The 55,562-nt window shown below is 71.7% G+C and carries 51 protein-coding genes, 1 tRNA gene and 3 pseudogenes (1 of these 55 running past the window's edge); 27 read left to right on the plus strand and 28 right to left on the minus strand.

The window, feature by feature from the left end:
• Positions 1–146 precede the first annotated feature (146 nt).
• Entirely contained in the window at positions 147–614 is a 468-nt protein-coding gene (locus AB0D59_RS35770; RefSeq protein ID WP_351713699.1) for a GatB/YqeY domain-containing protein, read from the minus strand.
• Between the two features lie 102 nt (positions 615–716).
• Here AB0D59_RS35770 and AB0D59_RS35775 point away from each other — a divergent pair, with 102 nt between their 5' ends.
• The 4 genes from AB0D59_RS35775 to AB0D59_RS35790 all read left to right on the plus strand — a co-directional run bounded on the left by AB0D59_RS35775 (position 717) and on the right by AB0D59_RS35790 (position 3,518).
• Positions 717–1,643 (plus strand): metallophosphoesterase, encoded by a 927-nt coding sequence (locus tag AB0D59_RS35775; protein WP_362574624.1) that lies wholly within the window; start codon positions 717–719, stop codon positions 1,641–1,643.
• A gap of 241 nt (positions 1,644–1,884) precedes the next feature.
• The gene (locus AB0D59_RS35780) at positions 1,885–2,643 is read left to right on the plus strand and encodes a Pr6Pr family membrane protein (protein ID WP_362574626.1); all 759 of its coding nucleotides are present in this window, start codon (positions 1,885–1,887) and stop codon (positions 2,641–2,643) included.
• 74 nt (positions 2,644–2,717) lie between these two features.
• Positions 2,718–2,791 (plus strand) — tRNA-Pro (locus AB0D59_RS35785).
• Positions 2,792–3,311: 520 nt separating this feature from the next.
• Positions 3,312–3,518, plus strand: a complete 207-nt coding sequence (locus AB0D59_RS35790) for a hypothetical protein (RefSeq protein ID WP_362574628.1) — start codon at positions 3,312–3,314, stop codon at positions 3,516–3,518.
• Positions 3,519–3,832: 314 nt separating this feature from the next.
• On the opposite strand, the gene AB0D59_RS35795 is transcribed toward AB0D59_RS35790, so the two are convergent.
• From AB0D59_RS35795 to AB0D59_RS35805, 3 genes are all read right to left on the minus strand, one after another.
• Positions 3,833–5,305 carry a sialidase family protein gene (locus AB0D59_RS35795; RefSeq protein ID WP_362574629.1) on the minus strand — a complete coding sequence of 491 codons (1,473 nt, stop codon included), beginning with the start codon at positions 5,303–5,305 and terminating at the stop codon, positions 3,833–3,835.
• An 824-nt stretch (positions 5,306–6,129) separates the two neighbouring features.
• On the minus strand, positions 6,130–6,336 hold the full coding sequence (locus AB0D59_RS35800) for a hypothetical protein (RefSeq protein WP_362574631.1): 207 nt from the start codon (positions 6,334–6,336) through the stop codon (positions 6,130–6,132).
• A 351-nt stretch (positions 6,337–6,687) separates the two neighbouring features.
• Positions 6,688–6,963: a hypothetical protein gene (locus AB0D59_RS35805; RefSeq protein WP_362574633.1), complete on the minus strand. Its 276-nt coding sequence runs from the start codon at positions 6,961–6,963 to the stop codon at positions 6,688–6,690.
• Between the two features lie 486 nt (positions 6,964–7,449).
• On the opposite strand from AB0D59_RS35805, the gene AB0D59_RS35810 reads away from it, so the two are divergent.
• The 3 genes from AB0D59_RS35810 to AB0D59_RS35820 all read left to right on the plus strand — a co-directional run bounded on the left by AB0D59_RS35810 (position 7,450) and on the right by AB0D59_RS35820 (position 9,881).
• Positions 7,450–7,911 (plus strand): hypothetical protein, encoded by a 462-nt coding sequence (locus tag AB0D59_RS35810; protein ID WP_362574635.1) that lies wholly within the window; start codon positions 7,450–7,452, stop codon positions 7,909–7,911.
• A 106-nt stretch (positions 7,912–8,017) separates the two neighbouring features.
• Complete coding sequence (locus AB0D59_RS35815) at positions 8,018–9,667, plus strand: multicopper oxidase family protein (protein WP_362574875.1); 1,650 nt, start codon at positions 8,018–8,020, stop codon at positions 9,665–9,667.
• A gap of 55 nt (positions 9,668–9,722) precedes the next feature.
• Positions 9,723–9,881: a hypothetical protein gene (locus AB0D59_RS35820; RefSeq protein WP_362574637.1), complete on the plus strand. Its 159-nt coding sequence runs from the start codon at positions 9,723–9,725 to the stop codon at positions 9,879–9,881.
• Positions 9,882–9,924: 43 nt separating this feature from the next.
• Here AB0D59_RS35820 and AB0D59_RS35825 read toward each other — a convergent pair whose 3' ends face one another.
• Complete coding sequence (locus AB0D59_RS35825) at positions 9,925–10,323, minus strand: (2Fe-2S) ferredoxin domain-containing protein (protein ID WP_362574639.1); 399 nt, start codon at positions 10,321–10,323, stop codon at positions 9,925–9,927.
• The gene (locus AB0D59_RS35830; RefSeq protein WP_362574641.1) at positions 10,320–12,299 is read right to left on the minus strand and encodes a heavy metal translocating P-type ATPase; all 1,980 of its coding nucleotides are present in this window, start codon (positions 12,297–12,299) and stop codon (positions 10,320–10,322) included. Before AB0D59_RS35830 ends, AB0D59_RS35825 begins: the two co-directional genes overlap by 4 nt.
• Before the next feature lie 134 nt (positions 12,300–12,433).
• Between AB0D59_RS35830 and AB0D59_RS35835 the strand changes: the two genes are divergently transcribed.
• Entirely contained in the window at positions 12,434–12,823 is a 390-nt protein-coding gene (locus AB0D59_RS35835) for a metalloregulator ArsR/SmtB family transcription factor (protein WP_362574643.1), read from the plus strand.
• Between the two features lie 247 nt (positions 12,824–13,070).
• Here AB0D59_RS35835 and AB0D59_RS35840 read toward each other — a convergent pair whose 3' ends face one another.
• Positions 13,071–14,318: an acyltransferase gene (locus tag AB0D59_RS35840; RefSeq protein WP_362574645.1), complete on the minus strand. Its 1,248-nt coding sequence runs from the start codon at positions 14,316–14,318 to the stop codon at positions 13,071–13,073.
• 319 nt (positions 14,319–14,637) lie between these two features.
• Here AB0D59_RS35840 and AB0D59_RS35845 point away from each other — a divergent pair.
• Positions 14,638–14,832 (plus strand): annotated as a pseudogene (locus tag AB0D59_RS35845) (ATP-binding protein); the annotation flags it as partial.
• A gap of 63 nt (positions 14,833–14,895) precedes the next feature.
• Here the strand turns inward: AB0D59_RS35845 and AB0D59_RS35850 are convergent.
• The 5 genes and pseudogenes from AB0D59_RS35850 to AB0D59_RS35870 all read right to left on the minus strand — a co-directional run bounded on the left by AB0D59_RS35850 (position 14,896) and on the right by AB0D59_RS35870 (position 18,164).
• Positions 14,896–16,080, minus strand: a complete 1,185-nt coding sequence (locus AB0D59_RS35850; protein ID WP_362574647.1) for an MFS transporter — start codon at positions 16,078–16,080, stop codon at positions 14,896–14,898.
• Positions 16,077–16,649: a Chromate resistance protein ChrB gene (locus tag AB0D59_RS35855; RefSeq protein WP_362574649.1), complete on the minus strand. Its 573-nt coding sequence runs from the start codon at positions 16,647–16,649 to the stop codon at positions 16,077–16,079. Before AB0D59_RS35855 ends, AB0D59_RS35850 begins: the two co-directional genes overlap by 4 nt.
• Positions 16,650–16,760: 111 nt before the next feature.
• Positions 16,761–16,847: pseudogene (locus AB0D59_RS35860) on the minus strand (undecaprenyl-diphosphatase); the annotation flags it as partial.
• A gap of 101 nt (positions 16,848–16,948) precedes the next feature.
• Positions 16,949–17,416, minus strand: coding sequence for a hypothetical protein (locus tag AB0D59_RS35865; protein WP_362574651.1), 468 nt, complete (start codon positions 17,414–17,416; stop codon positions 16,949–16,951).
• Between the two features lie 493 nt (positions 17,417–17,909).
• Positions 17,910–18,164: a hypothetical protein gene (locus AB0D59_RS35870; protein ID WP_362574653.1), complete on the minus strand. Its 255-nt coding sequence runs from the start codon at positions 18,162–18,164 to the stop codon at positions 17,910–17,912.
• Between the two features lie 386 nt (positions 18,165–18,550).
• Here AB0D59_RS35870 and AB0D59_RS35875 point away from each other — a divergent pair, with 386 nt between their 5' ends.
• Together AB0D59_RS35875 and AB0D59_RS35880 are read left to right on the plus strand one after the other, a co-directional pair.
• Entirely contained in the window at positions 18,551–19,381 is an 831-nt protein-coding gene (locus AB0D59_RS35875) for a class I SAM-dependent methyltransferase (RefSeq protein ID WP_362574655.1), read from the plus strand.
• A 302-nt stretch (positions 19,382–19,683) separates the two neighbouring features.
• Positions 19,684–22,839 (plus strand): BTAD domain-containing putative transcriptional regulator, encoded by a 3,156-nt coding sequence (locus tag AB0D59_RS35880; protein ID WP_362574657.1) that lies wholly within the window; start codon positions 19,684–19,686, stop codon positions 22,837–22,839.
• Here the strand turns inward: AB0D59_RS35880 and AB0D59_RS35885 are convergent.
• Entirely contained in the window at positions 22,817–23,626 is an 810-nt protein-coding gene (locus AB0D59_RS35885; protein WP_362574659.1) for an ABC transporter permease, read from the minus strand. The genes AB0D59_RS35880 and AB0D59_RS35885 overlap by 23 nt on opposite strands.
• Positions 23,623–24,705, minus strand: a complete 1,083-nt coding sequence (locus AB0D59_RS35890; RefSeq protein WP_362574660.1) for an ATP-binding cassette domain-containing protein — start codon at positions 24,703–24,705, stop codon at positions 23,623–23,625. The genes AB0D59_RS35885 and AB0D59_RS35890 overlap by 4 nt, the downstream gene beginning before the upstream one ends.
• Positions 24,706–24,896: 191 nt before the next feature.
• Between AB0D59_RS35890 and AB0D59_RS35895 the strand changes: the two genes are divergently transcribed.
• From AB0D59_RS35895 to AB0D59_RS35910, 4 genes are all read left to right on the plus strand, one after another.
• A complete protein-coding gene (locus tag AB0D59_RS35895) occupies positions 24,897–25,826 on the plus strand; it encodes a sulfite exporter TauE/SafE family protein (RefSeq protein WP_362574661.1) in 930 nt (309 codons plus the stop codon).
• A 169-nt stretch (positions 25,827–25,995) separates the two neighbouring features.
• Positions 25,996–26,364, plus strand: a complete 369-nt coding sequence (locus tag AB0D59_RS35900) for a peptidoglycan-binding domain-containing protein (protein WP_362574663.1) — start codon at positions 25,996–25,998, stop codon at positions 26,362–26,364.
• 281 nt (positions 26,365–26,645) lie between these two features.
• Entirely contained in the window at positions 26,646–27,131 is a 486-nt protein-coding gene (locus AB0D59_RS35905; protein WP_362574665.1) for a TrkA C-terminal domain-containing protein, read from the plus strand.
• A gap of 7 nt (positions 27,132–27,138) precedes the next feature.
• On the plus strand, positions 27,139–28,380 hold the full coding sequence (locus AB0D59_RS35910) for a cation:proton antiporter (protein ID WP_362574667.1): 1,242 nt from the start codon (positions 27,139–27,141) through the stop codon (positions 28,378–28,380).
• Between the two features lie 135 nt (positions 28,381–28,515).
• Here the strand turns inward: AB0D59_RS35910 and AB0D59_RS35915 are convergent, their stop codons facing one another.
• A complete protein-coding gene (locus AB0D59_RS35915) occupies positions 28,516–29,463 on the minus strand; it encodes a helix-turn-helix transcriptional regulator (protein WP_362574669.1) in 948 nt (315 codons plus the stop codon).
• 103 nt (positions 29,464–29,566) lie between these two features.
• On the opposite strand from AB0D59_RS35915, the gene AB0D59_RS35920 reads away from it, so the two are divergent.
• Positions 29,567–30,466 (plus strand): alpha/beta hydrolase, encoded by a 900-nt coding sequence (locus AB0D59_RS35920; RefSeq protein ID WP_362574671.1) that lies wholly within the window; start codon positions 29,567–29,569, stop codon positions 30,464–30,466.
• A gap of 3 nt (positions 30,467–30,469) precedes the next feature.
• Here the strand turns inward: AB0D59_RS35920 and AB0D59_RS35925 are convergent, their stop codons facing one another.
• Entirely contained in the window at positions 30,470–31,213 is a 744-nt protein-coding gene (locus tag AB0D59_RS35925) for a TIGR03943 family protein (protein ID WP_362574673.1), read from the minus strand.
• Positions 31,210–32,250: a permease gene (locus tag AB0D59_RS35930; RefSeq protein WP_362574675.1), complete on the minus strand. Its 1,041-nt coding sequence runs from the start codon at positions 32,248–32,250 to the stop codon at positions 31,210–31,212. The genes AB0D59_RS35925 and AB0D59_RS35930 overlap by 4 nt, the downstream gene beginning before the upstream one ends.
• 171 nt (positions 32,251–32,421) lie before the next feature.
• Between AB0D59_RS35930 and AB0D59_RS35935 the strand changes: the two genes are divergently transcribed.
• Positions 32,422–34,302 (plus strand): NAD-binding protein, encoded by a 1,881-nt coding sequence (locus tag AB0D59_RS35935; protein ID WP_362574677.1) that lies wholly within the window; start codon positions 32,422–32,424, stop codon positions 34,300–34,302.
• Positions 34,303–34,356: 54 nt separating this feature from the next.
• Here the strand turns inward: AB0D59_RS35935 and AB0D59_RS35940 are convergent, their stop codons facing one another.
• The gene (locus AB0D59_RS35940) at positions 34,357–36,177 is read right to left on the minus strand and encodes a prolyl oligopeptidase family serine peptidase (protein ID WP_362574679.1); all 1,821 of its coding nucleotides are present in this window, start codon (positions 36,175–36,177) and stop codon (positions 34,357–34,359) included.
• 135 nt (positions 36,178–36,312) lie between these two features.
• Between AB0D59_RS35940 and AB0D59_RS35945 the strand changes: the two genes are divergently transcribed.
• Complete coding sequence (locus tag AB0D59_RS35945; protein ID WP_362574681.1) at positions 36,313–37,107, plus strand: SURF1 family protein; 795 nt, start codon at positions 36,313–36,315, stop codon at positions 37,105–37,107.
• A 33-nt stretch (positions 37,108–37,140) separates the two neighbouring features.
• Here AB0D59_RS35945 and AB0D59_RS35950 read toward each other — a convergent pair whose 3' ends face one another.
• The 5 genes from AB0D59_RS35950 to AB0D59_RS35970 all read right to left on the minus strand — a co-directional run bounded on the left by AB0D59_RS35950 (position 37,141) and on the right by AB0D59_RS35970 (position 42,060).
• Complete coding sequence (locus tag AB0D59_RS35950) at positions 37,141–38,235, minus strand: hypothetical protein (protein ID WP_362574683.1); 1,095 nt, start codon at positions 38,233–38,235, stop codon at positions 37,141–37,143.
• The gene (locus tag AB0D59_RS35955; RefSeq protein WP_362574685.1) at positions 38,232–38,384 is read right to left on the minus strand and encodes a hypothetical protein; all 153 of its coding nucleotides are present in this window, start codon (positions 38,382–38,384) and stop codon (positions 38,232–38,234) included. Before AB0D59_RS35955 ends, AB0D59_RS35950 begins: the two co-directional genes overlap by 4 nt.
• 180 nt (positions 38,385–38,564) lie before the next feature.
• A complete protein-coding gene (locus AB0D59_RS35960) occupies positions 38,565–39,239 on the minus strand; it encodes a SigE family RNA polymerase sigma factor (RefSeq protein ID WP_362574687.1) in 675 nt (224 codons plus the stop codon).
• Positions 39,240–39,712: 473 nt separating this feature from the next.
• Positions 39,713–40,792, minus strand: a complete 1,080-nt coding sequence (locus AB0D59_RS35965; RefSeq protein WP_362574689.1) for an aspartate-semialdehyde dehydrogenase — start codon at positions 40,790–40,792, stop codon at positions 39,713–39,715.
• Positions 40,789–42,060: an aspartate kinase gene (locus tag AB0D59_RS35970; RefSeq protein ID WP_362574877.1), complete on the minus strand. Its 1,272-nt coding sequence runs from the start codon at positions 42,058–42,060 to the stop codon at positions 40,789–40,791. The genes AB0D59_RS35965 and AB0D59_RS35970 overlap by 4 nt, the downstream gene beginning before the upstream one ends.
• Before the next feature lie 258 nt (positions 42,061–42,318).
• Between AB0D59_RS35970 and AB0D59_RS35975 the strand changes: the two are divergent.
• A pseudogene (locus AB0D59_RS35975) lies at positions 42,319–42,693 on the plus strand (TSUP family transporter); the annotation flags it as partial.
• On the opposite strand, the gene AB0D59_RS35980 reads toward AB0D59_RS35975, so the two are convergent.
• A complete protein-coding gene (locus tag AB0D59_RS35980) occupies positions 42,659–43,249 on the minus strand; it encodes a VOC family protein (RefSeq protein WP_362574879.1) in 591 nt (196 codons plus the stop codon). The pseudogene AB0D59_RS35975 and the gene AB0D59_RS35980 overlap by 35 nt on opposite strands.
• Positions 43,250–43,505: 256 nt before the next feature.
• Between AB0D59_RS35980 and AB0D59_RS35985 the strand changes: the two genes are divergently transcribed.
• From AB0D59_RS35985 to AB0D59_RS35995, 3 genes are read left to right on the plus strand one after another with little or no spacing between them, the layout of a single operon-like run.
• Positions 43,506–44,105 (plus strand): hypothetical protein, encoded by a 600-nt coding sequence (locus AB0D59_RS35985; RefSeq protein WP_362574691.1) that lies wholly within the window; start codon positions 43,506–43,508, stop codon positions 44,103–44,105.
• 1 nt (position 44,106) lies between these two features.
• Positions 44,107–45,183 carry a hypothetical protein gene (locus AB0D59_RS35990; protein WP_362574693.1) on the plus strand — a complete coding sequence of 359 codons (1,077 nt, stop codon included), beginning with the start codon at positions 44,107–44,109 and terminating at the stop codon, positions 45,181–45,183.
• Positions 45,183–45,836, plus strand: a complete 654-nt coding sequence (locus AB0D59_RS35995; protein ID WP_362574694.1) for a response regulator — start codon at positions 45,183–45,185, stop codon at positions 45,834–45,836. Before AB0D59_RS35990 ends, AB0D59_RS35995 begins: the two co-directional genes overlap by 1 nt.
• Here the strand turns inward: AB0D59_RS35995 and AB0D59_RS36000 are convergent.
• The 3 genes from AB0D59_RS36000 to AB0D59_RS36010 all read right to left on the minus strand — a co-directional run bounded on the left by AB0D59_RS36000 (position 45,829) and on the right by AB0D59_RS36010 (position 47,573).
• Positions 45,829–46,491: a DUF5063 domain-containing protein gene (locus AB0D59_RS36000; protein ID WP_362574696.1), complete on the minus strand. Its 663-nt coding sequence runs from the start codon at positions 46,489–46,491 to the stop codon at positions 45,829–45,831. The genes AB0D59_RS35995 and AB0D59_RS36000 overlap by 8 nt on opposite strands.
• Positions 46,484–47,083, minus strand: coding sequence for a recombination mediator RecR (gene recR / locus AB0D59_RS36005; RefSeq protein WP_362574698.1), 600 nt, complete (start codon positions 47,081–47,083; stop codon positions 46,484–46,486). The genes AB0D59_RS36000 and recR overlap by 8 nt, the downstream gene beginning before the upstream one ends.
• Before the next feature lie 145 nt (positions 47,084–47,228).
• Positions 47,229–47,573: a YbaB/EbfC family nucleoid-associated protein gene (locus AB0D59_RS36010; protein WP_351708258.1), complete on the minus strand. Its 345-nt coding sequence runs from the start codon at positions 47,571–47,573 to the stop codon at positions 47,229–47,231.
• A 304-nt stretch (positions 47,574–47,877) separates the two neighbouring features.
• Between AB0D59_RS36010 and AB0D59_RS36015 the strand changes: the two genes are divergently transcribed.
• Together AB0D59_RS36015 and AB0D59_RS36020 are read left to right on the plus strand one after the other, a co-directional pair.
• A complete protein-coding gene (locus tag AB0D59_RS36015) occupies positions 47,878–48,630 on the plus strand; it encodes an SLATT domain-containing protein (protein WP_351708254.1) in 753 nt (250 codons plus the stop codon).
• A 99-nt stretch (positions 48,631–48,729) separates the two neighbouring features.
• Positions 48,730–49,884 carry a Gfo/Idh/MocA family oxidoreductase gene (locus AB0D59_RS36020; RefSeq protein ID WP_362574701.1) on the plus strand — a complete coding sequence of 385 codons (1,155 nt, stop codon included), beginning with the start codon at positions 48,730–48,732 and terminating at the stop codon, positions 49,882–49,884.
• A 73-nt stretch (positions 49,885–49,957) separates the two neighbouring features.
• On the opposite strand, the gene AB0D59_RS36025 is transcribed toward AB0D59_RS36020, so the two are convergent.
• On the minus strand, positions 49,958–51,799 hold the full coding sequence (locus AB0D59_RS36025; RefSeq protein WP_362574703.1) for a serine/threonine-protein kinase: 1,842 nt from the start codon (positions 51,797–51,799) through the stop codon (positions 49,958–49,960).
• A 210-nt stretch (positions 51,800–52,009) separates the two neighbouring features.
• Here AB0D59_RS36025 and AB0D59_RS36030 point away from each other — a divergent pair, with 210 nt between their 5' ends.
• The 3 genes from AB0D59_RS36030 to AB0D59_RS36040 form a co-directional block, all read left to right on the plus strand.
• Complete coding sequence (locus AB0D59_RS36030; protein WP_362574705.1) at positions 52,010–53,365, plus strand: aspartate aminotransferase family protein; 1,356 nt, start codon at positions 52,010–52,012, stop codon at positions 53,363–53,365.
• A gap of 220 nt (positions 53,366–53,585) precedes the next feature.
• Entirely contained in the window at positions 53,586–54,284 is a 699-nt protein-coding gene (locus AB0D59_RS36035) for a GntR family transcriptional regulator (protein ID WP_362574707.1), read from the plus strand.
• Positions 54,281–55,562, plus strand: partial view of a dolichyl-phosphate beta-glucosyltransferase gene (locus AB0D59_RS36040; RefSeq protein WP_362574709.1) — the 5' portion only. 1,142 nt of this gene lie beyond the right edge of the window; the window shows 1,282 of its 2,424 coding nt (coding positions 1–1,282); its start codon is at positions 54,281–54,283; its stop codon lies off the right edge, out of view. Before AB0D59_RS36035 ends, AB0D59_RS36040 begins: the two co-directional genes overlap by 4 nt.

Genomic DNA, 55,562 nt, shown 5'->3' on the forward strand with positions numbered 1-55,562 from the left:
GCGGGGCCGCACCTCTGCGAGAGAGGTGCGGCCCCGCCGTCGTACCGCCCGAAGCCTCCGGGCCTCTGGGCCTCCAGGCCTCCAGGCCTCCAGGCCTCCAGGCCTCCAGGCCTCCGGAGCATCCGAAGCCTCTGGTGCTTCCGGCGTCAGCCCTGGAGCCGCTTCTTCACCGCGGCGGCGACGCGGCCGCCCTCGGCCAGTCCGGCAACCTTCGGGTTCACGATCTTCATCACGGCGCCCATGGCCCGCGGCCCCTCGGCGCCCGCCGCCTTCGCCTCCTCGACGGCCGCGGCGACGATCCCGCCCAGCTCCTCGTCGCTGAGCTGCTTGGGCAGGTACTCGTCGAGAAGCTCGCCCTCCGCCTTCTCCCGCTCGGCGCTCTCGGTGCGGCCGCCCTGCGCGAAGGCCTCGGCCGCCTCCCGGCGCTTCTTCGCCTCCTTGGCGATCACCTTGAGCACCTCGTCGTCGGAGAGCTCGCGCTTCTCCTTGCCCGCGACCTCCTCCTTGGTGATCGCGGCGAGCGTCAGCCGGAGCGTCGAGGAGCGGAGCTCGTCACGTGCCTTGATCGCGGAGTTGAGGTCGTCGTGCAGCTTCGACTTGAGCGTGGTGGTCATGGTTCCGATTGTCGCAGGTGCCGCACGCGGGCCGCCCGCCGTTTTACCCGCCCTGTCGGCGGTCGGTCATGAGTCCCGCCACGCGTCTGACACGATGGTCGTATGCGCGCTCGATACGGAGTACCCCTGGGAATCGCGGCGTTCGGTGCCGCCGGTGTGTTGTACGCGGCCGGCTTCGAGGTCCGTTCGTTCCGCCTGCGCCGGGTGACGGTCCCGGTCCTCCCGCCGGGAATGCGCCCGCTGCGCGTACTCCAGGTCTCCGACATCCACATGGTGAGCGGGCAACGCAAGAAGCAGCGCTGGCTGCGGTCGCTGGCGGGCCTGCGCCCGGACTTCGTGATCAACACGGGCGACAACCTGTCCGACCCGGAGGGCATCCCCGAGGTCCTGGACGCGCTTGGACCCCTGATGGAGTTCCCCGGCGCGTACGTCTTCGGCTCCAACGACTACTACGGCCCCAAACCCCGCAACCCCGCCCGCTACTTGCTGGAGAAGACGAGCGGAAAGCACGGCCTGAACGGCAATCCGCCGGTGGTCGGCGCGATCCACCTCCCGTGGGAGGACCTGCGGGACGCGTTCGACGGGGCGGGCTGGCTGAACCTGACGAACACACGCGGTGTCCTGAAGGTCGAGGGCGTCTCGGTCGAGCTGACGGGACTCGACGACCCGCACATCAAGCGGGACCGGTACGTGCAGGTGGCAGGCGGCCCGTCCGATACGGCGGACTTCTCGATGGGCGTGGTCCACGCCCCGTACCTGCGCGTCCTGGACGCCTTCACGGCCGACGGCTACCCCCTGGTCCTGGCCGGCCACACGCACGGCGGCCAGCTCTGCGTCCCCTTCTACGGCGCCCTGGTCACCAACTGCGACCTGGACGCGGACCGCGTGAAGGGCCTCTCGCGGCACACGTCGGAGGGCCGTACGTCGTACCTCCACGTCTCGGCGGGCTGCGGCACGAACCGCTACACCCCGGTCCGCTTCGCGTGCCCGCCGGAGGCGACGCTGCTGACGTTGGTGGGGCGGGAGTAGCAGGGACGAGGAGGGACGGGGAGGGACGGGGAGGGACGAGGCGACGGCGGGGGGCCGGCCGTGGAATCAACGGATCACCCACCCGGGAGCCCGCTCACCCGGTAACCGACCCACCCAGTAACCGAGCCACCCAGTAACCGAGCCACCCGGTAACCCACCCACCGGGTAACCCACCCGCCTCGTAACCCACCCGGCGTAGGCCAACATGCCGGTCATGCCCCTTTCTTCCTACCTTGAGGGCATGACGGCTCCGATACCCCGGGACATCCCGGACCTCCCCGCGGTCCCGGGTACGCCCGTGCTGCTGCCCGGACACGTTCCGGCGACGGCGGTGGTGGCCCCCACCCGTCGCCCCCTGACCGCGGTGTTCCGCCTCCTGACGGCCGCACTGGCGTCGGCGGGTGCGGCCCTGGAGCTGCTACTGGGCAGCCCGGGGCAGATCATGAGCTACTTCGGGATACAGGCGGCGATCTTCCTGGCGCTGGTCAGCCTGGCCTCGGCGCGCCGCGCCTGGCAGGCGTCCCGCCCGCTGACCTCGTCCCTGACGGGCGCTGCGCTGCTCTACATCGTGGTCTCGGCCTTGGTCTACCACCTGCTCCTGGGCCACACCACTCCCCCCTTCTCCATGACGGGGGCGGCACACCCGCCACTGGCCTGGCACGGCCAGTGGCTGGCCCTGCAGCTCCTCTATACGGCGGCACCCCTGGCCGCGCTCGTGGACTGGCTCATCCTCACGCCCCCCAGCCGCCTCCACCTCCGCCAGACAGCGGGCTGGATGCTCTACCCCTTGGCCTACCTGGCGTTCTTCCTCACCCGAGCGGAGCTTCTCCTTCCCGGCACGCCGGGCCGCTACCTCTACCCCTTCCTGGACGCAGAGCAACACGGCTACCGCGGCGCCCTCGCCAACGCCCTCCTCCTGGGCCTCGCCCTCTACGCCCTGGCGGTCCTCCTGGTGGCCCTGGACCACACCCGCCCGAACCCGGTCGGCCGCCGCCCATAAACCGGATTTCGTCTCCAGCCAGCTGTGGGCTAAAGTAAACGACGTCGCCGCGACAAGCAGCACAGCAGCGACGCCGGGGTGTAGCGCAGCTTGGCAGCGCGCTTCGTTCGGGACGAAGAGGTCGTGGGTTCAAATCCCGCCACCCCGACAGTGAAGTAGGTCAGAGCCCGGTGGGTACATTTACCCACCGGGCTCTGAGCGGTTGCGTGTCTCACTGCGTGACTATCGGTCCTGAGTGACTACGACCGCTGCTGATCGCTGCCGACGATTCCGTCCATGACCGCCGCACCAGTCTGGATCACGGGGCGGTATCTGCTTCCGGTAGACCTGACCTTCACTTTTCCTGCGGACGCCAAACAGAATGTGTAGCGTCCGCCAGCGCGTGAGCAGCGTCCTGCCACCCTCCGCTGCCAACGGCCCGTTTCCGCAGGTCAACACTGCTCTCAGCATGGGCCGGTTGCGGACGCCGCCCCCTCCGGAACATCGAAGAGACCACCCGTCCGGCCGGGCTGGTCTCTTCGTTCCGGGGCCTGTCCGACGGGTCGCGTCACCGGCCCCGCACCCGACAGCACTGTCACCCGAATGGCCCAACATGACGTGCCACCCACATGGGTGAAGATCAAGCTGACTAGTGCCCCAACCGAGGCAATCCGTGAAAGGCGAACCACATGCGCATTCGACGAATCCTCGCCACCGTCATCGCCACGGCAGCCCTCGCCGGACTCGGCCTCACAGGCGCCGCCACCGCCACCGCCGCCGCCCAGGGTGCCCGATCGTACGTCACCCCTTCTGAGTGCAAGCAGGGCGGCGGAACGCCCGATCTGGCGGACAACCTCTGCAAGGGCGGTACGCACAACGGGGAGCAGGTCGACTGAACCCCACAAGGCGCCCCGCAGCCACCGCGCCGCGGGGCGCTCCCGCGTGGGCGTAGCCGGGAGAGTCGCAGGGACTGTGCCGACCCGTCGGGCACGCTGGGCCCGAGTCGGCCCGGAAGCACGCTGCGGGCGGGAGCTCCCGAACGCCGTCGCGCGCGAGCGCGGCGAGCTGCCAAGGTTTGCGTCCCAGATCAGCAGGCCCGCCCCGCCGGGCGGGACGCGGCCAAACCTCCCCGCCCAACGTGGTCACGGAGTGGGTCCGAGGCCTGTCTGCAGCCGTCGGCGGTCGGGACGGCCGACGGCGTCCGCGTCGGTCAGGGGGTGAGGAGACTGCTGGTGTACACGTCCGTACGGTTCTGTGGTGCGCCGGAGTGGGTCTCGGTGAGCACCGCCCGTACTCCCGTGCCGTCTGCCACCAGGCCTTGGTAGTCGCCGAGGAAGTAGCCCCCGGAAAACGGCGCCTGCAGCCAGTCGAAGACCCGCGAGATCCGTCGTTCAGTCCGGAGCATCGCGTTTCCGTGCTGCAGCGTGGCCAGTTGGTAGGCGGTGGGCAGGGTGGTGGTGTCGCCGGACTTGAGGAAACGCAGGTCGTAGTAGGTGAGCGCGACCGTGCCCCGCTCGGCGACCGCGATCGACGGTGAGAAGGCCGGAACGCCCTTGGGGCTGATCAGCTCCGGGGTCCCCCAGGTACGTCCGCCGTCGGTGGACCGCACAAGCTGGACGGAGTCGAACTTTCCACCGGAGAAGTCCGAGCCCTCGTAGGCCATGTACAGCGTGCCTGTCCTGGGGTCGACGGCCGGGCTCGGCAGGGTGGCCGCGGCACGCAGCGGTTTGGTGGGGTCGTTCGGGTCGACCTCCGGTACGGACGTGTCCCGGGCCACGGTGACCGGGGCGCTCCAGGTCTTTCCGGCGTCGGTCGAGGTGACCGCCTCGTAGCGGGCTTCGAGGACGGTGCTCAGGTCGTCGGAGTAGGTGATCCGGTCGAAGAAGTCGTACAGGGTGCCGGTGCACCGGTCGGCGACGATCAGATGGCCGATGGTCTGGGTGTTGGGCACGGTGCTGGTGTCGACGAACGGCCGGGCCCTGCTCCAGGTGCGGCCGCCGTCGCGGGTGAGGGAGATGTAGCCGGGACCGTCGAGGGAGCTGGGGCCGGGTGGGTCGTTGTCGAGGCGGTTCCAGACCTGGTAGGCGGTGCCCTTACGGATCGGGTCGGCGGTGAGTGAGGGCTTGTCGTTGAAGAACGGCTGCTCGTCGACGTGCGTGGTGGTGAGGTTCTGCCAAGTGCGGCCGCCGTCGCGGGACGTGACTGCCAGGAGGGCGCTGCGCGTGCTCTTCGTGAAGTCGACGCCCTCCCCGCCGGCGTAGACCGTGCCGTCCGGTCCGGTGCTCACCCAGGGGTCGGAGGCCCGTTCGTAGTCCGCGCCGCCGGGGGCGCACAGGCTGAACGGCAGCGTGCTCCGGTGGAAGGTGTGGCCGTCCGTGGTCCAGCCGGCCGCCAGGCCACGGGCGCCGCCGTCGTTCCAGCGGTCCTGCTGGAACACGGTGACCACGCGCTTGGGGTCGCGCGGATCGACGGACAGGTACGGCTCGACCTCGGTGGCCGGGTAGACGATGCTGTCGGGGGACCTCGCTCCGAGGGTGCACTTCGCGTACGGGTCGCCGTGGGACACCTTGACCAGTTGTGTGCCGTCGAGGTTCCGGTCCGCTGCGGCGGGAGTCGCGCCGGTGACCGTGATGAGCAGGAGCGCGGCGGTGGTGACGGCGGTCAGGGGCAGGAAGACGCGCATGCGGGATCTCCTCCGGGCCTGTCGGCCGGGGGTACTGGACCGCCGTCATCGGGACGGCCTGGGGCACGGAGGCGTACCGGAACGCAAGGGTGGGGCGACTCCGCTTGGGTCCTATTCGGCGTTGCAGCCGGTGCCCTTGATGGGCCGAACGACGGAGTCGTCCCCGGGGCCCGGGGTCGTCGAGGGGCACGACGGAGCCGACCGGCGGGTGCACCGTGCCGGTCGGCTCCTTGGTCGTGCTGTTACGGCGCCGTCTCGTAGGTCCCCGGAGAGCGCCGTGGGCCACGTGCCGGTCGGCGATGCCGGCGGGGTCGGCCTTGACTCGGACGGGTTGGAGCGGGATGACCTACGGGCCCTCTTCCACGGTGGGTTCCACGGTGGGGAGGAGTCAGGGCATCGGCAAAGGGCCGTCTCGATTCGGACGGCGGCGCGATCATCGCCCGCGCCAGAGGGAAGACTCCATCACCGTCCGCACATCCAGGCTGGAGGTCGGCGGAACTGCTCGTTCTTCTGCGCCTGTTCAAGACCTGCCGAGTGTCACCAACGCTCGTGATCAATACAGCTGTTGACATCCGAATCAATACAGCTGGGAAATGCGAACGACCTCGTCGGTCACTGTATGACGACAGGGCCGGGGCCGTTCAGGACGGCGGCGAGTGCGGTGCTCAGGACGGCGCGGACCGTCGCGAAGCGGTGACGGCCTTGGCTTCGATACGGTCGGCGTCCACCATCGCGAGTGCCGTTGGTGCCACGGTGTCGCGGTGCCGAACTGGTTGCGCAGCCGTGCGCCGAGCGGACTGGTTGCCCAGCCGTGCGCCGACCGGTCAAGTGATCGCCTGCGAGGTCCCGTCAGGCAGCGCGCAGGCCTCGCCGGCGTAGGGGCGTGAAACGATCTGGCCGCCGGCGGCCGTGCAGTCGTCTCTGGAGATGTTCGGAGACGACGCGGCCCCGGCGCTGACAGCGCCGACGGCGCTCACGCCGGCAAGGGTTGCCGCGGCCAGGGCGAGGCCCAGGATTCTTCGCATGCGCATGACTTCCTCCTCCGCTCAGGCGCCTTCGTTCGGCCTTCGGGAAGGACAACTCTCAAGACGACGGCGCCCTCTTACTCAGCATGGGCGCTCCGCATGAGGCCCGCGAGGCGAGGCCGGGCGCCGCGCCCGGGCGGTGACTGCCCGGCCCCGGAGAGGCATGACGTACCGGACTCGACCGGCCGCATCGGCACGCCGCGTGCGCATCGGTGGGAGCTGGGCGACGTCGATGTCCTTGACGTCGAGACCGCCCACCGAGGCCGCGTTGTGTCCGGGCAGGCCGGGGGGGTGAGGAGGAGACGGGCCGTACCTGCCTCCGACCGGTGCCGGCGGGCGACTGCCGCGCGCGGTCCTCTAACGCGGTTCGTGGGCCGCCGCCCGGCAGGCACCGGTCGCGGCACCGCCCGCCACTCCGGCCCCGGTCAGTCCGGTCACACAACTCTGCAGGTCTCCGACCACGCCACGGCTGCAGGCCGCTGTGACGGAGTCGGAAGCGGTGGCACCGGCCAGTTCGGCCATCTTTGTGCAGGCGGGGATGTCCGCCCGGACCGCGGGAGCGGCTAGGACCGCAGCACCGAGGGTGAGGGCCAGGCTGGTGAGGGCACCGGCGATACGGGTCGACGTGCGCATGGGACGCACCTGCCTTCCGGGTTGGTCGCGCGGTCCTGGTCCCGGCGGGCCGGATCCACGCGGTAAGGCCGCCTGGCGACGCTCGGTGAGTGGGTGCCCCGGCCGGCGGGCTCACAGACCGACCGCACGATTCTGCGTCGCATCCCTTGAGCCGCACCGGGACATGGCCGCCAGGCCGAAGGAGAGGGCCCCGGACTGGATGAGACGCACTCGGACCTCCACTCACGGGCCCCTCACTCCAGCGTCGCATCCTCTCCCCCTCCCGTCCTGGGCATCCGGGGGGAGTGGCCGCGCTGCGTAACTGCGATTGCGCGAAGCTCGGTAGCCGAGCCGGGCCGCCACGCCGGCCGTCGGCCGTCGGCCGTCGGCCATCGGCCATCGGCCGCAGCATCCGGCACGACCGTCACAAACACCACCGACGAGTAGGCGATTACCCCCTAGGGGTATAGTGGCGGCGTCCGGCATCACCGACCACGGACGGAAACCATGACGACAGCCGAGGACCTGCGAAGCGCCATCGCGCGCGTCGCCCTCCGCTGCACGCGCGCTGCCGTCATCACGCTGGTCGCGACGTTCGCCGTTCTCGTGCACCACGAGACGGCCGCACCCATGACGCACATCCCGCCGTCCCACGCAGCCGAGGCTGCCGACATGGCGGGCATGAGCCACGGACCGGCCCCGTCCACACAGGTCCGCTCCGACACGCACACCGCGCCGCCCGGTACGGCAACTCCCGTTGTCCTCGGCGACGACGGCTTCTGCTCGGGCATGGCAATGCAGCACTGCTCTACCGCCGGCGTCGACACGGTGAAGCTGGTGCCCCCTGCCGAGCCCGCCGTCGGCCACACCCCGGCCGCCCTCTCCCGAGCCGGCGCGGGGCGGCATGGTCCAGGGACGACGGGACGAGCACCGCCCGATCTCACACTCCTCTCGCGATTGCTGCTGTAGGCCGCGCCCGCGGCTGCGCCTGTCCTCGTACGTGCGCAGCCGTGTCCGCACGCGACCTCAGCAGAACAATCGTGAGAAGAGGACCCCCATGAACGCCATGAACCCCATGACCGCCATGAACCGTCGATCCGCGCTTCTGGCCGGGCTCGGCATCGCCGCCGCGGGCACGCTCGCCTCCTGCAGCAGCACCTCCGGCAGCAGCACCTCCGGCAGCACCGCCGCCCTGGTCAGTCCGTCCGGCTCCGCGGTCGCCGCGGCCGAGAGGAAACGCACCACGACCGGCCGGACCCACGAGGTGACCCTGGTCGCCGCCCCGGCCAGGCTGGAACTGGGCGCGGGCATCGTGGCCAGGACGTGGGCCTTCAGCGGCCGGACTCCCGGCAAGGAGCTGCGCGTCTCGGCCGGCGACCAGATCGCCGCCACGCTGTCCAACCGGCTTCCGGACCAGACCACCACGTCCGTCCACTGGCATGGCATCGCCCTGCGCAACGACATGGACGGCGCGCCGTCGGCCACCCAGTCCGCCGTCCGGGCCGGGAGCAACTTCACCTACCGGTTCCTCACCGACGCCCCGGGCACCTACTTCTTCCATCCGCACATCGGAGTCCAGCTCGACCGGGGCCTGTACGCCCCGCTGATCGTGGAGGACCCGAAGGAATCGCTGTCGTACGACGAGGAGTGGGTCGTCGTGCTCGACGACTGGCTGGACGGTGTCACCGGCACTCCGGACGAGGTCCATGCCGAGTTGAAGCAGGGCATGGGCGGCATGAACAGCGGTCGTATGCCGAGCGGTTCGTCCAGTCCTTCGGACGGCAGCGGCCACGACATGGGAAACATGAGCGGGATGAGCACGGGCGGCGGGATGGGCGGGACGAGTGGTTCCCCGTCCGCCTCGTCCTCCGGCGGCGGCATGTCGACGAGGTTCATGCTGATGGGTGCCGAGAGCGTGTTGCTCGGCGGGGACGCCGGTGACGTGAAGTACCCGTACCACCTGGTCAACGGCCGCGTTCCGGCCGATCCGCAGGTCTTTAGGAGCAAGCCCGGCAAGCGGGTCCGTATCCGTCTGATCAACGCGGGAAGCGACACCGCCTACCGCGTCGCTCTCGGCGGGCACCGGCTGACCATCACCCACACCGACGGCTACCCCGTCCAGCATCAGGAGGTCGATGCCCTGCTGATCGGCATGGGCGAACGCTACGACGTCCTGGTCACCCTCGATGACGGCGTCTTTCCCCTGGTCGCGCTGGCCGAGGGGAAGAACGCCACCGGCCTGGCTGTGGTCCGCACCGGCTCCGGCACCGCTCCCAGGGCGAACGTTCGTCCGACAGAACTGGACGGCATGATCATGTCCGCGACGCAGCTGAAGGCGGCGGACGACGTCCGGCCGGCGTCGAAGAAGGTGGACCGGGTCCACCGCATCGAGCTGACCGGCGGCATGATGGCGTACGACTGGGCCATCAACGGCAGGCGGTTCGACATGAACGACCCGACCGCCCATCCGATCACGGTGGAGCAGGGGCAGCGCGTCCGACTGGACTTCGTCAACCGCACCACCATGTGGCACCCGATGCACCTGCACGGCCACACCTACCAACTCGGCAGCGGCGGGCCCCGCAAGGACACGACCATCGTGCTGCCGAAGAAGACGGTGTCGGTGCTCTTCGACGCGGACAACCCGGGCCAGTGGATGCTGCACTGCCACAACGCGTACCACGGCGAGGCCGGGATGATGGCGCTGGTGGCCTACCAAGGGTGACCCCCCCACATGGTCACGCGGGTACGGCGGAGCCAGCTCCTTCGCCGTGACGGGGATGCCGGACCCGTCCAGCATCCCCGTCCACGAACTCGGCGGCCTGCGCACCCAGTTCGCCGTGGGCAATGGTCGGGACCGTGAGGGCGTGCTTGAGTGCGGCGCGGCGGCCGGGCGGCACAGCCACGACCGCCTCGCCGACAGCCTGCCCACCCACTGACCAGGGAGACAGACCACCCGACCCACGTCACACGCGAGGGCCGTCAGTCCTCCACGCCCCGTCGCACACGCCGCGACGGGGCGACCTCGTACAGGTCAAGGATGGCGGGAGGGTCGGTGAGTCCGGGCCCCCCGGACGCGACCCAGGCGGCGATGTCAGCCGTCGCGTCAGGGTCGTTGACCAGTCCGAACCAGACCGGCCGTCCTCCCGCGGCCCGGCCGGCGGCGGACGGTTGGACGACGATGACGTTCGCCTGCTCACAGGCGTCCAGGCAGTTCACGGCCCGGACCCGGGCGAGTGCGCCCAGCTCGGACTTGAGCGTGACGAGCTGGGCGGTGTGATCGACACCGGGGATCTTGTCGGTGCCGCAGCAGCAGCCCCGGCACACGGTGACCGTGCACCGGGGCTCGCCTTGTGCGGCGGGTGCCTTGCGGCGGCTCATTCGGCGGCCTGCCGCCAGGCCGCCTCGCGCAGCAGGCGCAGTCCGTTGAGGCCGACGATGACGGTGGAGCCCTCATGGCCGGCCACGCCGAGTGGCAGCGGCAGGGTGCCGATCAGGTCCCAGACGACCAGGCCGGCGATGAACAGGCCCGCGATCACGAGGTTCTGCACGACAAGCGTGCGGGCGCGCCGGGACAGCGCGATCACGGAGGGGACCGTGCGGAGTTCGTCACGCACGATCACGGCGTCGGCGGTCTCCAGCGCGAGGTCGGAGCCGGCCCGGCCCATGGCAACCCCGGTGTGGGCGGCGGCGAGCGCCGGGGCGTCGTTGACGCCGTCGCCGACGACCAGCATCTTGCGGCCGGCCTCTTCCAGTTCCCGCACGGCGGCCACCTTGTGCTCGGGGAGCAGTCCGGCCCGCACGTCTTCGATACCGACCTCGGCGGCGAGGCGGGCAGCGGCGCGCTGGTTGTCTCCGGTCAGCAGCACGGGCGCGGCCCTGGTGAGAGACGTCAGCGAGGCGACGGCGGCGGTGGCGTCGGGGCGCAGCCGGTCCGCGATGCCGAGCACACCGACCGGCGTACCGTCCACACCGACCAGCACCGTGGTCCGCCCGCCGACCTCCAACCCAGCGGTGAGCACCGCCGCTCGGGCAGAGCCCGGGTCCGTGGCTTCGACAAGAAACCGGGCCGGTGCGCCGACCGTGACCACGCGCCCGTCGACGGTGGCGGTCACTCCGACGCCGGGCGTGGAGGCGAAGTCCTCGGCCACCGGCAGGGCGAGTCCGCGCTCGCGTGCCGCATCCACCACGGCACGGGCCAGCGGATGCTCGCTCAGGTGCTCCGCTGCGGCCGCGAGGACCAGCAACTCACCTTCGTCCAGCCCTGACCCGGTCAACGGCCGGATGTCGGTAACCCGCGGGGTGCCCTCGGTCAGCGTGCCGGTCTTGTCGAGCGCCACCGCGTCGACCTGTCCGATGCGCTCCATGACCACGGCTGACTTGACCAGCACACCGTGACGTCCGGCATTCGCGACGGCCGACAGCAGGGGCGGCATGGTCGCCAGTACGACCGCGCACGGCGAGGCCACGATCATGAAGGTCATGGCCCGCAGCAACGAGTCGGTGAGGTTCGCGCCGAAGGCGAGCGGGGCGAGAAACACCGCGAGGGTCGCCGCCACCATGCCGAGCGAATAGCGCTGTTCGACCTTCTCGATGAGCAGTTGGGTCGGCGCCTTGGTCTCCGACGCCTCCTCCACCATGCGCACGATCCGGGCGATCACCGTGTCGGAGGCGTCCCGCTCGACACGGACACGCAGCGCGCCGGTGCCGTTGAGGGTGCCCGCGAAGACCTCGTCGTCCCTCTCCTTGACGACGGGCAGCGGCTCGCCGGTGATGGTCGCCTGGTCGACGTCGCTCGCCCCGTCCAGCACCCGGCCGTCCGCGCCGACGCGCTCACCGGGCCGTACGAGGACGATGTCGCCGACGCCCAACGCCTCGACGGCTACGGTCTCCTCGCCGCCGTCGGCGTCGACGCGGGTGGCCGTTGCCGGTGCCAGATCCAGCAGCCCGCGCACGGAGTCGGCCGTCCGCGCCGTGGCCAGCGCCTCCAGCGCACCGGACGTGGCGAAGATGACGATCAGCAGCGCGCCGTCCATGACCTGCCCGATCGCCGCCGCACCGAGCGCGGCGACGACCATCAGCAGGTCTACGTCGAGGGTCTTCTCCCGCAGCGCCTTCAGCCCTTGCCGGCCGGGGTCCCACCCGCCGGTCGCGTACGACAGTGCGTACAGCGGACCCCACGCCCACACCGGAGCGCCGGCCAGTCGCGAAAGCAGCGCGAGCAGGAAGAAGACGGTGGCCGCGATCGCCCAGCGCACCTCGGGCAGGGCGAGGACACCGGTGCGGCGCCGGAGGCTACCGCCATCGCGCGGCGGCGCGGCCCGGTCGGCGTACGGCTGGGTGAGGGTGGAGGTCATCGGAGCGGAAGTCCTTCACGGAGGCATGGCGAAACAGCGGTATGCCGGGCATCCGGCGTCGCGCTCTCCACCGTACAGGATCACATGAAGACGCATTCATGTGTTCATGGATCCGTCTCCGTAGGATGAGTGCCATGGGCCACGGAGCTGACGCCAAGACCACCGCCACTGCGCGCGAGCGCCTGGAGGCCGTGGGTGCTTCCGACGTGGCCGCCACGCTTCAGGCTCTGGCCACCCCCTCCCGACTGCGGATCCTGGCTCGTCTACAGGAAGGCCCGTGCGCGGCGACCGAACTCGCTGACGCCGTCGGCATGGAGCAGTCCGCCTGCTCCCACCAACTGCGGCTGCTGCGCAACCTAGGCCTGGTCACCGGAGAGCGCCGAGGCCGTTCGGTCATCTACGCGCTCTACGACAACCACGTCGCCGAGCTGCTGGAGCAGGCCCTCTACCACGTCGAGCACCTGCGCCTCGGCCTGCGCGACGCCCCGGAGGAGGTCCCGACCACGGCGGCCGGAGCGCACTGAGCCGCCCTCCGGCCCGACGCGACCGCGGGACGAGCGAGGTCGGGCCGATGGGCCCGAGGGCGTCCTCCCCCAGTGACGTCCTCGGGACGAGTGCGGGCGCTGACCCGCTGATCCCAACCGACTGCGGGCCCGTGCCCACCATGTGGTCCGAGCCCTTCCGAACTTCTCTCGGCAGCTCACACCAGTGGCTCCGGGTTCCCTGTACGTCTCCGCCAGTCGAGGTGTCTCCGCCTTGAAGGCACGCTGGTCACAGGGCTGGTGGAACCACGGCGGCCACCGGTTCCAGTCGGCGCACGCGCAACTGGTGACGTCGTAGCAGGGGCCGTTCGACGAGGGCGTACGAGGTGAGGGCGGCGGCGAGCGTCGCCGCGAGGCCGGCCGGGAGCAGTCGGTCGCCGTGCACACCGAGGTCGTGCAGCAGGCGGATGACGGGGTAGTGCCACAAATACATTCCGTAGCTGAGGTTGCGTCCGATCCAGACCGGCGTGGGCAGCGACAGCAGGCGGGAGGGCCATGACCGGGGGCACAGTTGCAGTGCGGCCACCACGCTGGCCGTCAGCAGGGCGGCGGCCAGGAATCCGACCGTGTACCACATGGGATTCCAGCCGCTCGTCCCGGTGATCGGGACCTGCCGGGCGATCAGCCCCAGCAGGGCGAGCGCGGGCCAGCAGAGCCGTCCAGCCCATTGGCGCAGCAGCTCCAGGCGGGTGTCGTCGGCCCGCAGCCGGGCCAGGACGAGGGCCAGAAGCGCGCCGATGAGGAGTTGGTCGGCGCGGGTGTCGGGGCCGTTGTAGATGCGGTGCGCCGCCGAGGGGTTCCAGAGCACCGTCCGCCAGAGCACCGGCAGGACGCACAGCACCGCGACGCAGGCCAGCACCGCCCGCGTCGTCGCGTGCCGCAGCAGGACGATCAGCAGGAGCGGCCAGGCGAGGTAGAACTGCTCCTCCACGCCGAGGGACCAGGTGTGGCTCAGCGGCGCGATGAGATCCGAGTACGTTCCGGCATCCCCCGCCCGTACGAGATTGACCACCGAGCCCGCGGCCAACGCTGCGGCCACCCACGCCCCGCGGAACAGCGGCAGCGTGAACGCCACGGACAGCAGGGTGGTCACCGCGCACATCACCAGCAGAGCCGGCATCAGCCGCAGCCATCGCCGCCGGTAGAACGCCCACAGCCCGATCCGACCGGTACGGGCGTACTCGCCGACCAGCAGTCGCGTGATGACGAAACCGCTGATCGTGAAGAACACGTCCACACCCACCGAGCCGCCGGGCACCAGGTCCGGCTCCACGTGGTAGACGATCACCAACACCACCGCGACCGTCCGCAGTCCGTCCAGCCCCGCCACCCGCCCACCACCGCGCAGCGCCGACGAAAAGCCCCGCCCACCGCCTCTGCGTCGTTCCCCGGACGCGGGCACGAGCGGCGGCGCCGCCCGCACATCAGGGCGCTGCTCCGGGGCCTCGTCCACCGTGCTCCGCTGGAGGGTGCTCATAACGGCGGCGTCTTCCCAGGCGAACCGCGATCACACAAAATCTCATGTTCTTCACAGGTAGGCGTCGCTGTCCCGCCGCCGGAGACCGGCGGCGATGGTGTCCCGCAGCCGGCCTCCGAGCCGGAGACCCGCACCCTCGCCGTCGAACACAAACAACCCCACTGTGCGCGGCTCCACAACGGACAACCCCACCGTGCACGCAGCTCCACAACGGACAACGCCACCGTGCGCGCAGCTCCACGCCGGCTCGAACCGGCCGTCGGCACCCTCCTGGACAACGCCCTGCACCACGGCCGACGGGACCACGCTGCGGGCCGATATGCGCGAAGGCCGCCTGCGTGCGTCCGTCACCGATCAAGGCCCCGGATTCCCGCCCGAGTTCCTGCCGTACGCCCTCGACCGCTTCACCCGGGCCGAGGCCAGCCGTACCACCCCCGGCTCCGGTGTCGGCCTCGCGCCGGTCGCCGCCGTCGCCGCCTCGCACGACGGCACCGCCCGCGCCGGGAACACCGCCTCGGGCGCCGTCGTCACGCGCGACATCGCCTGCCGAGGCACCTGCCTCATACGACCAGACCGGTCAGTGTCGCTGCCCTCCGGAGCGGCGGTGGACAGGACCGATCGCCGATCCGGCGACGAGCAGGACCGCGAGGACCGCGAAGCCGTGGGTGAGGGTGGTGAGCGTGGCGACGGCGGCGACCAGGAGCGGGCCGCCCGCGTCACCGAGTTCGCGGCCCAGTTCAGCAGCTCCCATGGTCTGGCCGAGGCGCTCGGTGGGAGTGGACGTGGCGAGAGCCGCGAAGCCCAGCGGCGTGATCAGGCCGGTGCCGATGCCGATCAGGGCCGCGCCGGTCAGGACGCCGACCAGGCCGGGGAGCATGGCGCAGGCCAGGCCGACGGCTGCGGTCAGCAGTCCGGCGGTGAGGCCGGTACGGGTGCTGAGGCGGCCGTCGTCCAGCGCGCGACCCGCACACGGCTGCACGAGCGCGGCGCAGGCGGCGAGCACCGACACTGCGGCGCCTGTGGCCACCGTACCCAGTCCGGCCGCCCGGCCGGAGACGGGCAGGAAGCCCACGCCGACGGACAGCGCGGCGGTGGCGGCGGCCAGCGCACCGGTGGGGCCGAGGAAGGCCGGGTCGGCGAGGCGCCGGGCCAGGTCGAGCACGGTCTGCCGGGTCTTGGGCAGCGGGGGCAGGGCAGGGACGGAGAGCGCGGCCCAGGCGGCCACCGCCGCGGCCAGCACGGCCAGCACGACGAACAGCAGCCGCAGGCCGCCGGCCCACACCAGGACGCCGCCGAGCAGCGGGCCGAGGGTGTAGCCGATCGACTTGTAGAAGCCGTAACTGCCGAACGCCCGGCCGTGCTTGGCGGCCGGGTTGAGGCGGGCGACCAGGGCGGAGGCCGACGGGGAGAAGGCGGAGGCCGCGGCGCCCTGCCCGAGGCGGGCCGCCCACAGCCAGCCGGGGCTGTCCGCGATGGCGTACACCGCGGACGCGGCGGCGAAGGCGACAAGGCCGCCGAGCAGAACAGGACGCGCTCCGACGCGGTCGGCCAGCGTGCCGAAGACCGGCTTGAGGAGCACCTCGGCCCCGTCGTACAGGGCGAGCAGGCCGCCGAGCACCATGAGGGAGGTGACCGCATCGTCGGAGTGGCCGCCGAGGTTGGCGGCGATGCCGTGGGCGCCGAAGGCGGTGGTGAACCCCGACGCGTACAGGGGCCACATCTGCCGGGCGGGCGCTGCCCGGGAAGCCGCCGTCGCGGTCATCGATCCTGCTCCGGGGTCTCGTGGAGGGCGCGGAAGACGCGCTCGGCATAGTCCTCGCAGGCAACCGTGCACTGTTTGAGGCGTGCGGCGGCCTCGACCGCCTCGGAGGCGCCGAAGACGTCCCGTGCGGTCAGGTCCCGGTGCCAGCGGCGCAGCCGCTCCAGCGACTGCTCCTCTTCCTCCAGTTCGGCCAGGGTGAACTTGGCGATGCGGATCTCCTTGGCCAGTTCCGCCTCGAACTTGCCGCAGTCCGCCAGGAACTCCGCCCAGTCCTCCGAGCGCGCGGCGGTGAACATGGCCTGGAAACGGGCAGCATCCTCGGGACCGCGCCCGGACGCGTTCAGCGTCACCGCCTGACCGCCGGACCGCTCGGTCAGTTCGACCGCACGGGCGATCCCGGCCCCGAAAACCGGCACGTCGGGTACGGCCCAGATGCCCTGGCCCAGCGAGAGCGCGCCGATCCTGCGCAGCTCCCGCCAGACCGCGACCCGGTGCCGCGAGGGCTCCGCGGGAAGCCTGATCACGAGGACGAGCCAGCGGCTCCCGGCTCCCCTGTTCGCATTCGTCACGGTACGGAAGGTAGCAGGCGTTACATCTAGTGTCGTACGAAAACACGACCGCAGGTCAGGCGTTGAACGCTCCCGTGGCCAGCAGACCCACCCCGACGACGATCCGGTGGATATGGTCGCGTAGATGACCCACCAGGCGAACTTGCAGTCGTGGTGATAGCGCTCCTCGCGGTTGCGGATGCCGCGGCCCTCGGCGGATCCTCACCGTCGTTCCGCCGCGATAACGCGTCGGCAGCTATGTCCGCCAGGTCATCCGCTCCGAGTTCTTCGACAGGGGGCGGTGGCCCACGGGCGGCGGATCACGACGCTCCCGGCCGGGGCTCCTCGCCGTCGTAGGCCGCCAGCGCGGCCTGGCGGCACTCCAGCAGGTTGCCGAGGATCTCGGGGGTCACGTGCTCCTGGGTCAGTGCCACCGTGGCGCTGGCCTCGACCGAGGCCCATGCGTGCCGGGCGCGCTTGTTGGCGCGGCGCCTGGTGTCGCTGCGCAGGAAGCCCGCTCCCGCCGCGAACCCGGCGGAGGTCAGAGCGGCGAGGGCGGCGGGAACGCGCGCGTCCGCGGAGGCCAGTCCTGCCGTTCCCGCCGTGCCGGCGAGCAAAGCCGCGGGGAAGCCGAGGGCGATGTCCATCTTGGTCCAGAACTCGGCCCGGCGGTGCGCGAGTGTCCTCTGGCGCGTCGCCTCGTCTCTCAGTCGCTCGATCTCGGCACGCAGGCGGTGCTCGGGCTCGTCCGGACTCAGGTGGGTGGTTCCGTCAGCGGGAGTGGCCATAAGGGCATTCCAACACGCCTGTGCCAGAAGGTACTTGGTGAGTCCGAACAGCCTTCGGGCGCGGCGGCCGTCAGCTTCCCACGAATCGTGTTCCGCCACGCTTTGCAGCCGGTCCTGCCGATGATCTTTACCGTCGCTCGCTGCGACCGGGTCGACCGGCGTACTCGCACCGAACGCGTGTCGGGGACCGGCCCGCGGCACGCCCGGCCGTCCTGCCCTTCCAGACCTGCGACGGCCTGCGATCGGGCGTTCCGGGCGGCGGCACCCGGCCGCTGCCGGCGCTGCCGGGACCACCAGTCCGAGGACTGGGTCCGTGCGACCGGGTGAGATGGCGAGACGGCGAGACGGTGGGTCATCGTCGACCGGTTCGAGGGCGATTACGCGAGACGCTCGGCTGGGAAATCCCAGCCGAGCGTCTGCGACAGCCCCGGGAATTCGCCGTCACGGCTCGGGGCCTTTGACATCTATTTCCAAGCGAATACGGGCGGGGCTGCTACCAGCCGTGACCGCAGTCGGAACCGATGTCAGTGACCTGCGCACCTGGGCTGCCTTCGCCGTTGATCAGGTTGCCGCCCAGGCCGTTGAGGATGCCCACCTCACCGAGAATGTCGAGGTCCAGATCGTGGGACTTGCACCCACCGCCGCCTCCCATGTGCTGCGCAGCCTGGGCGTTGGCAGGGCTGATGGCCACGAGGCTGACACCGCTTATGATGGCGGCCGCAACGACGACCTTACGGAAACTGTTCATTTCTCCTCCTAGGGGCGAGTAGAGCGCACCATCAAAAGATCAATTCCGCGCTCATTTCGGAGGCTAGATCGACTTCCGGCGCAGCGCTCATCGGGGAAGCCATCCGGGGGTTCTGAGGGCCAATCGGTTGAGGTGACCCCTTCCGGCTGCCGACGGCCCTGCGCGGGTTCGCCCGGTGTCGTCGGTACGGTGCCGCAGCCGGCGGGCGTCGGTTTCACCGGAAGTGGCTGGAGCCCTGACCGCTCCTGACTCTCCCTCGGAACGCGAGTGGTCGAGCGCGGCCGAACCGGCTGTGGGGCGGGTCGGGTGGTCTGGCCGCCGTGGCCGGGCAGGGGGCACGATGCGTTCCAGAGGCCGAGCACTCTCATCGTGGACAGGGAGATCGTGTGGACGGTATCCGCTACGACGTCGCGCCTTCCGTGCGTGCCGTCTACGGGGCCCAGGACCTCAGCTCCGCACCGGCGTTCGGAGGCGGGTTCATCAACTTCGGTCACTGGGACGGGATTCCGCTCGACCGTCCCTTGACCCCCGAGGACCGGGTGCGCAGTCAGCGGAATCTCTACCGTCGTGTGCTGGGCACTCTCGACGGGGCGGACGCCCATGCCGTCGAGGTCGGCTGCGGGCTCGGGCTCGGCGCCGTACTCGCGTTGGACGAGTTCGGGTTCGCCTCGGTGACCGGAGTGGACGTTCATCCCGAGCAGTTGGAGCGGGCCCGGCGGACCAACGCCGAACTGCTCGGCCAGGCGCCCGGCCGGCTTCGGTTCGCTCATGGGGCGGCGGAGGAAATGCCGTTCGAGGACGGGCGGTTCGAGTGTCTGTACTCCGTCGAAGCCGCCCAGCACTTCCGTGACCTGGCCGCGTTCTGCCGTGAGGCCGCGCGGGTGCTGCGGCCCGGCGGCCGGCTCGCTGTCACCAGTTTCTTCCTGCCCGCCGGTGCCGAGGCCGCGGGCGGGGAACTGGCGGCCCGGCTGGACAGCTTCGCGTCCGGACTGGATGTGGCCCACCCGCTTGCCTCCCTGGTCGACGCGCTGGACGCCGTCGGGCTGGCCGACGTACGAGCCGAGTCGATCGGTGGCCATGTCTGGGCGGGCCTGGATCACTTCCTGTCCGGCATCGACCTGCCCGTGCAGTGGCCGCGGAACTTCCTGCCGGCCTATCGCGACGGACTGCTGGACTACTACGTCGTCTCCGCACAGCGCCCGTCGAAGGGCGGCTGAGGGGGATGACGGCCGGCCGGGTGGCGCCGACGCCGTCGACCGTCGGCGAGGCCCGGGGGAGGCCGGCTGTCTGAGGTCGGTCCGCGATGACCCGGGGCGGCGGCTACGGCTACGGCTACGGCTACGGCTACGGCTGCGAGAACCCCTTCAAGCGCGCCCCCGAGCAAGCGCGCCCCCGAGAGTTGCTCCGAGAGTTGCTCCGAGAGCGGCTTCGAGAGCGGCTTCGCCCCACCCGTACGGCGGCTGACCGCCGCGGCCCCCGTTCCTCCCACCGGTGACCACCCGCTGACTACTCTGCACGGGTGACCACCGAGCTGACCCTGCTGCCCCGAGTCGCCTGCCGTGGACGGGAGATCACCGCGCCCCGGCTGCGCGGGCTGCTGGCGTTGCTAGCGGAGGATCTGCTCGGGGGATGCAGCACCGGTCGGCTGGTGGAGGGGCTGTGGCCGGAGGAGCTGCCCGAGCGGCCCGGCAAGGCCGTGCAGATTCTGGTGTCGCGGCTCAGGTCGCAGCTGGGTGCCGAACTGATCGTGAGTACGCCGACGGGGTACCGGCTGGCGCTGGACGAGACGCGGGTCGACAGTTCCGCCCTGCTGCTGCGCGAGGCGGGCAGTGCCGAGCGGGCGCGGGCCGGGGACCACGAAGGCGCCCTGGCACAGGCCGAGGCCGGGCTGGCGCTCTGGGACGGGAGCGTGGGCGCCGGTGCGGGCGAGGACCTGCACGATCCGGTGGTGGCGCTGCGCGCCGCGCGGGTCCGGGCGCATCGCGCGCTGGTCCGGGCCCGGGCTCTCGCACTCGCCCGGCTGGGGCGGCGGGCGGAGGCCGCGGCGCCGCTGGCCGCGCTGGCCCGGGTGCTGCCGCGGGACGAGGAGGTGCTGGCGGAGCTGCTGCGGAGCGAGGCCACGACCGCCGGACGGGCCGCGGCACTGACCCGGTACGACGCCTACCGCCGCCGGCTGCGGGACGAGCTGGGGACCGATCCGGGGCCCGGACTCAAGTCCGTGTACCAGGAGCTGGTGCGGGCGGACGTGCCGAGGGTCCGGCACGGGGTGCCGCACGAGCCGAACCCCCTGGTGGGGCGGGACGCGGAGGTGGCCGCCGTGGGCGGGTTGCTGCGCACGTCCCGGGTGGTGAGCGTCGTCGGTCCCGGCGGTCTTGGCAAGACCCGGCTCTCCCACGCGGTGAGCCGGGCCGCCGAGCAGCCCGTGGTGTACTTCGTCACCCTCGCCGGTGTCCTCGCCGACGACGACGTGGCCGGCGAGGTGGCCTCGGCCGTCGGCGCCGGGGAGGGCGGGCGGTTCAGCGGGGGCGCGGACCCGGTGAGCGGCATCGTCGCCGCGCTGGGCACGGGTCCCGCGCTGCTGGTGCTGGACAACTGCGAGCAGGTGATCGCCGGTGCAGCCGGTCTCGTCCAGGCGCTGGTCTCGCGGTCGAAGGAGCTGCGGGTGCTGGTCACCAGCCGGGCTCCGCTGGGGCTGACCTCGGAGTCCGTGTACGCCCTGCCGGAGCTTTCGCCGGCGACGTCGGTCGAGCTGTTCGAACAGCGGGCGCGGGCCGCGCGGCCCGGCGTGGATCTGCCCGCCGACCAGGTGGCCGAGATCTGCCGGCACCTGGACGGGCTGCCGCTGGCCGTGGAGCTGGCCGCGGCCCGGGTGCGGGTGCTGTCCGTGTCCGACATCGCGCGCCGGTTGCAGGACCGTTTCGCGCTGCTGCGCGGTGGCGCCCGGGACGCGCCCGAGCGGCATCGCACCCTGCGGGCCGTGGTCGAGTGGAGCTGGAACCTCCTGGAGGCCGACGGCCGGGCCGCGCTGCGTGCCCTGTCGGTGTTCCCCGGCGGCTTCACCGAGGAGGCGGCCGAGTACCTGCTCGAGGAAAGCGAGGACACGCTGGCCCTGCTGGAGCAACTGGCTGGCCAGTCCCTGCTCAAGGTGGGCGACAGCCCGTCCGGGGTGCGTTTCCACATGCTGGAGACGCTGCGGGAGTTCGGTGCCGCCCGGCGCGCCGAGGCCGGCGAGGAGGAGGTGGTGACCGGCCGGTTCCTGGTCTGGGCCCGGGAGTTCGGGCGGGCCCACCACGACCTGCTGTTCAGCCACCGCCCGGGGCCCGCCTGGAGCCGTATCCGCACCGAGCAGGACAACCTCGTCCTGGCACTGCGGTACGCGCTGGCCCGCGCCGACGGACCCACCACCGCGGGCGTCACCGCCGTACTGTCCTCCTTGTGGTCCACCGGCTCCCACTACGGCCGGCTGACCTCGCTGTCCGCCGACACCGCGGCCCCCCTCTCCCGTTTCCGGCCCGAGAACCCCGCGGACGTGGAACCGGCCCGCAGCGCGGCGGCGGTGTGCGCGGCAAGTCTCTTCATGGGCCACGGCCCGCACGCCGTACGCCAGTTGGTGACCCTGCGCCGGCTGCCGCCCGCCCAGCCGGACACCGTGCTGCGGGCCCTGTCCGTCGTGCTGTGCGCCGTGCCGGAGATACGGGCGCCGGAGTTCGCCCGGCTCCAGCAGTTGTGCGAGTCCGACGAGCCGATGCTGGCGGGCATCGCCTCGGCCGTCGCCAGCTACGTCTGGGAGGCCGGGCACGACACCGAGCGGGCCCTGGCGAGCGCCCGCCGGATGCTCGACGCGCTCGCCCCGCTGAACAACCCGGCCATGCACCTGCTCAGCCACGGCCGGGTCAGCGAGCTGTGCCTGCAGTCCGAGCGGGGCGCGGAGGCGTACGACCATCTGCGTGCCGCACTGAGCGCGCTCGACGCGTTCGGCGACAGGTCGGACACCCTCGGCATCCGCTGGGGGCTGGTGCTGGCCTGTCTGCACAGGGGCGAGATCGACGAGGCCGAGTACTGGCTGGGCCTCGCCGCCGCGGACCAGCCGCCGGAGTCGGACCAGGTGTACAGCCCCGAGCTGCCGGCCAGGGCGGAGATCGCGCTGGCCCGGGGACTGACCGAGGTCGGGCTCGGGCTGTGGCGCCGGGCCGCGGAGCGGGTACGGGAGGCCGGTGCCCTGTTCGCCGACGATCCCTTCGTGGACTCGTGGGTCCTTCAGCTGCAGTCGGCGGCGGTGGCCGCGCACGCGCAGCACGGCCGGCCGGATCCGGTCACCGCGCTCACCGAGGAGTTGGGGGCGTACCTGCTCGGGCTGCTGTCCGGTGGCCCGGCCGACGGGTCACCGGCCGACGGGTCCCCGGTGGAACTGCCGGTGTACGGCACGCTCTTGCTGGCACTGGGACACGCCCGGCTGGCCATGGGCGATCCGGCGGCCGTACGGCTGCTGGCACTGTCCGAACGGATGCCGGTGGTACGGGAGTTCCCCACCCTGTCTCTGGCCCGCTCCCGGGCGGCGGCCGAGAACGCGGACCGGGCCGCGTACGCCGACGCGAGGTCGGGGTATGCGGCCCTGGGGCGGGATCAGCTGCGGGTCGTGGCCCTGCACGAGCTCACTGCCGGGGCTCGCGGGTGAACCGCGCCCTGGACCACAGGTAGCCCAGCACGGTCAGCCCCAGGCCCCAGGCCAGGGCCAGCACGGCGTTCTTCGTACCGATCCCGCTGCCCAGCAGCAGACCGCGCAGGGTCTCGATGAAGGGCGAGAAGGGCTGGTACTCGGCGAACCAGCGGAACCAGCCCGGCATGGCGTCCACCGGCACGAACGCGCTGGACAGGAACGGCAGCATCACCAGCGGCGTCCCGATGTTGCTGGCGCCCTCGGCGTTGGGGCTGATCAGACCGATGCCGACCGCGAGCCAGGTCAGCGCGAGGCTGACCAGGGCCATCAGCCCGGCCGCCGCGAGCCACTCCACCGGCGAGGCGTCGGGCCGGAAACCGATGGCCAGTCCGATGCCCAGGACCAGCACCAGGGCCATCATCGTCTGGATCACACTGCCGATGACATGGCCGATCAGCACGGAGGCGCGGGAGATCGCCATGGTGCGGAAGCGGGCCATGATGCCCTCGGTCATGTCGGTGGCCACGGCCACCGCGGTGCCGAGCGAGGTCATGGCCGCGGTCAGGAAGAGGATGCCGGGGACGAGGTAGGCGACGTACTCGGACCGGTCGGCGTGGCCGCCGGTGATGCCGGCGCTCATCACGTTGCCGAAGACGTAGACGAAGAGGAGCAGCAGGATGACCGGGGTGAGCAGGAGGTTCAGGGTGAGGGAGGGGTAGCGGCGGGCGTGCAGGAGGTTGCGCCGCAGCATGGTGAGGTTGTCGCGGAAGGGGTAGGCCCGCAGGGAATGGGGTGCGGTGCTCATCGGACGGTCTCCTTGTCGGTGGCGGCGGTCTTCTTGCCTGCGGCGGTCATCTCGTCGTCGGCGGTCTTCTTGCCGGTGGTGGCGGCGGTCTTCTTGCCGGTGACGGCCGCGGGGCTGCCCGTCAGGGCGAAGAACACGTCGTCCAGGTCGGGGGTGTGCACGGAGAGTTCGTCGGCCTCGATGCAGGCGGCGTCGAGCCAGTCGAGGATGGCGCGCAGTTCGCGCTGGGTGCCGCCGCTGGGGATCTGCAGGGCGAGCGCCTCGTCGATGGGGGTCCCCCCGCGCGAGCGAAGCCGAGCGTGGGGGAGGGTGGTCTCGCGCAGCGCGGTGGCCGCCTGCTCGTAGGCCACCGGGTCGGAGAACCGCAGCCGTACGTGGCCGCCCGGGACGAGCCGCTTGAGTTCCTCGGCGGTGCCCTCGGCGACGAGTTTGCCGCCGTTGAGCACCGCGATGCGGTCGGCGAGCTGGTCGGCCTCGTCCAGGTACTGGGTGGTGAGGAAGACGGTGGTCCCGCCGGAGACCAGCTCACGGATGATCTGCCACATGGTGTGGCGGGAGCGCGGGTCGAGGCCGGTGGTGGGCTCGTCGAGGAAGATGATCCGCGGGCTGCCGGCCAGGGTCATGGCGATGTCGAGGCGGCGCTTCATGCCGCCGGAGTAGGTGGACGCGGGCTTCTTCGCGGCCTCGGTGAGGTCGAAGCGCTCCAGCAGTTCGGCGGTGACCCGCCGTCCCTCGCTCTTGGAGAGGTGGTGCAGGTCGGCCATGAGGAGCATGTTCTCCTCGCCGGTGATCAGGCCGTCCACGGCGGAGAACTGTCCGGTGACCCCGATGGCGGCCCGTACCGACTGGGCCTCGGCGGTGATGTCGTGGCCGGCGATGCGGGCCTGGCCGGCGTCGGCGGAGATCAGGGTGGAGAGGATGTTGACCGCGGTGGTCTTGCCGGCGCCGTTCGGTCCGAGGAGGGAGAAGATCGTGCCGGCCGGTACCCGGATGTCGATGCCGTCGAGGACGGTCTTGTCCCCGTAGGCCTTGCGCAACCCGGTGGCCTCGATGGCCAGTTCGCTGTCTGTCGTCGTCATGCCGCAGAGCTTGCGGCCACGGCGGTTCAGCGCGACTTCAGCCGGGTTTCAGCGCGGGGCGGACGGTTTCAGCGACGGTTTCACCGGTCGTTCCACCGGTCGTTTCACCGGTCGTTTCAACAGACAGCCCAGGGAACTGGAACCCACTGTTCCATACCTTTCCCATAGGAATGGTGGTTAAGGTCCGCCCCATGGATTCCACCGGCCCGATCATCATCGCGGGAGCCCTGGTCGGCTTCGCCGTGGGTCTCACCGGCATGGGCGGCGGAGCCCTCATGACCCCGATCATGGTCATGGTGTTCGGGGTGAACCCGACGGCGGCCATCGGCAGCGACCTGGCCGCGTCCGTGTTCATGAAGCCGTTCGGCGCGCTGGTGCACCAGCGCGCCGGCACCGTCCGCTGGGACGTCGTGCGCTGGCTGCTGCCCACCGCGGTCCCGGCCGCCTTCGGCGGCGTCTTCCTGCTCCGCGCCCTCGGCGACGGCGACGACCTGCAACAACGCGTCAAGTACGTCGTCGGTACGGCGCTGATGCTCGCTGTCGTCGGCATGCTCACCCGTCTGTGGCTCGACCGCCGCCGCACCGCCCCTGACACCGAGGACGCCCACGTTCCGGTACGGCCGGTGGCGACGCTGCTCATCGGACTGGTGGGCGGGGTGATCGTCGGGATGACCTCGGTCGGCTCGGGCTCCCTGATCATCGTGATGCTGATGCTGGCCCACCCACGCCTCAAGGCGAACCATCTCGTCGGTACGGACCTGGTGCAGGCCATCCCCATGGTGGCCGCCGCGGCCCTGGGCCACCTGCTGGTCGGCGACGCCGACCTGGGACTCGCGGCGACCCTCCTGATCGGCGCCGTTCCGGGCGTCCTGCTCGGCTCCGTCATCTCCAGCCGGGTCGCCGGAGGCGCGGTGCGCTGGGCGCTGGTCGTCCTGCTGACCGGGTCGGGTCTGTCGATGCTGAAGGCGTCGTCCACCGTCATCGTGCTCGGCTGCCTGGGGATGGCGCTGCTCGGCGGGCTCGTCAGCGTGCGCGACCGCCGTACCGCACGCCCGCGGGCGGCGGCCGGGACGGCAGACGAAACGGCAGCCGAGACGGCGGGCGTGAGCGGCGGCTCGTAGACAGACGTCATGGTCACGACACTCCGGCAAGGACCGCCGCGCGAGCGGGGGAGGGCGGCGGCCACCGCCCTCCCCCGCTTCCGTTGTCACTCCTCCGGCGGCGAGCCCGACTCGCGGAGGTCGCCGCCCGCGCGCGACCATGGCATGAGCCGGCCTTGAAGGAGCGCGCATGCGACGGAACCGACTGCTCACCTCGGCCGCGGCACTGAGCGCGGCCGCCGCACTGGGCCTGGCCGTACCCCACACGGCCGCGGCAGCCACCGAGCACCACTGTTCCTACGTGGCATCGGGCGCCCGGCCCACCCTCACGTACGGCGACACCGGCGCGGCCGTCCAGCAGGCCCAGTGCCTCAGCAACGCCTGGGGCGGCGAGCCACCCCAACTCGCCGCCAACGGGCTCTACGGCACCCTCATGCTGAAGAAGATCGAGTGGATCCAGGTCTGCCACGGCCTCCCGGAGAGCGGCGTGATCGAGGGCCGCACCTGGCAGGCCCTGTACCACCCGGCCCTGGACTGTTACGCGCCGTACCCGAGCTGACGGCCCCCCGGTCCTCACGGTTCGCGCCCCGGCCCTGGCGGCCGGAACCGAGGCACACTCCAGCCCGCCGCCCTGCTCGAACCGCTCGCCCCCTTCCCCGCCCCCCTGCCCGAACCAATCGCCCCCGCCCCTGCCCGAACCGCTCGTCCCCTTCCCCGCCCCGCCCCGTCCCGCCCCTTTCCGAACCGTTCGTCGGTGTCATCCGGTCGGCCGTTAGGGTGTTGGTTAAAGGAATCGCAAAGGGACAGCGGAACGAGATCGACGAGACAGGGGAGACAGCCTTGGGTGCTCCACGCCTGAGCAGGACGCCGTTGCCGGGAATCGGGGTCCGTTACGACCTCACCACGCGCGAGCAGCGCAGGCTGTCCGTGGTCGCGCACCGGGACGGTTCGCGGATCCTGAGCGCCTACCACCAGGACGACCCCGACGCCTGTGCCCTGTCGGTGCGGCTGTCCTCGGGTGAGACGGACGCGCTCATCGACGCGCTGATGCCGACGCACCACAGCCCGAACCTGCTCTCCACGACCGATCTGGGGCTGGTGGCCGAGCGGATCGAGCTGGGCGCGACGTCGTACTGGAACGGCCGGCTCCTCGGCGAGACCCGGATGCGTACCGAGACGGGGGTGTCCATCGTGGCCGTGCTGCGCCGCGCCGAGGCGGTCCCCTCCCCCACCCCCGGCTTCCGGCTCGCCGGCGGGGACACGCTCATCGTGATCGGCACCCAGGAGGGCGTCGACGCGGCCGCCTCCATACTCGGGCGGGAGTGAGGCCACCGTGCACGACTCCGCCGTCTTCCTGATCGAGTTCGGGGCGATCATCCTCGGCCTGGGCCTGCTCGGCCGGCTCGCCGGACGTTTCCGGTTCTCGCCCATACCCCTCTATCTGCTGGCCGGGCTCGCCTTCGGCAACGGCGGGATCTATCCGCTCGGCACCAGCGAGGAGTTCGTCGCGATCGGCGCCGAGATCGGCGTCGTCCTGCTGCTGCTCATGCTCGGCCTGGAGTACACGGCCAGCGATCTCGTCTCCAACCTCAAGACCCAGTACCCGGCGGGCCTGGTCGACGCCGCGCTCAACGCGCTGCCCGGCGCCGCCATGGCCCTGCTGCTGGGCTGGGGCCCGGTGGCGGCCGTGGTGCTGGCCGGCGTCACCTGGATCTCGTCGTCCGGCGTCATCGCCAAGGTCCTCGGCGACCTGGGGCGGCTCGGCAACCGGGAGACCCCGGTGATCCTGAGCATCCTGGTCCTCGAAGACCTGTCCATGGCCGTCTACCTGCCGATCGTCACCGCGCTGCTCGCCGGTGCCGGCCTGGCCGCGGGCAGCCTCACGCTCGCGATCGCCCTCGGGGTGGCGGGGCTGGTGCTGGTGGTGGCGGTGCGTTACGGCAGGCACATCTCCCGGTTCGTCTCCAGCGACGACTCGGAGAAGCTGCTCCTTGTGGTGCTGGGTCTGACGCTGCTGGTCGCAGGGATCGCGCAGCAGCTCCAGGTGTCCGCCGCCGTCGGCGCGTTCCTGGTGGGCATAGCGCTCTCCGGCGAGGTCGCGGAGGGCGCCCACCACCTGCTGGCTCCCCTGCGCGACCTGTTCGCCGCCGTCTTCTTCGTCTTCTTCGGCCTGCACACCGACCCGGCGAGCATTCCTCCGGTACTGCTGCCCGCGCTCGCCCTGGCCGTGGTCACCGCACTGACGAAGATCGCCACCGGCTACTGGGCCGCGAAGCGCGCCGGGATCTCCGCCAAGGGCCGCTGGCGGGCCGGCGGCACACTGGTCGCCCGAGGCGAGTTCTCCATCGTCATCGCGGGCCTCGCCGTCACCGCCGGCATCGAACCCTCCCTGGGCCCGCTGGCCACGGCCTACGTCCTGATCCTCGTCATCCTCGGCCCCCTCACCGCCCGCTACACCGAACCCCTGGCCCGCCGCCTCACCCGCGGGTCCGGGACGGCGGAGCCCCTTCCGGCCGAGGACGCGGTCCCCGTGCCGGCCGGCGCGGAGGAGCAGGACACGGTCGGCCGGGCCTGAACGGGACGGGCGCGGACCACAGGACCGCCGGGACCACCGGACCGCCGGACCGCCGGACCGCAGGACCGCCGGACCGCAGGACCGCCGGACCGCAGGACCGCCGGACCGCAGGACCGCCGGACCGCAGGACCGCCGTCAGCCGTTCCGGCTCTCCCGGGTCGGCTGGGACGAGTGCGTCGACTGGGACGGCTGGGACGGCTGCGTCGGCTGCGTCGGCTGGGACGGCTGCGTCGTCGACCACTGGAGCAGGAAGCGCAGTGCCTCGTGCGACGCGGAGCCGGGTTCCGCGGTGTAGGCGATCAGCTGCTGGTCGGGGTGGGTGTCCACCGAGAACTGGTGGACGTCGAGGGTGAGCGGGCCCGCCACGGGGTGGCGGTAGGTCTTCGCCAGCCGGCGGGGGCCGCGCACCTGGTGGGTGGCCCACCAGGTGCGGAAGTCCCGGTCCTGGGTGGTCAGTTCGGCGATCAGAGCGGTCAGCACCGGGTCCTGCGGGGTCCGGCCCGCCTCCATGCGGAGGACCGCCACGCAGTCGCGGGCCGCGCGCGGCCAGTCCGCGTACAGGGCCCGGAAGGTCTCGTCCAGGAAGGTCAGACGGATCAGGTTGCGTTCGGGCAGGGGCACCGCCGCGAAGTCGGTCAGCAGGGCGGTGGCCGCACCGTTCCAGGCCAGTACGTCCATACGGCGGTCGAGGACCATCGCCGGGACGTCGGACATGGTGGACAGGAGGTGGCGCAGGTGCGGGGCGACCTCCGGCGGGCCCGGCCGGCGGGCCGGACGCGTGGGTGCCGTCTCGGCGAGGGTGAAGAGGTGGTCCCGTTCGTCCGGGGCGAGTTGGAGGGCGTCGGCCAGGGCGTCCAGGACCGGGCGGGAGACCCTGCGGGTGCGGCCCTGCTCCAGACGGACCACGTAGTCGATGCTCACGTGCGCCAGCTGGGCGAGTTCCTCGCGGCGCAGCCCCGGTACGCGGCGCAGCCGGCCGTCGTCCGGGAGGCCCGCCCGCTGCGGGGTGAGGGCGGCGCGGCGGGCGCGCAGGAACTCGCCCAGTTCGTTGTCGGAGGCGGCGGCACCGGGGCTGCTGGTCATGGGTTCAGTGTCCGCCCGGTCGGTCGCCCCGTGCCTGGTACTGGAGTGCATAGGCAGAGTCCTCCCTGGTAGCGGCCGTTCGTGCGGGACGAATGTGGGGGGCATGAGGACTGACATCACCTTCCCCAGCGCCGGACTGAAGATCGCCGGCCATCTGTACCTTCCCGACGAGGCCGCCGCCGGACCGCGTCCCGCCGTCGTCGTCGGGCACCCCGGCACGGGGGTGAAGGAGCAGGCCGCCGGGCTGTACGCGCGGCGGCTCGCCGAGCACGGCTTCGTCACCCTGGCCTTCGACGCCGCCCACCAGGGCGAGAGCGGGGGCGAGCCACGGGGTCTGGAGGATCCCGCACAGCGGGTCGAGGACCTCAAGGCCGCCGTCTCCTTCCTCACCACCCGGGAGGAGGCCGACCCCGACCGCGTCTCGGCGCTCGGCATCTGCGCCTCCGGCGGGTACGCCCTCGCCGCCGCCGCGACCGACCGGCGGATCAGGGCCGTCGCCACCGTCAGCGCCATCGACATCGCCCGCCAGTTCCGCAACGGCGCCGACGGGGACCAGGATCCCGCCGTCCTCCAGGGCATGCTGGCGGCGGCGGCCGCGGCGCGCACCGCCGAGGCCCGGGGCGAGGGGGTGGGGAGCTTCCCGATCTTCCCCGCCACCGAGGAAGAGGCGCTGGCCGGCGGGGAGCACGTGCACGCGGGGTGGGAGTACTACCGCACGCCCCGCGCCCACCACCCCCGCTCGGCCGAGACCCTGACCTGGAACAGCGTCGACCGCATCGCGTCCTTCGACGCCTTCCGCTCCCTCGACCTGCTCGGCCCGCGCCCGCTGCTCATGATCGTCGGACGGGAGGCGGTGACCTCCTGGATGAGCGTGGAAGCCTTCCAGAAGGTCTCCGGCCCCAAGGAGCTGTTCTGGATCGACGGCGCGACCCACGTCGACCTCTACGACCGGGACGCGTACGTCGCCCCGGCGGTCGAGAAGCTGGCCGGCTTCTTCCGGTGACCCTCAGTTGTTCCAGGTCTCGTCGTACGGGTCGGCCGGCGTCGGGATCGGCTTGGCCTCGGTGACCTGGAGGAACGGGATCGGGCCGCCGTTCACCGGGTCGCGGGTCCGCCGGGCGGTGTAGGTGCCCGTCACCTGGAGCCAGGCGTCCGGCTGGAGGACCGGGGGGATCCTGCCGGTCAGGGCCACCTTCACCGGCTGGGCGTCCGCCGCGCAGCAGTTGAGCGCCATGCGGACCAGGTAGGGGGTGCCGGCGCTGTCCACGGCCACGAAGCCGGAGATGCGGACGCTGTGGCCGTCGAGCGAGCGGCCGTGGTCGTACACCGCCCGGCCCGCGTAGTCGACCAGGGCGAGCGGGATCGGGTCCCCGGTCGGCAACTTCGTGTATCCGTACGGCTGTTGCAGTGCCGTACCCGCGCGCATGGCGCTGTAGGAGCCGAGCGCGGGCGGCGCGATGAGGATCAGGGCCAGGAGGGGGAGGACCAGGAGCCAGGAGATCCGGGGTTCGGGGTGGCTGTGCTCCGTAGCGGTGGAAGCGGTGGAAGCGGTGGAAGCGGTACGACGGCGGCTGCGGCGCCACTCGTACCACGCCGTCGCCAGGGCCGAGACGATCAGGACCGCGCCCGCCGCCAGCAGCAGCGGGCGCAGGCCCGCCTTCACATAGCGCAGATAGAGGTCGGTGGCGCCCGCGTGCAGCAGGGCCGCCCCCACCAGGAACATCATCGCCGCCTGGGCCTGCCGGTTCACAGCAGCACCGCCCCGGTCAGGACCGCGCCGGCGATCGCCGCGGCGAAGGTGGCCGGGGCGAAACGCAGGGCGAAGCCGCGGCCGAAGGTGCCCGCCTGCATCGCGAAGAGTTTGAGGTCGATCATCGGGCCCACGATCAGGAACGCCAGCTTCGCGGTGAGCGAGAACTGGGTGAGGGACGCCGCCACGAAGGCGTCCGCCTCCGAGCAGATGGAGAGGAGTACCGCGAGGATCGACAGGGCGAGGATCGCGATCACCGGGTTGGCGGCGGCCGTACGCAGCCACTCCGCCGGGGCCACCGCCTTCAGGGTCGCCGCCGCCATCGCGCCGAGGACCAGGAAGCCGCCCGCGTGCACGGTGTCGTGGCGGACCGAGTCCCAGAACGCCTCCGCCCTGGTCTCGCCCTCGTGGTGCGCGTGCGCCGGCAGGCGCAGCCAGTCGGTACGGCCGAGGCGCTGCCACAGCCAGCCCATCCCGCACGCCACCAGCAGGCTGCCGGCGAACCGCGCCAGCACCATCTCGGGGTTGCGCGGGAACGCCACCGCCGTCGCCGTCAGCACGATCGGGTTGATCGCGGGGGCGGAGAGCAGGAAGGCGATGGCCGCGGCCGGGGTGACGCCTCTGCGGACCAGGGCGCCGGCCACCGGGACGGACGCGCACTCGCAGCCCGGCAGTACGGCACCGGCCAGCCCCGCGACCGGGACGGCCAGCGCGGGGCGGCCGGGCAGGGCGCGGGCGAAGAAGGACGGGGGCACGAAGACGGCGATCGCCGCCGAGAGCAGCACGCCGAGGACGAGGAACGGGAGCGCCTGGACGACCACGGCCACGAACACCGTCATCCAGCTCTGCATCACCGGCTTCGACAGGGCGCCGCGCACCGGGCCCTGGAACACCACGACCAGGAGGAGGAGCAGGGTCAGGGCCAGGGGGGAGCTGAGATGCCAGCCCTCCTGGCCGGGCGGGGTGCGGCTGCCGTCGCCGGGGGGCCCGTCCTCGGACGCGTGGCCGGGCGGGGCGGCTTCTTCGGTGATGGCCACGGGTGGGATACCTCCGGCACTTCGGTCAGATCCGGGATTATGCTCCCTGCCCTTCCCTACGGGCAGCCCGGGGCGGCTGTTCACCTCGTTGCTGGAACCATGCGTCCCGTTGAGGCAGTCTTTTCCCTTGTGGCGAGCGTTCCGTATCAAGGTGGTGGCGCCCCGGCGCCCATGGTGGTCTGTGGCGACGACGGGCTCGCGCACCGGCTGGCGGCCGAGTTGCGCATGGTCTACGGCGAGCAGGTCACCCTTGTCGTACCGCCGAACGTGCGGATCGCCAGGCCGCCGGTCGTCGGACGGGCCCGGGCCGCCTCGGCCGCGCTGCTCGACCGGGTGGTCAGCGCCGCCGTCGGACGGGCCAACGGGAACGGCAACGGCAACGGCGGTACCGGCCCGGTCGCCGGTGAAGGCCCGCGCGGGGAGCGGGTGCTGGAGGCCGTCGAGGCAACCGAGGCCGTGCTCGCCGAGGCGGGCGTCGAGCGGGCCGCCGCGCTCGCGCTCGTGTACGACGACGACGAGACCAACATCCGGGCCGCCCTCACCGCCCGCCGACTGAACCCCCGGCTGCGGCTCGTGCTGCGGCTGTACAACCGGCGGTTGGGCCAGCACATCGAGGAACTCCTCGACCAGGCTGCCGTGTTGGCGGTCGGCGACACGGACGGCGGTGCGGGCGACACGTCCACGACCGTACTCTCCGACGCCGACACCGCCGCGCCCGCTCTCGCCGCCACCGCGCTCGCCGGGACCGGGAAGGTCATCCAGACGGACGGGCTGGTACTGCGGGCCGTGGACCTGCCGCCGGGGGCCCTCGCCGGGCCGGACGCCGACCAGGGGCTGTGCACGCTGGCGCTGTTCTCGACGAACAACAACGGTCCCGAAACGGCCGAGGTCGCCGGGGAGCAGGGGCCGCGGCTGCTGCCCGACGACGCGGAGGTACGGGCCGCGGGTGAGCGTGGCGTGATGGTGCTGGAGCAGGTGTCCTCGTCCGCGGCGGCGGCGCAGGACCGGCGCCGGGTCGGGGTCGGGCTCGGGGTCGTACCGCTGCTCGTCTCGCTGTTCTCGCGGCGGCTGCGGTGGTCGCTGGCCGGGGTCGTGGGGTGTGTGGTCGCGCTCGCGGTCGCGCTGTCGGTGGTGACGGGTATTCATCCGGTACGGGCCTTCTACTACACGCTCCTCGATCTGTTCGCCATCGACGATCCCGCGATCGGGCAGTCGCTGGGGCGGCAGATCCTTCAACTGCTGTCCGGGTTGATGGGGTTGCTGTTGCTGCCGGTGTTGCTGGCGGCGGTGCTCGAGGCGCTCGGCACCTTCCGGACGGCTTCGGCTCTGCGGAAACCGCCGCGGGGGCTGAGCGGGCATGTGGTGCTGCTCGGGCTGGGGAAGATCGGGACGCGGGTGCTGACGCGGCTGCGTGAACTGCATGTTCCCGTGGTGTGCGTCGAGTCCGATCCGGACGCGCGCGGGTTGGCGGTGGCCCGGCGGCTGCGGGTGCCGGTGGTGCTCGGGGATGTCACCCAGGAGGGGGTCCTGGAGGCCGCCAAGATCCATCGGGCGCAGGCGCTGCTCGCGGTGACCAGCGCGGATACGACGAATCTGGAGGCCGTGCTGTATGCGCGGGCGGTACGGCCGGACCTGAAGGCCGTGCTGCGGCTGTACGACGACGACTTCGCGACGGCCGTGTACCGGACGCTGCGGGCCGCGCATCCGCGTGCGGTCACCCGGAGCCGGAGTGTGTCCTATCTGGCGGCGCCGTCCTTCGCGGGGGCGATGCTGGGGCGGCAGATTCTCGGGGCGATTCCGGTGGAGCGGAAGGTGTTGCTGGTGGCGGCGGTGGATGTGAGCGGGCATCCGCAGTTGGAGGGGCGGACGGTGGCGGGGGCGTTCCGGGCGGGGGCGTGGCGGGTGCTGGCGCTCGAGGGGCGGCCGGAGGTTGCCGGGGACTATCTGCTGCAGAGTGGGGACCGGGTGGTGGTCGCGGTCACTCGCAGAGGGCTGGCGGAGTTGTCCGGACGCCGGGTACCGCCCACCCACCCACCAGACTCGCTCGGTTGAGAGGTGGGGGTGGGTGGGACGGCGGTTGTCCCCGGCCGGGTGCTGAAGTCCCGCTCAGTCCGTCGGCACTGTCGCCGCAGGCGTGAGGTGGGTTTCCGCGAACTCCATCTCCAGTCTCAGTTGCTTGATCCGTTCGTCGACCACCAGGGAGCCGTGGCCCGCGTCGTAGCGGTAGACCTCGTGGGGGGCCGAGCGGGCTGCCAGGCGGGTGACGTAGTTGTCGATCTGGCCGATGGGGCAGCGGGGGTCGTTGACACCGGCCGAGATGTAGACCGGCGCCTTGACGTCGTCCACGTAGGTCAGGGGCGAACTGGCGGCGAAGCGGTCCGGGACCTCCTCCGGCGTGCCGCCCAGCAGCGTGCGGTCCATCGCCTTCAGTGACTCCATCTCGTCGTGGTACGCCGTGACGTAGTCGGCGACCGGGACGACCGCGATGCCCACCGCCCAGGAATCGGGCTGGGTGCCCAGGCCGAGCAGGGTCAGGTAGCCGCCCCAGGAGCCGCCGGTCAGGATCAGGCGGTCGGGGTCGGCCAGGCCGGACTCGATCGCCCAGTCCCGAACCGCCGCCACGTCCTCCAGCTCGATCAGGCCCACCCGGTGCTTCAGCGCGTCCGTCCAGGCGCGGCCGTAGCCTGTGGAGCCGCGGTAGTTGATGCGGACCACCGCGTAGCCGTGGTCCACCCAGGCCGCCGGGCCCGCCGCGAAGCTGTCGCTGTCGTGCCAGGTCGGGCCGCCGTGCAGGTCGAAGACGGTCGGCAACGGGCCCTGCGCTCCCGCCGGCTTCTGGATCAGCGCGTGGATTCGGCCGCCGGGGCCCTCCACCCACGCGTCCGAGACCGGCACGGACGGGGGGCACTTCATGCCCGGCGGGTCCAGGACCACCTCGCCCGTCGTCGAGCGGACCACCGGCGGCTCGGCGGCGGAGGACCAGAGGTACTCGACGGTTCCGTCGGGGCGGGCCGTGGCGCCGGAGACCGAGCCCGCCGGGGTCGGGATCGGGGTCAGCTCGTGCGTCGCCAGGTCGTAGCGGAACAGTTCGCTGCGGGCCTTGTTGCTGTGGGCGATCAGCAGCGCGCTGCCGTCCGGATACCACTCCGCGCTCACGTCGCCCGGCAGGTCGAGGGTCAGGTCCGTCTGCTCGCCGGTCACGACGTCCCAGACCAGCGGTTCCCAGCGGCCGCGCCGCTGGTGGCCGATGAGCAGTCGCGGGTCGCCGTCGACCGGGGCGAAGCCCAGCACCTCCAGGCCCAGTTCCTCCGTGCCGCCCCTGGTGTCGTCCAGCTCGGCGACCGGCGTGGCGTCCGGGCGGATCACGCGCAGCGCCGAGTGCATCGCGTCGCCGTGCTCGGTGTGCTCGATCGCGATCAGCGAGCCGTCGTGGGAGAAGTCGCCGACGCCCGCCGACTCGGCGTGGCGGTAGATCTCCAGCGGCGCCTTCCCCTCCTCGACCAGGTAGATCGTCGTACCCTCGTCGTCCGTGGAGCGGCCGACGACCGCCGTACGGCCGTCCCGGCCCAGGGCCAGGCCCGAGGGGTACGACGGCTCCAGGCCCGGCGTGGCCTCCTCGTCCGCGCCGCCGCCGAAGGGCTGGCGGCGCCAGACGCCGAACTCGTCGCCGTCCTTGTCGTCGAACCACCAGAGCCACGCGCCGTCCGGGGAGAGCAGCCCGTCCGTCGTGCCGTTCGGCCGGTTCGTCGCCTGGCGCTGCTCCCCGCTCGCACGGTCCCAGGCGTACAGCTCATACGTCCCCGTCGCGTTCGACACGAACAGGGAACGGTCGGGGGCGTCCTCCGCCCAGTCCGGAAGGGAGACCCGAGGGGCGCGGAAGCGCTTCTCCCAGTCCGGCATGTCGCTCTCACTCATGGCCGCAGTCATGGCCCCATAGTGCCCGCCCCCGCCCACAATGCGCTGGCGGGCGTCCTCAGCCTGTGGATAACTTTGCGAGCGGCCGCCCTCGCGGGGCCGACCCCACTCCCAACCCGCCGCAAAGCGCCCCGTACCGTGGACGGCGTGTACCGCTTTCTGCTGACACCCCGTTGGTGGGGCATCAACGTCTTCGTGCTGCTCGCCATCCCGTTCTGCGTCTTCATGGGGTCCTGGCAGCTGAGCCGCTTCGAGTCGCGGGTCGAGGCGCACCGCAGCGCCGACAAGCAGGTCGAGGCCGCCCGGACGGAAGCGGCCCGGCCACTGGCCGAGCTGCTCCCCGTCGACCAGTCGACCTCCGGCAAGCGGGCCACTGTCAGCGGCCGGTACGCCAAGCAGCTGCTGGTGCCCGACCGGCAGCTCGACGGCAAGAACGGCTTCTACGTCCTGACCCTGCTGCGCACCGACTCCGGCCAGGCCCTGCCCGTGGTCCGCGGCTGGCTGCCCGGCCGGGCCGACGCGGCCAAGGCGCCCGCACCGCCGGCCGGCGAGGTCACCGTCACCGGCGCGCTCCAGGCCTCCGAGACACCGGGGGACAACGGCGTCAGCGCCCAGGGCGGGCTGCCGTCGGGGCAGACGGCGGCGATCAGCGCGGCCTCGCTGGTGAACCTGGTGCCTTACCGGGTGTACGACGCGTGGATCACGCTGGAGAAGGCCGACTCGGGGATGACTGCCGTACCGGCGACCGCGCCGGACAACTCGGGGCTCGACCTGAAGGCGTTCCAGAACCTCGGCTACACCGGCGAGTGGTTCGTGTTCGCGGGGTTCGTGGTGTTCATGTGGTTCCGGCTGCTGCGCCGCGAGGTGGAGTTCGCCCGGGACGCGGCGCTCGGCCTGGTTCCGGACGAGGAGCCCCGGGCCCAGCAGCCGACCGCCGTCTGACGGACGCGGACGGCGCCGCCCCCGCGGCGCCGGTCACACCGCCGGCAGGACCCCGGTCCAGTACACCGTCCCGGCGCACGCGTTCGGCACCGTCGCGGAGCCGGTCGGGGACCCGGCCTGCGGGGTGTACGAGACCGCGACGCTGCCGTCGACCGTGCCGTCCTCGGTGAGCAGCTGGGTGGTGGTGCCGTCGGACCCGGACGTGCTCGTACCGGTGGTGGTGCTGCCGGGGTCCTCGGAGGGGCTCGGGGAGGCCGTGCTGCCGCCGGTGCCGCCGGTGTCGGTGGAGCCGCCGGTGCCGGAGCCGCTGGTCGGGCAGGTCTCCAGGGGGACGAAGCCGAACTTCTCGTCATAGGCCGCGCCCGGGTCCAGGACCAGGCCGGTCAGCTCGGTGGACGGGTCGGGGAGCCCGGCCGCCGCGTCGCCCGAGGCGTGCCGGACCGCGCTGAGCTTGGTGGCGTCGGCCGCGCCCTGCGGGAGCACGCCCACGCTGCCGGGGCCGCCGACGGTACAGCTCGTCTTCGAGACGTTCACGACGCGGAAGGTGCCGTAGACGACGCCCGTCGAGTCGGGGGCGTCGACGGCGGCGGTCGGAGTGGCGAGCTGGTCCGAGGTGCAGACCGGGGCCGTGGTGCCGGCGCTGGCCGAGGGGACGACCTTGGTGCCGCCGACGGCGCCGGTGCTCTCGTCCTTGCCGCTGCCCTTGGTGCCGCCCGGACGCTGGCTGGCGGCCTGGCCGCTGGTGCCGCCCGCGGTGCTGGAGCCGCCGTCCGGGTTCTTGCCGCCGGTGGCGCCGCCCTGGGCCTGGGAGGCCTGGCCGGCCATGGAGGTGTTGGGGTCGGTGCCGCCGGAGTTGGAGACATGCACGAGGGCGGGGATCGCGGTGCCGATGAACAGGGCGGCGGCCGCCATGCCGACGGCGGCCTGGCGCTTGCGGGCCCGGCGGGCCGGCACCGCGCGGCGCAGGTGGTCGAGGGCGCCGTCGCGCGGTGCGAGATCGTCGACCGCGGAGTGCAGCATCCGGCGCAGGGCCAGTTCGTCGCCGCCGAGCCCGTCATGGCCGGGGCCGAGCCCGTCAAAGCCCTGCCCGAGCTCCTCGGGGCCCTCTTCGTCGGGGCGGTGGTTCACAGTTCCGTTCCCAGCGTGCGATTGCGTGTGCTCTTGCTCGTGGTCCCGCGCCGGCTCTCGCCGACCGGCAGGTTCATGATCCCGCACCGGCTCTCGCCGACCGGCAGGTTCATGATCCCGCACCGGCTCTCGCCGGCCGAAAGGTTCATGATCCCGCACCGGCTCCCCCGCGCCGCGAGAGCCCTGCGGCTCCCCCGGGCCATGAGAACCGTGCGGCTCGTGACCGGCGCCGCGCGGCGCACCGTCCCGCGGTGCACCGTCCCGTGTCGGCTCGTGCCAAGCGTAGGGCTCGTGGCGATCATGTGAGTCGCCTCCCTCGGGGCTGTCGGTCATGCCGCCGACTCCATCGCCACCCGCAGCGCCGCGATGCCGCGCGAGCCGTACGCCTTCACCGAGCCCAGCGAGATGCCGAGCGTCTCGGCGACCTGGGACTCGGTCATGTCGGCGAAGTAGCGCAGCACGAGGACCTCGCGCTGGCGGCGCTGCAGGCCCTTCATCGCCTTGATCAGGTCGCGCCGCTCCAGCAGGTCGTAGGCGCCCTCCTCGGCGCTCGCCATGTCGGGCATCGGCTTGGAGAGGAGCTTGAGGCCGAGGATGCGGCGGCGCAGCGCGGAGCGGGAGAGGTTGACGACCGTCTGGCGGAGATAGGCCAGGGTCTTCTCCGGGTCGCGGACGCGTTTGCGGGCGGAGTGAACGCGGATGAACGCCTCCTGGACAACGTCCTCGCAGGAGGCGGTGTCGTCGAGGAGGAGCGCGGCCAGGCCGAGGAGCGAACGGTAGTGCGCCCGGTAGGTCTCGGTGAGGTGGTCGACGGTGGTACCGGCCGCCGCCGTCTCCTCGGCGCCGTCGCGCTGGCTGGGTATGCGGGTGGGCCGCGCTGCGGGCATGGGCGCGATCACCGGCATGCCGCCGGCCGCGCCGGGCATGCGGGGGCGCAGGCCCGCGCGGGGCGGCCGCAAGGCCGTCGCGCCGAGGGGCGCACTGAGTTCGAGTACCTCTGCCACGCCAGTTGGACACGTCTACCCCCCTCGGGGTTGTACGTGCCGGGCATCACTTTCGCGTCAGGCGCGCCGGGCGGGATCGCGCCGGGCATGCCAGGGCGGCCGGCCCGCGCGGTCGAGACCGTTCTCCGCGCGTCCGGCAGTACACCCGACGGTGCCTCACATGCCGTCATGCGTCCCGCTCTTCCCTTGTGTCCCATTTGAACGGGCGTCCCCACGCCCTGATCACGGCGTCCCCACGCCAGGATCATGCGTCCTCACGGCCCGAAGGCCGGCCGCGTAAGCGCCCAGTAAGAGGGCGACCGCAAAGACGCTCCCCGCCGTCCGCGTGGTTGCGGAGGACGGGGAGGAAAATCTTCGAACGCCGAGGGGTCCGGGTTCAAGTGGTTTGGACCATGCTCATGGCCACATTTCTTACGTCGACCCTACCTGTGGGCCCGCTCCCACCCAGGACATCCGCCGTGGTCACCGGCTGTTCACGCGAACTCGGCCAGGCCTGAACGGCCAGTCAGTTCCGCCGCGACCAGCTCCGCGATCTGCGCGGTGTTCAGAGCGGCACCTTTGCGAAGATTGTCCCCGCAGACGAAGAGCTCCAGCGCGGTCGGGTCATCGAGCGCCCGCCGCACCCGCCCGACCCAGGTCGGATCGGTGCCCACCACGTCGGCGGGCGTCGGGAACTCCCCGGCGGCCGGATTGTCGAAGAGGACGACCCCCGGGGCGGTGTCCAGGATCTCCCGGGCCCCGTCGACCGTGACCTCGCCCTGGAACCGGGCGTGCACGGTCAGGGAGTGCGTGGTGACCACCGGGACCCGGACGCAGGTCACCGCGACCGGCAGCTTCGGCAGCCCGAGGATCTTGCGGGACTCGTCCCGCACCTTCATCTCCTCCGACGACCAGCCGTCCTCGCGCAGCGACCCGGCCCACGGTACGACGTTCAGCGCGACCGGCTCCGGGAACGGCCCGGTGCTGTCCCCGACGGCCCGCCGCACGTCACCGGGCTTGGTGCCCAGCTCCGTGCCGGCGACCATCGACAGCTGGGCGCGCAGCGTCTCCACGCCGGCCCGCCCGGCCCCGCTCACCGCCTGGTACGACGACACCACCAGCTCACGCAGCCCGAACTCGGCGTGCAACGCGCCCAGGGCGACGATCATCGACAGGGTGGTGCAGTTGGGGTTGGCGATGATCCCGCGCGGCCGGTTGCGGGCGCAGTGCGGATTGATCTCGGGCACCACCAGGGGCACCTCGGGGTCCATCCGGAAGGCCCCGGAGTTGTCCACGACGACCACGCCCCGGGCGGCGGCGACCGGCGCCCAGCGCGCGGAGATCTCGTCGGGTACGTCGAACATCGCGACGTCGATCCCGTCGAAGGCCTCCTCCGACAGGGCGACGACCTCGACCTCCTCCCCGCGCACGGTCAGCTTGCGGCCGGCCGAGCGCGCGGAGGCGATCAGGCGGATCTCACCCCAGACGTCCGCCCGCTGGGACAGGATCTGGAGCATGACCGTGCCGACGGCCCCGGTCGCCCCCACGACCGCGAGCGTCGGCTTGGCAGTCATCGGCCGGTGCCTCCGTAGACCACGGCCTCGTCGCTGTCGGAGTCGAGTCCGAAGGCGGTGTGCACGGCGCGCACGGCCTCCGGCACGTCGTCGGCGCGGGTGACGACCGAGATACGGATCTCGGAGGTCGAGATCAGCTCGATGTTCACCCCCGCGTCGGACAGCGCCTCGAAGAACGAGGCGGTGACCCCGGGGTTGGTCTTCATACCCGCGCCGACCAGCGAGATCTTGCCGATCTGGTCGTCGTACCGGAGCGAGTCGAAGCCGATGCCCGGCCGGTTGCGCTCCAGCGCGTCGATGGCCTTGCGGCCCTCGGTCTTGGGCAGCGTGAAGGAGATGTCCGTCAGGCCGGTCGCGGCGGCGGACACGTTCTGCACGACCATGTCGATGTTGACCTGGGCGTCGGCGATGGTCCGGAAGATCGCGGCGGCCTCACCCGGCTTGTCCGGCACACCGACGACCGTGATCTTGGCCTCGGAGGTGTCGTGCGCGACACCGGAGATGATGGCCTGCTCCACCTTCTTGTCCCCAATCGGCTGACTGCTGACCCACGTGCCCTGAAGTCCGCTGAAGCTGGACCGGACGTGGATCGGGATGTTGTAGCGGCGGGCGTACTCCACACAGCGGTGGAGCAGCACCTTGGAACCGGAGGCGGCGAGCTCCAGCATGTCCTCGAAGGAGATCCAGTCGATCTTCTGCGCCTTCTTCACCACGCGCGGGTCGGCGGTGAACACACCGTCGACGTCGGTGTAGATCTCGCAGACCTCGGCGTCGAGCGCGGCGGCAAGCGCCACGGCCGTGGTGTCGGACCCGCCGCGCCCCAGCGTGGTGATGTCCTTCTTGTCCGCGCTGACGCCCTGGAACCCGGCCACGATGGCGATATTGCCCTCGTCCAGCGCCGTCCGGATCCGCCCCGGCGTGACGTCGATGATCCGGGCTTTGTTGTGGACCGAGTCGGTGATGACGCCTGCCTGGCTGCCGGTGAACGACTGGGCCTCGTGGCCCAGGTTTTTGATCGCCATGGCCAGCAGTGCCATGGAGATACGCTCTCCGGCGGTCAGCAGCATGTCGAACTCACGCCCGGCAGGCATCGGGGATACCTGCTCGGCCAGATCGATCAGCTCGTCCGTCGTGTCGCCCATCGCGGAAACGACGACAACCACCTGGTTGCCGTTCTTCTTCGCTTCCACGATTCGCTTGGCGACGCGCTTGATGCCCTCGGCATCGGCAACGGAGGAACCTCCGTACTTCTGCACGACAAGGCCCACGTGCGCTCCTCGCTCGGTTTGTCTCTGTCGGCTCAGTTTAACGAGCGGCCGAATTCCACCAGTGTGCTCCCGCATGGTGAGACGTCCTGGCGGGGTGGTCCGCCGCTCGCTTCCGGGACGGAACATGCCCCGTGCGCAGCACACCACGCGGAAAGTGCCCCGGCTCACAGTGCCGGCTCGCGTCCTGTGGGCCGCAACCGGCCTGTGTGCCGCAATCGGGGAGTGCGCTGCCCGATCGTTGGTGTAGGCACCTACACCATGACGGCGCCGATCCTTCTCCTCCTTCTCTCCGGCATCGTGCTGCTGGGCGCGAGTGTGCAGTGGCTGACCGGCATGGGCTTCGCGCTGGTCGCCGTACCGGCCCTGATCCTGCTGCTCGGCCCGGCCCAGGGGGTCGCCCTGGCGAACTGCGCGGCGGGCGCGATCAGCGTGGTGGGCCTGGCGGGCGGCTGGCGCCGGGTCCGCCCGGCGGCGATGGTCCCGCTGTGCGCGGCGGCGGCCTGCACGGTCCCGGCGGGCACCTGGGTCACCCACCGACTCCCGCAGCCGTTACTTCTGTTGATGATGGGTGCCGTGGTGACAGCGGCGGTTGTGCTGGTCATGCGGGGCGCCCGGCTCCCTGCGCTGCACGGCCGGGCCGGACCGGACCGCGAGCAGCTCGATCCACCTGTACGGGGGCGCTGCTGCGGCCTTGACGGCGGCCGCTGAGTTCGGCGTCCAGTGTCTCCTGGGCCACGCGCATGGTCTCGGCGTACCCGGGGTCCCGCAGCAGCGTCCACATCTCCTCCTCGGAGACGTCCTCGACGTGGGCGACCACCCACCAGATGTTGCCGAAGGGGTCCCTGATACGCCCGCCGCGCTGCCCGAACGCGTCGTCCGCCAGCGCGGTGACGATCTGGCCGCCGACCGCGACGGCGCGCGCGAACGCCTCGTCCGCGTCGTCGACGAACACGCGCAGCAGGCTCGGCATGGCAGGCCAGTCCGCGTGCCGGTCGAAGGCGAGCACGACGGTGTCGCCGACCCTGATCTCGGCGTGCCCGATCAGACCGTCCTCGGTCGGCACCCGTGCCATCTCCTCGCCCCCGAACGCCCCGGTGACGAAGTCCAGGAACGCGCCCGTGTCGTCGGTGACGACCCAGGGCGCGACGGTGGTGTAACCCTCGGGGGCGGTGCCGGTCCGCTCGGGCATGGTGGTCCTCTCGCCGGTGTCGGTTGTCACCGGCGACGGTAGGCACCGCTTAGGACGGTGGCTGTCCTAAAGGTTGACGGGCGCGGGAGTCGGGCCTCGCGCGACTCGTCGGCGTCCGGAATGGGCGGTGAGCAAGGGTGTCTGCGGAAGACTCCAACTCCCCTGCCGAGGCGAATGAGTTGCCCTACGCTGATGGGTCCGGCACGCGCGTGGCATCGGGGGACGAGCAGTGATCGTGCAGTGGTGTGTGAAGGGGATGTCACTCCCTGGCGACGCCGTCGCAAGGGGACTGATCGACGACGGGATCGGAATCACCTGCCGCTGGTGGGGACGGAACAATCCCCTGCCGAGCAACGAGATCGCCTCGAAACTGACCGCGGGGAACCTCAATCTGCACGTGAACCATTTCGAGAGCATCGATCCGACCACGGGGCGGCCGTTCTACGAGGAGACCCCGTTCATCTCGCTCTCGTGCGGGACGGTGGAGCGGGACACGGCGGCGAAGACCAACTTCGTGCACACCGCCCGGCATACGGCCCTGTGGTTCGGAACCCGCTTCGGCCGGGAGCCGGTCGCCTATCTCTACTTCTGCTGGGTCATCCTGGCCCCCCGTTCCGCGGTGGCCGTGGAGGGCGTCGCCGAGGAGGTCCGGGACCTGAACACCTACCGCAGGTACTCGCCGTACCAGACCGAGGGCGAGGTGGCCGCGAAGATCCACCTGCCCGCGAACCAGATCAACCGGTGCGAGAAATGGGAGTGGGACCGCGGGAGCAAGACGATCCGGCGGGCCTGGACCTACCTCAACTCCGTTTTCGTACCGCCCGAAGCGCTGAGCAATGTCAGGGAGATGCTCTGAGATGACCTCCCCACCGCTCGACCTGCTGCGACTCGACGCCGACCAGGTGAGGAGCGCGGCGGACTTCCACGAGGCATACGGGCGCCTCGTCCAGCCCGACGCGGAGGATGACAGTGACTTCGTGCCCCTCGTCGAGGCCGCGTCGGCTTTCCGTCTCGCGGGCCAGTGGCGGTTGCTGGTCGCCCCGGACGCCGGAGTCGAGCTGCTGCTCCACGCCGCCTCGCTGCTCTCCCGGGCCGGACTCACTTACGGCGCCTACCTCAGAGCCGCGCTGGCACCGGACAGGTATCGCGATCAGCTCGATTCCTGGACGGACCGGCTTGTGCGCACCGCCGGACAGCCGCACGGCGAAAGCGCGCGCGGGTTCGAGGAGCGCCGACCGGACGAGATCCTCGGCCACGTCCAGCAGCAGACCTATCTGCTGCTGGCCTGCGCCAGGCTTACCACGCCCAGGAGCGAACAGGCGGCAGAACTCAGGTCCTTCGCGACCGAGTCACCACACCGGAACGGCGTCGTCCCCATGGGGTCGATGGCCATGCCGGTGCGGACGTTCTGGGGCCTGGCACTGGACATGCTCTCTCCCGAGGACGAACCGGCCGCTCGGTCGTACGCCGGCACGCTCGCCGAACTGTCCCGCGCCTACGCCAGGACGGTGGACCTCGCCATGGCCAACACCCTGACCTGGTTCAACGCCGCGGCCCCGATCGACGTGGCGGACCTGGACGTGATCGGCACGATGGTGATGGCCGCACGGCGCTACGGCCCGGACCGGATGCGGCACCTACTGACCACGGAAACCGCCGAACTGCCCGCAGTCGTCCTGGTACCGCTGAACCTCGGCATGAGGGTGATACACGAGGAACCGATTCCACCGCACCCGCCCGGACCGGGCAGTACCGGACCGAACCGGCCCCGACTGGATGACCCGCCCAGGCCGGGTGACCCGCCCGGTCCGGATGACCCGCCCAGGCCGGATGACCCGCCCGGTCCGGGTAACCCGCCCAGGCCGGGTGGCCCGGGGAGGCGGGGAGGGCCGGGGAGGCGGGGAGGGCCGAACGGCGGACTGGGAGGAGTGTAGTGAAAGACGCGACGGAGTTGATCCGGGCGCTGACCGGGCTGGCCTGGCCCGTCTTCGCTGCCTGGGTGGTGGGGAAGCTGCTTCCGGAGATCCAGCACATCATGAAGAAGCGGGACTTCAGCCTCAAGGTCGGCAACAACGAACTGACGGTCCAGCAGTTCACCGACAAGGTCGTGGAGACCACCGCGGAACTCCAGCAGCAGGTCGCGGCCCAGGCCGGTCAGGGCCGGGTGCGGCACGACCCGCCACCGCAGCAGCGCGTCCTGCACAGGATCCTGTGGGTCGACGACGCACCCTCCAACAACGCCTACGAAGCCGGGCAGTTGCAGGCGATGGGGGTGGAGGTCGTACAGGCCGAGTCCACGGAAGAGGGCCTGCGCGCCCTGCAGGAGGCAGCGCGGCCCTTCGACGCCGTGATCTCCGACATGGGCCGCGCCGAGGCCGGCGGGTTCGACCCGGACGCCGGCCTCAAGCTGATCCGGAAGATCCGCGAGACCGACGACACGACACCGGTGTTCCTCTACGGAGGCGCCGGTGCGGCGGCCCGCCGGGACCAGGTGGCCGACGCCGGGGGCACCGGCGTCACACAGTCCCCGACGGAGCTGTTCGTCCTGCTGGGACAGGTGGGCCGGTTCCCGAGGACGGCTACTTGACCGGTCCCAGGCCCAGCGACCCGCCGATCTCCTCCTGCATCACCTGGCCGGCCTCGAACTCCAGGGTCTCGTCGCCCATCGTCGCCTGGTCCGTGTCCAGGCCGTCCAGCTCCGCCAGGGGCTGGTTGAGGCGGACGTGGATGAGGATGGACTGGAGGGCGCGCAGGGCGGCGGAGGCGGTGGGGCCCCAGTTGGAGAAGTAGGAGAACTGCCACCACCACAGCGCCTCCGTGGTGCGGCCGGCCCGGTAGTGGGCCATGCCGTGCCTCAGGTCGGTGATGATGTCGGCCAGGTCGTCCGAGATACGGGCCGGCACGGGCGGCCTGCGGGGCTCGTACGGGTCGAAGACCTCGGAGTAGACGTCGATGGGTTCGAGAAGGCGCGCGAAGTTCTCGCGCAGTTCGTCGACGTCCGGCTCGGGACCCAGGTCCGGCTCGTAGCGCTCGTCGGGGACGATGTCCTCGTGCGCGCCGAGCCGGCCGCCGGCCAGCAGCAGCTGGGAGACCTCCAGGAGGAGGAAGGGGACCGCCGAGTCCGGCTCGTCGCCCTTCGCCACCTCCGTGACGGCCACCAGGAAACTCTCGACCTGGTCGGCGATCTGGACCGCGAAGTCGTCGGGGTCGTGGGCGGTCGCGTGCAGTGTGGCGTCAGACATCTAGGAGTCGTCTCCCCTCGAAGGCGCGGCCGAGGGTGACCTCGTCCGCGTATTCCAGGTCGCCACCCACCGGGAGGCCGCTGGCCAGGCGGGTGACCTTCAGGCCCATGGGTTTGATCATGCGGGCGAGGTAGGTGGCGGTCGCCTCGCCCTCCAGGTTCGGGTCCGTGGCCAGGATGAGTTCGGTGACCGCGCCGTCTGCCAGACGGGCGAGCAGTTCCCTTATCCGCAGATCGTCCGGGCCGACGCCCTCGATCGGGCTGATGGCGCCGCCGAGCACGTGGTATCGGCCGCGGAACTCGCGGGTGCGCTCGACGGCGACCACGTCCTTGGGCTCCTCGACCACGCAGATCACGGTCGGGTCGCGGCGCGCGTCACGGCAGATGTTGCACAGCTCCTCCTGTGCCACGTTGCCGCAGGTCGCGCAGAAGCGGACCTTCGCCTTCACCTCCAGGAGGGCCTGGGCGAGCCGTCGTACGTCCGTCGGCTCCGCCTGCAGGATGTGGAAGGCGATCCGCTGCGCGCTCTTCGGACCGACGCCGGGCAACCGCCCCAGCTCGTCGATGAGGTCCTGGACCACGCCTTCGTACAACGGACTGCCCTTCCTGGAGTCTTTCGGTACGTACCGTAGTTGGCTGCCGCCCGTCCTAGGAAGGCGGTGGGGGTGTCGCGGGGGCGACGAACATCAGAACGGCGAGATCAGAGCGGTAGGGGAACAGTAGGGGAACGGTAGGGGATCAGAACGGCAGACCGGGGATACCGCTGCCGCCGCCCAGGCCCTGCGCCAGCGGGCCGAGCTTCTGCTGCTGGAGCGCCTGGGCGTTCGCGTTGGCCGCCTGGACGGCCGCGACGACCAGGTCGGCGAGGGTCTCGGTGTCGTCCGGGTCCACCGCCTTCGGGTCGATCTTCAGCGCGCGCAGCTCGCCGGCGCCGGTCACGGTGGCCGTCACCAGTCCGCCGCCCGCCTGCCCGTCGACCTCCGTGTTCGCCAGCTCCTCCTGGGCCCGTGCCAGGTCCTCCTGCATCTTCTGGGCCTGCTGGAGCAGCTGCTGCATATTGGGCTGGCCACCACCGGGGATCACGATCAGCTCCTGGGTCCGCGTACGTGTCGTGTTCGTTCTGCTCTGCTGTGGATGAGCCTACGTGGTCGACGCAGCCATCGCCCCGCCACTCTTTCGAGTGAGAATCCTGGCGGCCCTATACCTGATCAAGACCCACTTCCGAGCGGAAAAGAGGCGAAAGCAAGGCCTTCGCCACCCATTGGGCGGTAGGAAGGGTTCCCGTCGTCAGCATCCATTGTCACGTCCAGTGCGAGGGCCGAGGCCATGCGCAATGACGGTCTGATATCACGGAACGTGATCGGTTGTGATCAGTAGGGAGTGCCGGGTGGGCCAGCCGGAGATGCAGCCCGAGGGACCGCCTCAGGACGGGCGGGGCGAGGGTGCGGCCGGACTGCGGCCGGGTGATCTGACCGGGCGGCCGTTCCCGCTCGGGGACTGGGGTGAGCCGGCCGAGCGGCTCGACGAGCTGTACCGGTGGGTGGAGCGCGGGGCGCTGGTGACCGCCGAGTGGTATCTGTCGGACCGGGTGTGGAAACGGCGGGGGGCCCGGGCGCTGCGGTGCGGGGCGGCCGTGGGCGCGGTACTGGGCGCCGCGCTGCCGCTCCTCGACCTCACCGGGGTGGTCAGCGGGGTCGCGCCCTGGGGGTACCTCGCGCTGCTGATGGCGGTGGCGTGCGTCGGCATCGACCGGTTCTTCGGGGTGACCTCCGGCTGGATAAGGGACATGGCGACCGCGCAGGCCGTGCAGCGGCGGCTTCAGGCGCTCCAGTTCGACTGGGCGGCGGAGAGCGTGCGGGAGGTGCTGGGACCGGCGGAGGGCACGGCGAGCGAGGCGGCCGAGCGGTGTCTGGCGGTGCTGCGGCGGTTCTCGGAGGACGTGACCGAACTGGTCCGCACGGAGACGGCCGACTGGATGGTGGAGTTCCGCACGGGCCCGGCACCGCTCGGCATGCAGGCGACGGTGACGGCGGGCCCCCGCGCGGACGCGGGACATCTGAACGGCCGCTTCCCGCTGCCCCCGGGCACGAACGGAACCCGCCCGAACATGCCCCGGCAGCGGCCGCCGGAGCCTCGTTGAGGCAGTTTTGTCACGACGGCCTAATGTCTTGACATCGACGGAAGCGGCCCCGCATCGTGAGCGGACAGTCTCCGGAACGGTCCGAGGAGGGGCAGCCACATGGTGCGTACGCTCGGCGTCGCCGTCGTCGGGTTCGGCTGGATGGGGCGGGTGCACACCCAGGCCTACCAGCGGGTCCCCCACCACTTCCCGCAGCTGCCCGTACGCCCCGAGCTGGTGACCGTCGCCGAGGAGGTGCCGGGCCGGGCCGAGGAGGCCGCCGCCCAGTTCGGGTTCGCGTCCACCACCCGCAACTGGCGTGCGGTCGTCGCCGACCCGCGCGTCCACGCCGTCAGCATCACCGCGCCGAACTTCCTGCACCGGGAGATCGGCGTCGCCATGGCCGAGGCCGGCAAGCACATCTGGATCGAGAAGCCGGTCGGCCTCACCACCGAGGACGCCGGCGCGGTCGCCGACGCCGTCGCGAAAGCGGGCGTCCAGGGCACGGTCGGCTTCAACTACCGCAACGCGCCCGCCGTCGCGTACGCCCGCGACCTCATCGCCTCCGGCGAGCTGGGCACCGTCACGCACGTCCGCATCCGGCTCTTCAGCGACTACGCCGCCCACCCGGACTCCGCCCTGACCTGGCGCTACGAGCGCGCACGCGGCGGCGGAGGGGTCCTCGGCGACCTCGCCTCGCACGGCGTCGACCTGGCCCGCTTCCTGCTCGGTGACATCACCGCGCTCGCCGCCGACACCGCCGTCTTCATCCCGGAGCGCGCCCGCCCCACCGGCGCCACCGCCGGCCACACCCTGGCCACCGGCGGCGCACTCGGCCCGGTCGAGAACGAGGACTACGTCAGCTGCCTGCTGCGCTTCGCCTCCGGCGCCCGGGGTGTCCTGGAGGCCTGCCGGGTCTCGGTCGGCGAGCAGAACAACTACGGCTTCGAAGTGCACGGCACCAAGGGCGCCGTCTTCTGGGACTACCGGCGGATGGGCGAACTCGGCGTCAGCCGCGGCACCTCCTACCAGGACCAGCCCGTCAGCACGGTGCACGTCGGCCCCGGGCACGGCGAGTACGGCGCCTTCCAGCCCGGCGCGGCCAACGCCATGGGCTACGACGACCTCAAGGTCATCGAGGCCCGCAACTTCCTGCGTTCCATAGCGGAGGACACCCCGTACGGCCCGACCCTGCGGGACGCCGTGCACAGCGCCACCGCCCTCGACGCGATGAGCCGCTCGGCCGCCCAGGGCACCTGGGTGAGCCTCGGCTGAACCGCCGCGGCTCGGTCACCCCGGGCACCTGCCCGTGCGTGCGGATCACTGCTTACGGATCACTGCTTACGGATCACTGTCTGCTGTACGTGAGGCTCTCCTCGCCGTCCTTCCGGACCCGCTTCAGCCTGCCGTCCGACAGCAGGGTCACCTCGGTGGCCTCTCCGGCGCTGCACGACGAACGAGGCTTGCCGGTAGTGACCGTGGAAGGACCGATCTCCAACGGGCCGTGCGAGCCCGGCTTCTCGGCCAGCTTCGCGTCGAACTCGCAGTGGTAGCCGGGGCCGTCGGCGACCAGGGTGAGAACCGTGTCGCCCACCGCACCCTGCCGGATGGTCAGTTCGCGGGTGTTGTGGCCGGTGGAGTTGTCTATCGCCGTGGCCCAGGTGCCGAGGAAGGCGGTGGGTACGGGGCCGGTGGCGGGGGCCGAGGAGGAGGGCGACCGGGTGGGCGTCGGTTCTCCGGCGGAGGTCTGGGCGGGGGCCGAGGGGGTGGGGGCGGCGGTGCCGCCCGCCTTGTCGTCGTCGCCGCCGTTGTTCATGAGCGCGTACACGGAGCCGCCGGCGGCCAGCAGCACGACCAGGGCGACGGTGACGAGGAGCGCGGTGGAACGGGAGGTACGACGCTCGCCGTCGGGGGTGGGGTCGTACGGCGGGGTCGGTGGGGGTGTGTAGGGCGGCTGGGCGGGTTCGGGGGTGGCCACGGTGGTGTGGGGGGTGGTGTACGGGTTGTACGGGTTGTACGGCTGCGGGTGCTGGTGGGGTTGGTTCGGGTAGCCGTAGGCCGGGTGGGCTGGGGCGTGTTCGGGGGAGGGCGGGTGGAGTGCCGGCTGCGGGTAGGTCGTGGCTGGTCGCGCCCCCGCGGCGGCGGCCGCGGATCCGGCACCGCCCCGCACCCCCCGGTCGGCCGGCCCCCGCGCCCCCGGGTCGGCCGGCCCCCGCGCCCATTGGTCGGCCGACCCGCTGTGCGGAGCCTCGGCCACGGTGCCGTACACCGTCGGGTCCTCCGCCTCCAGCAACTCCACCGCGTGGCGGCCCAGTTGGGCCACCAGGGAACTGGGCAGCCAGGGGTCCCTGGAGCGGCCCTCCTCGACCGTGTCGACCGCTCCCGTTCTCGCCAGGATCGCGTCCAGGGAGGGACGGGCCGCCGGGTCCTTGCGGAGGCAGTCGCGGACCACGTCGGCGATGCCCTCGGGAAGCCCGGAGAGGTCGGGCTCCTCCTGGGCGATGCGGAACAGCTGCGCGTGGGCGCCGCCCTCGGTCGAGCCGAAGGGGAGCCGGCCGGTGGCCGCGTAGGTGAGCACCGAGCCGAGGCTGAAGACGTCGGAGGCCGGCGTGATCCGGTCGCCGCGCACCTGCTCGGGGGCCATGAAGCCCGGCGAGCCGACGAGCGAGCCGGTCTGGGTGATCCCCTCGCCGGGGAGCGTCTCCAGGGCTCGCGCGATGCCGAAGTCGATGACCCGGGGGCCCTCTATGGTGAGCATCACGTTGGACGGCTTGAGGTCGCGGTGGACGATCCCGGCCGCGTGGATGTTGGCGAGCGCGTGCGCCAGCCCGGCGGCGAGGATGCGCACCGACCGCTCGGGCAGTGGCCCGTGGTCGTGCTCGACGACCCGCTGGAGGCTCGGCCCGGCGACATAGCCGGTGGCCACCCAGGGCACGGCGGCCTCGGTGTCGGCGTCCAGGACGGGCGCGGTCCAGAACCCGCCGACCCGCTGGGCGTTGCGCACCTCCTGCCGGAAGCGGGCCCGGAAGTCCTCCTGCGCGGCGAGCTCCGCCCGTACCAGCTTCACGGCGACGGTACGACCGCGCTCCGACCGGGCGAGATACACCTGCCCCATGCCGCCCGCGCCCAGCCGCGCCAGCAGCCGGTACCTCCCGATGTGCTGCGGATCCCCGGGCCTCAGCTTCTCCATGGCAGATCCGCCCCTTCTCCACACTTGTGATCGAGCCGAGAATATTCCGGCCGCTCCGGCCGCCGGGACCCGCCTTGTCTACGGTTCCGTAACAGGTGTCGGCCGCTCGGGTGTATCCACGGGCTGTGGACAACCTGTCGCGGATTCCCCCTGGCCATGGAACATGTCGCCGATATCGCGTCCGCGCCGGGTACTCCTAGGCTCGGCGCCATGACCCCTCAGCCCAGTCCCCAGGCCGGAGCCGCCGTCAAGGCGGCCGACCGCGCGCATGTCTTCCACTCCTGGTCCGCGCAGGACCTCATCGACCCGCTGGCCGTGGCCGGCGCCGAAGGGTCGTACTTCTGGGACTACGACGGCAGGCGTTACCTGGATTTCACCAGCGGGCTCGTCTTCACCAACATCGGCTACCAGCATCCGAAGGTCGTCGCCGCGATCCAGGAGCAGGCCGCGAGGATGACCACCTTCGCGCCCGCCTTCGCCGTCGAGGCCCGGTCGGAGGCGGCCCGCCTGATCGCCGAGCGGACGCCCGGCGACCTGGACAAGATCTTCTTCACCAACGGCGGCGCGGACGCGATCGAGCACGCCGTCCGCATGGCCCGGCTGCACACCGGCCGCCCGAAGGTGCTGTCCGCCTACCGCTCGTACCACGGCGGCACCCAGCAGGCGATCAACATCACCGGCGACCCGCGCCGCTGGGCCTCCGACGGCGCCGCCGCCGGGGTCGTGCACTTCTGGGCGCCCTTCCTCTACCGCTCCCGTTTCTACGCGGAGACGGAGGAGCAGGAGACCGCGCGGGCGCTGGAGCACCTGGAGACCACGATCGCGTTCGAGGGGCCGGGCACGGTCGCGGCGATCGTCCTGGAGACCATCCCCGGGACCGCCGGGATCATGGTGCCGCCGACCGGCTATCTGGCGGGCGTCCGTGAGATCTGCGACAAGCACGGGATCGTCTTCGTCCTGGACGAGGTCATGGCCGGGTTCGGGCGCACGGGTGAGTGGTTCGCCGCCGACCTGTTCGGGGTCGTACCCGACCTGATGACCTTCGCCAAGGGCGTGAACAGCGGGTACGTGCCGCTCGGCGGCGTCGCCATCAGCGAGCGGATCGCCGAGACCTTCGCCAAGCGGCCCTACCCGGGCGGGCTGACCTACTCCGGGCACCCGCTGGCCTGTGCCGCCGCCGTCGCCACCATCAACGTGATGGCGGAGGAAGGCGTCGTCGAGAACGCGAAGCGGCTCGGCGCGGACGCCGTCGGGCCCGCCCTGGCCGCGCTGGCCGAGCGGCACCCGAGCGTGGGCGAGGTGCGCGGCACGGGCATGTTCTGGGCGCTGGACCTGGTGAAGAACCGGGAGACCCGGGAGCCGCTGGTGCCGTACAACGCGGCCGGGGAGGCCAACGCACCGATGGCCGCGTTCACGGCTGCCGCCAAGCAGCAGGGCCTGTGGCCGTTCGTGAACATGAACCGGACGCATGTCGTGCCGCCGTGCAACGTCACCGAGGCCGAGCTGAAGGAGGGCTTCGCGGCGCTCGACGCCGCGCTGAGCGTGGCCGACGAGTACACGGTGTAGGGGGCGCCGCGGTCGGGTGCGGCTGGGTTGGGGGCTGGTCGCGCCCCGCGGCGGCAGCCGCAGATCCGATGCTGCCCCGCGCCCCTGTCGGGGCGCTGCACCACCGTCTTCAACGGCATAGGAGGAGTACACACGCAACCCGAACGCGTAAGGTTGCGTGCTCGTAGATGTACACGTAAGCGAGCACGTCACCCGAATGCGTGAGGAGAGGCACCCGACGATGCCCGGCAACGGCGCTGTGACCCGCAGTACCCTGCGCCAGCAGATCGCGAACGCGCTCCGTGACGAAGTGCTCGCCGGGCGCCTCCAGCCGGGCCGGGAGTTCACGGTCAAGGAGATCGCCGAGCAGTACGGGGTCTCCGCCACGCCGGTCCGCGAGGCGCTGGTCGACCTGTCCGCGCAGGGCGTCCTCGACGCCGACCAGCACCGCGGCTTCCGGGTCCCGGAGTACTCGCTCACCGACTACCGCGACATGATCGAGGCTCGCAGCCTGGTCATCGACGGTATGTTCCACGCCCTCGCCGCGGGCCACCACCCCGCGTTCAAGGACCCCCAGGAGCCGCGGGTCACGGCCGCCCTGGCAGCGGTCCGCCGGCGCGGCGAGGAGGCCCAGCGGGCCGCGACCGCCGGCGACCTCACCGTGCTGGTCGGCTACGACCTGCGCTTCTGGCGGGAGCTGTCCGCGCTGTTCGGCAACCCCTATCTCGGGGACTTCCTGCACCGGTTGCGCGTGCAGTCCTGGGTGTGCGCGGTGCAGCAGCTGCGTCGGCTGCCCGATCTACGCGGGTATCTGTGGTCCCGGCACACCGAGTTGGTCGACGCGCTGTCCCGGCGGGACACCGAGGCCGCCCGGGGGATCGTCGCCGCGTACAACACACACTCCCTCGCCCTCATCGAGCGTCTGTCGGAGAACGGATGACCGCGCCCCCGGAGACCGTGGACCTGTCCGTGGTCATCCCCGCGTACAACGAGGAGGAACGGCTCGGCCCGACGCTCGACGCCGTCACCCGCTACCTCGCCGACAACGAGAACCGCTTCGGTTCCTGGGAAGTGATCGTCTCCGACGACGGCTCGGCCGACGGGACGCGCGAGGTCGCCGCCTCGTGGCAGCCGCACGTCCGGCTGGTCACCGCCGACCGCAACCGCGGCAAGGGCAACGCCCTGCGCCTCGGGGTCGCCGCCAGCGGCGGCCGCCGGGTGCTGGTCACCGACGCCGATCTCGCGGCCCCGATCGAGGAGCTGGAGCGGCTCGACAAGGCGCTCAGCGAGGGGTACGCGGCGGCGATCGGCTCACGCGCGGTGGCGGGCGCGGAGATATCCGACCACCAGCACCGGCTGCGCGAGCTGCTCGGCCGCGCCGGGAACCTGCTGATACGGGCCACCGCGGTGCCCGGTATCAAGGACACCCAGTGCGGTTTCAAGCTGTTCGACGGCGACCAGGCCCGTGAGGCCTTCGCCGGCTCCCGCCTCGACGGATGGGGCATCGACGTCGAGGTCCTCCAGCATCTGCACCGGGGCGGCGGGTCCATCGCCGAGGTGCCGGTCCGCTGGAGCCACCAGCCCGGCTCCAAGGTCGGCCCGCTCGCCTACCCGAGGGTCCTCGCGGACCTGGCCCGCCTCCGGCTGCGCCGCCTGCGTCCGGCCGACCTCCTGGTCACGGTCCTCTTCCTGGCCCTGTCGATCGCCCTCTACTCGGGCCGCTTCTTCGACCCGGACCACCGCTATCTCACCGACTCCCTCCAGGACCAGAACCAGTGGGAGTGGTTCTTCGCGGTGACCGCGGACAACCTCGCGCACTTCCGCAACCCGCTCTTCTCCGACTTCCAGAACTTCCCCGACGGCGTCAACCTGATGGCCAACACGGTCATGCTGGGCGTCTCCGTCCCCTTCGCCCCGCTCACGCTCCTGGCCGGACCTGCCGTCTCGCTCTCCGCCTGCATGGCGCTGGGCCTGACCGCGACCGCCGTCGCCTGGTACTGGCTGATCGTGAAGCGGGTGGTACGGCACCGGGGTGCCGCCTTCGTCGGCGCGGCCCTCGCGGCCTTCGCGCCGCCGATGGTCAGCCACGCCAACGCGCACCCCAACTTCGTGATCCTGTTCATGATCCCGCTGATCATCGACCGTGCCCTGCGCCTGGCCACGGGCGCCCGGGTCCGGCGGGACGGGATCGTGCTCGGCCTGATGGCGGCCTACCAGG

Origin of the sequence: Streptomyces sp. NPDC048417 (assembly GCF_040651615.1) — a bacterium.
Classification (GTDB): domain Bacteria; phylum Actinomycetota; class Actinomycetes; order Streptomycetales; family Streptomycetaceae; genus Streptomyces.

What these genes read in the sequence shown, in the direction of transcription:
- AB0D59_RS35770 (WP_351713699.1), bottom strand. Translation starts at nt 614, where the DNA reads ATGACCACCACGCTCAAGTCGAAGCTGCACGACGACCTCAACTCCGCG.
- AB0D59_RS35775 (WP_362574624.1), top strand. Translation starts at nt 717, where the DNA reads ATGCGCGCTCGATACGGAGTACCCCTGGGAATCGCGGCGTTCGGTGCC.
- AB0D59_RS35780 (WP_362574626.1), top strand. Translation starts at nt 1,885, where the DNA reads ATGACGGCTCCGATACCCCGGGACATCCCGGACCTCCCCGCGGTCCCG.
- AB0D59_RS35790 (WP_362574628.1), top strand. Translation starts at nt 3,312, where the DNA reads ATGCGCATTCGACGAATCCTCGCCACCGTCATCGCCACGGCAGCCCTC.
- AB0D59_RS35795 (WP_362574629.1), bottom strand. Translation starts at nt 5,305, where the DNA reads ATGCGCGTCTTCCTGCCCCTGACCGCCGTCACCACCGCCGCGCTCCTG.
- AB0D59_RS35800 (WP_362574631.1), bottom strand. Translation starts at nt 6,336, where the DNA reads ATGCGCATGCGAAGAATCCTGGGCCTCGCCCTGGCCGCGGCAACCCTT.
- AB0D59_RS35805 (WP_362574633.1), bottom strand. Translation starts at nt 6,963, where the DNA reads ATGCGCACGTCGACCCGTATCGCCGGTGCCCTCACCAGCCTGGCCCTC.
- AB0D59_RS35810 (WP_362574635.1), top strand. Translation starts at nt 7,450, where the DNA reads ATGACGACAGCCGAGGACCTGCGAAGCGCCATCGCGCGCGTCGCCCTC.
- AB0D59_RS35815 (WP_362574875.1), top strand. Translation starts at nt 8,018, where the DNA reads ATGACCGCCATGAACCGTCGATCCGCGCTTCTGGCCGGGCTCGGCATC.
- AB0D59_RS35820 (WP_362574637.1), top strand. Translation starts at nt 9,723, where the DNA reads ATGCCGGACCCGTCCAGCATCCCCGTCCACGAACTCGGCGGCCTGCGC.
- AB0D59_RS35825 (WP_362574639.1), bottom strand. Translation starts at nt 10,323, where the DNA reads ATGAGCCGCCGCAAGGCACCCGCCGCACAAGGCGAGCCCCGGTGCACG.
- AB0D59_RS35830 (WP_362574641.1), bottom strand. Translation starts at nt 12,299, where the DNA reads ATGACCTCCACCCTCACCCAGCCGTACGCCGACCGGGCCGCGCCGCCG.
- AB0D59_RS35835 (WP_362574643.1), top strand. Translation starts at nt 12,434, where the DNA reads ATGGGCCACGGAGCTGACGCCAAGACCACCGCCACTGCGCGCGAGCGC.
- AB0D59_RS35840 (WP_362574645.1), bottom strand. Translation starts at nt 14,318, where the DNA reads ATGAGCACCCTCCAGCGGAGCACGGTGGACGAGGCCCCGGAGCAGCGC.
- AB0D59_RS35850 (WP_362574647.1), bottom strand. Translation starts at nt 16,080, where the DNA reads ATGACCGCGACGGCGGCTTCCCGGGCAGCGCCCGCCCGGCAGATGTGG.
- AB0D59_RS35865 (WP_362574651.1), bottom strand. Translation starts at nt 17,416, where the DNA reads ATGGCCACTCCCGCTGACGGAACCACCCACCTGAGTCCGGACGAGCCC.
- AB0D59_RS35870 (WP_362574653.1), bottom strand. Translation starts at nt 18,164, where the DNA reads ATGAACAGTTTCCGTAAGGTCGTCGTTGCGGCCGCCATCATAAGCGGT.
- AB0D59_RS35885 (WP_362574659.1), bottom strand. Translation starts at nt 23,626, where the DNA reads ATGAGCACCGCACCCCATTCCCTGCGGGCCTACCCCTTCCGCGACAAC.
- AB0D59_RS35890 (WP_362574660.1), bottom strand. Translation starts at nt 24,705, where the DNA reads ATGACGACGACAGACAGCGAACTGGCCATCGAGGCCACCGGGTTGCGC.
- AB0D59_RS35895 (WP_362574661.1), top strand. Translation starts at nt 24,897, where the DNA reads ATGGATTCCACCGGCCCGATCATCATCGCGGGAGCCCTGGTCGGCTTC.
- AB0D59_RS35900 (WP_362574663.1), top strand. Translation starts at nt 25,996, where the DNA reads ATGCGACGGAACCGACTGCTCACCTCGGCCGCGGCACTGAGCGCGGCC.
- AB0D59_RS35915 (WP_362574669.1), bottom strand. Translation starts at nt 29,463, where the DNA reads ATGACCAGCAGCCCCGGTGCCGCCGCCTCCGACAACGAACTGGGCGAG.
- AB0D59_RS35920 (WP_362574671.1), top strand. Translation starts at nt 29,567, where the DNA reads ATGAGGACTGACATCACCTTCCCCAGCGCCGGACTGAAGATCGCCGGC.
- AB0D59_RS35935 (WP_362574677.1), top strand. Translation starts at nt 32,422, where the DNA reads ATGGTGGTCTGTGGCGACGACGGGCTCGCGCACCGGCTGGCGGCCGAG.
- AB0D59_RS35940 (WP_362574679.1), bottom strand. Translation starts at nt 36,177, where the DNA reads ATGACTGCGGCCATGAGTGAGAGCGACATGCCGGACTGGGAGAAGCGC.
- AB0D59_RS35955 (WP_362574685.1), bottom strand. Translation starts at nt 38,384, where the DNA reads ATGAACCTTTCGGCCGGCGAGAGCCGGTGCGGGATCATGAACCTGCCG.
- AB0D59_RS35965 (WP_362574689.1), bottom strand. Translation starts at nt 40,792, where the DNA reads ATGACTGCCAAGCCGACGCTCGCGGTCGTGGGGGCGACCGGGGCCGTC.
- AB0D59_RS35980 (WP_362574879.1), bottom strand. Translation starts at nt 43,249, where the DNA reads ATGCCCGAGCGGACCGGCACCGCCCCCGAGGGTTACACCACCGTCGCG.
- AB0D59_RS35985 (WP_362574691.1), top strand. Translation starts at nt 43,506, where the DNA reads ATGTCACTCCCTGGCGACGCCGTCGCAAGGGGACTGATCGACGACGGG.
- AB0D59_RS35990 (WP_362574693.1), top strand. Translation starts at nt 44,107, where the DNA reads ATGACCTCCCCACCGCTCGACCTGCTGCGACTCGACGCCGACCAGGTG.
- AB0D59_RS36000 (WP_362574696.1), bottom strand. Translation starts at nt 46,491, where the DNA reads ATGTCTGACGCCACACTGCACGCGACCGCCCACGACCCCGACGACTTC.
- AB0D59_RS36020 (WP_362574701.1), top strand. Translation starts at nt 48,730, where the DNA reads ATGGTGCGTACGCTCGGCGTCGCCGTCGTCGGGTTCGGCTGGATGGGG.
- AB0D59_RS36025 (WP_362574703.1), bottom strand. Translation starts at nt 51,799, where the DNA reads ATGGAGAAGCTGAGGCCCGGGGATCCGCAGCACATCGGGAGGTACCGG.
- AB0D59_RS36030 (WP_362574705.1), top strand. Translation starts at nt 52,010, where the DNA reads ATGACCCCTCAGCCCAGTCCCCAGGCCGGAGCCGCCGTCAAGGCGGCC.
- AB0D59_RS36035 (WP_362574707.1), top strand. Translation starts at nt 53,586, where the DNA reads ATGCCCGGCAACGGCGCTGTGACCCGCAGTACCCTGCGCCAGCAGATC.